Source organism: Paraburkholderia sediminicola, from assembly GCF_046027825.1.
In the GTDB taxonomy this organism is placed as follows: domain Bacteria; phylum Pseudomonadota; class Gammaproteobacteria; order Burkholderiales; family Burkholderiaceae; genus Paraburkholderia; species Paraburkholderia sediminicola_D.
In genome coordinates this window covers 1-57,671 of sequence record NZ_JAQQDU010000019.1, presented here as the reverse complement: position 1 = coordinate 57,671, position 57,671 = coordinate 1, and the positions used below count along the sequence as shown (strand labels likewise).

The window sequence follows — 57,671 nt, the reverse complement described above, 5'->3', positions numbered from 1 at the left end:
GGCGCGATGATGTTGCAGTCGCGATCGCAGAAGGCGACGACCTTGCAGCCCTTGAGATGCTTGTGTCCGCTATACCCGAGGTTGTCGCCGCCTTTCTTCGCCGCAGTCGTCGTGCCGTCGCCGTGGATGACGGAAAGGTCGAGGAGCTGGTCCTGATGAAGTTGATGTACCGTGCCCGAAAAGATCCGGTCGATGCGGCCATCGGCCTGCCAGCGCCGCATCATCCGGTAGATACGCGTGTGGTGGATTTCGGGGCGGCCGTTGTCATTTCTTTCGATCGGCAGCATCATCCACTGACACCCCATATAGAGCGCCTGCAGGATGTAGTTGAAGATCTTGTGCAACGACAGCGTCGGTGGCGGTCCGCGTCGGCCACGACTCAGGTGTGGCAAGACAAATTCCTCAAACTGTGCTTCGCTCAATTTCGTCGGAATCGCTTGCCAGCATGGGTTACCCGTCACTCGCTGAATCCAGAAATCTGGACTCTAACCGATCTGCCTTCGCCGATCGCAAATCCATAACCGGCGCGGCTCACAGACAAATTCGATGGCCCAGGAAAACTAGCCACCGGTTGCAAGCGTTCCCGTTCTTCCATTAGTTTCACCAGCTTCGCCGCCTCCTGTCAGGACTTTGAGTCCCCCCGTTTCGCGTCCCCAACTTTCAGCCGTAGTATCGATGCCTGCTTCAGGTCGGGTTTTCCCCCATGAAAATAAAATAAGGATCACGCCAGTCACGGCTTGCCGCCGATCGTTCCATTCGGGGAACGCCACGTTCCTTGCGGGGGCTTTATCCATCTCGTCCAGTCGCGTAATGTAGTCCCGCGATGACCGCTAAAACTGAGTGCAGCGAAAAATCCGTGGGTACTCGATATCGAAGGTCGCATGACCTTTTACCAAGTTGAGACTGATGGCGGAAATTTGAGCTATCCATCCCACTACTTGAGATTGCCCATGTTCTTTCAATTTGTGCGAATGCGGCACTTGCACCCCGGAGCACGGCAGATTTACGAGCAACACCATGGGACACGAAATTGGTGCGGGCTATTAAACACCACGACGTCCAAGGCAGGACGGCGCGAAACGGTGAAATCATGAACAGTCCGATTCAGCTCCGGAACTTCACGCGGTAGCCGCAACTGCACGGCTGCGACGAAGCAGCTTCTACTAGCAATACATTCCTGGAAAAGCACATGATTGAAGTTGATACGATTCTGGCGGGTGGTCCCGCTGACTTCTCGGAACCCAGACGACTTGTTTTGAGCGGCTCTCATCAGGAGATTGGTCGCGACCTCGCTGCGATTGCTGCCGAGCGCTATGGCTGGCGACCCTCGCCAGTCAATGATCCGGCACGAGTGCGGGCACGCAAGGCCTGGTTCGCCGAGCACTGGCCTGCCCACGCCGCGCGCATGCGCGGTGCTGCATTGGCCTGTGGCCTCGCCTACGAAGACGATACTTTCGATCTCGGCGAAGTGCCGTATCTGATGTCGCTAGGCGCCTGCTCTGCTTCGTGGCATCCGCCCCGGCGCACGTCCGATGGCCGGGGACGTCTTAGCCGCAACTACGACTTCAGCACCGGTACGCTCGGTGAGTTCATCGCGGCCTTCGAGGCGAACGGCGCATCGATGACGCCTCCTCCTGCGCGCGCCCCAGGTCAATTGCCGATGACTGCCCGTCCCTATGTGATCGAGACCTACCCGGACTCGGGGTACGCCACGTTGCAGGTGCGATCCTATGATCTGCTCGGCGGCTGTCTCGACGGCATCAACAGCGCCGGGCTGACCGTCGCGCTGCTCGCCGACCTCGACGCCGCCGGCCAGACACCGGCCATGGCGTTGCAACCCGGCGTCAACGAACTCGAAGTGCCCTGCTATCTGCTGGAAACGTGCGCGAGCGTGGCTGAGGCACTTGAACGGCTCGCGGGGCTCGAGCACTACGCAGCGACGCTTCCATGCCATTTCATCATCGCTGACCGGACAGGCGCCTCGGTCGTTTGGGAGCCTTTCACGGCCAAAGGTGCTACGACAATTCCCGGCGATGGCAAACCGCAAGTCGTTACCAACCATGAGTTAACCCGATTCCCGACAGTCGGCGATCTTCCGGACGACGATGGCCACGGATTCACCTATCGGCGAATGCGCAACCTGACGGAGCGCATCGGTGATCGCGTGCTCACCACGGCGGAGATCGCAGAGGCAGCCGCCGCGGTTCGCTTTTCGCGGGCTTCGGAAGGCATGGAGGTCAGGACCTTGTGGAACTCCCAATATGACGTCGATGCACTGACCCTCGACATCGTCTTCTATCTCGGCGACGAGGGCAGCGGCATGCGCTATTCGCCGGTACAAAGGCTTCGGTTGGACAGGGCCGCGGCTTTTGGCCCCGTTTGACTCAGCGTTAAAGCCATGTTTTGCATCAACCATGCAAAACATCGCCGATGCCTCGTGAAGAACTGACCGAACCATCGCAAAAGAGACCGCTTCCAAGGTCTTGAAGAAATATTGCATCCCTAACGTATATCGACTTTCGTTACAGTCCCCCCGCCAAAGCACAACCCAAACAGCCACCGTGTTTGAATGAAATATCAAGGAGAAGAGCAATGAGATGGAAGTCAGAGAAAGACAACACGAAGGCGGGGATTCACGACACCGCTTACGAATGGAAAGTACTCATTCTGATGGGGCTCGGATTTGGCCTTGTGGGTTTCGACAGATGGCTGATTGCCCCGCTCTTTCCCTCCATAATGCGAGACCTCAATCTCAACTATCAACAACTCGGTAACCTGTTCGGCATTCTGAGTTTCACGTGGGGATTGTGGGCCATCCTTGCAGGGCCCGTCTCCGATCGAATCGGCCGCAAGAAAATCCTGACGGTCACGCTGATGGTGTTCTCAGTGTTTTCGTGTCTTTCCGGACTTGCCACCGGATTCGCAACCTTGATGGTGATGCGTGCGCTGATGGGCGTCGCGGAAGGCGCATTCACGCCGGTCAGCATCGCGGCGGTGGGCGAGGCATCGCTACCCTCACGGCGCGGCTTGAATCAGGGCCTTCAGATGGGTATGTTCTCCATCTTCGGAATGGGCCTTGCGCCGATCGTCGCGACGCAATTGCTACGGGTGGTTTCGTGGAACTGGGTGTTCCTGATTTCGGCAGCCCCAGGATTCGTCGTGGCATTGTTCACCTGGTTCACGCTTCGGAAAGATTCACCCGGCCTCCCGGCGTTTGAAGCGAGCCAACGAACGAACGTGCGGTGGACCGAAATTTTCCGCAGTCGGAATGTCTGCATCGGTGGGGTTGCCATCCTGGGCGCGATGGCCGGCATGTTCATCTTGAGTGCAATGGTGCCGAGCTATCTCGCGGAGGTGCTGCATGTCGAAACGCAACGGATGGGATGGATTGTCTCTGCGACCGGCTTCGGCGGAACGCTTGGCCTGTTCACGATGGTACTGCCCTCGGACTACATTGGAAGGCGCCCCGTTGCGATCTATGGGTTCCTCGTATCCGCCATACTCCTCTTCCTCTTTACACACGTGAGCGCCGATCAACCGTGGCTCCTGTTCTGGATGCTGTTCCTGATTTCCGCTTTCGCTCTTCCGTTGATCAGCCTGATATGCGGACCGATCGCAACGGAGGCCGCGCCGCCTGGACTCGTGGCATCGTCGGTAGGTTTTGTGGTCGGCGTTGGTGAAATCTTTGGCGGAGGCCTGGCGCCCGTCATCGGAGGCGCCATCGCCGAGCACCATGGCTTGCGAGCCACTCTTTACTTCGCTTGTGGGATGCTGATGCTTGGCGCTGTTGCGTCTGTCTTCCTGCTCGAAACAGCGCCGCGCCAACGTCGATCGAGTGTTGCTACATCTGCGAGCGCGCTTCGCACACCTTCGTAAGCGCCCGCTCTGAGTCGGGGTTTGGATATCGCGACCTGGACCCTGACAGAAGGCGGGTCAGCGGTGCAGGGATGAGTAGATGACGGCGCACTACTCGCGTTTCCGACTCTTCGCAAACAGTGAGATCAGAAGATTTCATCGACGGACAAAGGATGGGAGACGCTCACCTCTATTCCTTTGGCCATACATAACGCGTATTTCAAATTCACCAGTAACGACAATGTGGACAGTACTCAATCCAAATTGACAATGATCATTTAAAGAGGACAATATGACCGTTGATAACGATGCAATGAAAAGGGCCGATGCACGCTTCCACCTGCATCCGATGACTAATCCAACGGAACAGGTGAGTCGTGGGCCGGAGATGGTGTCGGCAGCAAAGGGAATCCGCTTGACGATCGACGATAGAACGGTAATAGATGGACTGTCCGGCCTCGGTTGCGTGAACATTGGCTACGGCAATGAAGAGGTTTCGAAGGCCGCCTACGAAGCCATGCGCTCGCTGTCCTACTGCCATACGTTTTTCGGATACTCGAACGGTGCCGCCGCTGAGCTCGCCCAGCGCTTAGCCAAACTCACTGACCATACCTTCGAAAAATTCTTTTTCGCATCGACTGGGTCCGATGCCAACGAATCGGCAGTCAAGATTGCCTACCACTATTGGCGGCTGCGCGGAGAGCCGCAGCGAAGGATGCTTCTATCGCGGCGTCATTCATATCACGGCAACACCGTCGTGGCGACGAGTCTGACAGGCATCGACCATTACCTTCCGCAGTTTGGTCTGCCCCTGCCGAACCTCGTCGCTCACGCCGATTCGCCTTATTGGTATAAGTATGGAAAAGGAAAAACACCTTACGAGCAAGGCCAGGAAGCAGCCGCCTCGCTAGAACGGATCATCGAAGAAGTCGGTGCAAACAAGATCGCCGCATTTTTCGCCGAGCCGATGCAGGCTACCGGTGGCATGATCATGCCGCCAGAGGGTTACTGGAACAGCGTGCGTGAAATCTGCACCCGGCATGACATCCTTCTTGTCGCAGATGAGGTCGTCACCGGCTTCGGCAAAACGGGCAAAATGTTCGGGTTCCAGACGCTGGGCTTCACACCCGACATGATCACATTAGCCAAGGGTTTGACTTCATCATACTTCCCGATGTCGGCGGTAGGTATCAGCTCAAAAATCAATGCGGTGCTAAGTAGTGAAAATCACGACTTTGAGCATGGCTTTACCAATTGCGGGCATCCGGTTGGTGCGGCTGTCGCATTGGCCAATCTGCGCGTCATCGAGCAAAACGATCTGGTTGCGCATGTCGCGCAACGGCTGGGGCCATTGGTGGCTACCCGGGCAGCCCGTCTTCAGAAGCATCCGGCGGTGGGCGATACACGGTCGCTAGGTGTACTCGCGGGTATCGAATTCTCGGTCGCCGACAGCGAAGAAGAGAATGCGGCGTTCTGCAATCTGGTGATCAGAGCTGCGTATGAGCGTGGACTTTTCGTTCGTGCCAGTGCCGCCACGCTGCATCTCGTGCTTCCGATGATTACAACCGTCGAGGATGCCGGGCAGTGCTTCGACATCATCGACGCGGCCATCGAAGAGGCGTATGCCGCGCGAAGCAACAGAGAACGATCAATCGCATGATAGATGGGAATTGTCGAAGTTGAAAATCGGGGCATCTGTGCCCTGGTGAAGACTTCGACTTGTTTTGCAGTGTCTTTCTCAGACATATATTCCTGTGCAGCAGGATGCGGCGCGCGCTGGCCGACCTGGAAGAATGACTGAGAGAGACAGCAAAGGAGTGCCCATCATTCTGATTGATGGGCACTCCTTTGTCGCGGTCGAAACTAACTCTGCCCAGTTTCCACGTTCAGCAATTCGCGCGACTATCAGTCCGGCTCCGTGATCGACGGAGAGGTAGATTCCCTCGACCCTCAGCGCTTGAAGAAGCCCTTCCTAGGCGCGCTATCCAAGGTGTTCGCTCGACGGCTCCCGATGGGTGGGGTCGCTTAGTAGCCGTAGATATAGAAAAGCATGAGGTACGCAGCCGCGTCGCCGGTAGTGGCACTGCTGGGCGCGGTACTGGTGCCTGCGCCGCCATGCCGACCAGGTCAACACGTACTCGACGGAGTGAGCGCCGCGCCATAGGAGGCGACACATCAGCCGGCGGATCTCCTGCACACTGAGTGGCACCGAATCTTCAGGTGTTTTTTTTTACCGCGCACCCGCAAGGCGACGAGCACGGCATGGGCCAGCAAGGCCAGCGTGATATGGCGGTACCAGCCCTGCCATCGGCGTACCTCGTATTGATCGAGCCCGCATTCGCCTTTGGTCGCCTCGAAGCCAGTTTCGATTTCCCACCTGCGGCCAGCGACGTTTACCAAGGTTTGCGTCATGGCTTTGCTGCGCGGCGCATATACGACGTAATACGCATGCTCGCGTTCCGCACCCAGGCTGCGTCGCACCAACAGGTAATGCCCGAAACGGCGCTCTTCTGCGGTGATCTGCAGACGCCACAGCGGGGTCAGCGCCCAGTCATACAGGCGCTCGCCTTTGGCACCGGCACCCGCTGACAGGCGTCGCCATGCACGCGCCGGCAGGGCCTCGGCGATGCGGTCTGCCCGTACGTAATCCGGACCATGCCACCACAGGGGTTCGTTCTTCGCGATGGCCAGCACGAAAGACTGGCCACGCGACTCGAGCCATAGCCGCAGGTTACGGTCGCTGTAGACTTCGTCACCCGTGACCCAGCCACACGGCACACCTGCGTCCAGCGCCCGCTCGAGCATGCTGCGCGCGAGTTGCGGCTTCGTGGCAAACTCCACCGCCCCGGGGATGCCAGCTGCCTCGCAGCGCGCACGGTCGTCGGTCCACGCCTTGGGCACATACAGCTCGCGGTCAATAAACGCGCTACCGCCGCGACCGGCATAGCAAAGAAACACGCCGATCTGGCTGTTCTCGATACGGCCTGCCGTACCACTGTACTGGCGTTGCACACCGGCCGAGTACTGCCCCTTCTTGACGAAACCCGTCTCATCCACGATGAGCACCGCGTCACGCTCGCCCAGTTGTTCGACTACATACCTGCGAAGCACGTCGCGTGCGGCATCAGCATCCCACTGCGCCCGTTCCAGCAGGTGCTGCACACCGTCGGGTGTCGCTTCGCCGATCCATTCGGCGAGTTGCCAGCCGTTCTTGCGCTCGACTGTGCCCAGCAAGCCCTTCAGGCACGCGAGCGACCGCTGTCGGGGCTCGGGCCGCCTGAACAGATCTCCGCGCCGCTCGTGCAGTGCCTCCAGTTCACGCTCCCACGCCTTTGCAGTTGAATTCACTATCCATTCATGTAGGAATACTAGGTATTATACGTATAGTAAAAAAATCTACGGCTGTAGTACTACAGGCTGCAACGGCGATGGGTACACGTCACCCACGGCAAGGGGAAGTGTTTTGGGGCGAAATGGTCACCACCTGGAAAGAGAGTGGTATCGGCTCTCGGCGGTTTTGCCGAGAACAGGGTCTCGCGGTAAGTACCTTCAGCCTGTGGCGTAAGAAACTTTTAGGTGCCGTCAAAGAGATTAAGCCGCCGCTCGCGGTTACTGCGGGCGCGGCATTCATCGCTTCGAATATGGATTGCAAGTTGGCGCACCAAGTACCGGCCGTCGCACTGCCAATGGCTGACGCGCCGGCGTCACGTGATAGGGTGACGCTCTCGCTCGCTGGCGTTCGTATCGAACTGAGCGGCGTTCACGCCGAGCGCATCGTGCGATTTGTGCTCGGGCAGCTCGGAGGTGGTCAGTGCTGATTGCTTCAGACGTTCGCGCTTACATCTGTCGCGACCCAGTCGACATGCGCAAGGCGATCGATGGGCTGTCTTATCTTGTCGAGCCGCTACTTGCTCAGAAGCCTGCATCGGGCAACCTGTTCGTCTTCGTGGCGCGAGACCGCTCCAAAGTGAAGATTCTTTATTAGGACCGGACCGGCTTCGCGCTTTGGTATAAGCGCCTCGAAAGAGGCCGTTTCCCGTCACCCTCATTACTCGCTCAGCGCGGCTTCACGCTCGCGGAGCTCAACGCATGGCTCGAAGGCATCGAGATCCCGGCGCGAGAGCCGCACCGCACCGTGGCAGTGACACGCGTGACGTGAAGTGCTCCAGCGCAGCCCCGAGCTTGTAAACGTGGCTTGAGTTAGGCATCATGGAGCACATGCCACCCAACGCCGTCACTGTCGCGGATCTTCCCGTCGAGCCCGATGCGCTGCAAGCATTCGCGCTCGAACAGAACCGGCTCGCACGGGTGTTGTGGGAGCAGTTGGAAATCCTTCAGCATCAGATTGCGCAGTTGAACCGTGCGCGCTTTGGTGTGAGCTCCGAGCGCCTGGCGGGCCAAGCCGAGCTGTTCGACGCCGCAACCGATATCCCGGCACCGCCAGCAGTCGACGCCGTTCCCGTAGAGAGTCACACCCGTAAAGGGCGTCCTGCACTGCCCAAGGACCTGCCGCGCACACGCATCGAATACGATCTGAGCGACGAACAGAAGATGGCGTTCGATACGCTCGAACGGATCGGCGAAGAGTGCAGCGAGACGCTTCATTACGAGCCGTCCAGGCTCACCGTCATTGAGCACATCCGCTTCAAATATGTGGCGAAGAAGGATGGCGAATCGACCATCGTGACCGCAAACGCTCAGCCGTCGCCGTTGCCCAAGAGCAATGCAAGCGCCAGCCTGCTCGCCAACGTCATGGTCAACACCTATGTCGATCATTTGCCGTTGAATCGACAGGAAATGCGCTACGCGCGCCGTGGCGTTCACTTACCACGCGCCACGTTGTGCGAATGGAAACTGGCATCCGCCGAGCTGCTCTCGGTAATGCTGCCTAGTTTGCGCGCTCACCAGTTGAAGGCGCCGCGCATGCACGTGGATGACACAACGCTACCCTTGCTGGAGCGAGGTCGCCCGCAACAAAGCCGCGGCTACCGAGCGTTGGGCATAGCAGCGCATCGTAGTGTCTCAGCACCTGACTGATACGGCTCGAAATGGCCACTTCGAGTTCCGCGCCTTCACGCGCCGTAGCGCCTTCCGCACGCGCCAGAATCAGCTTCGCTGCATGCAACAGATAGTCGTTGACCAGCTCTTCCTTGCCTTTTGATTGCTCGTTGACCCACACCATAAATGGTGCAAAATGGATGGCCGATGCGCGTATGACGTCCGCTCTCGGAATCACCAGATCAACGAGCTCGACAATCGCCCCGGCCGATCGCAATGCATCGGCGACAGCCAATGTGTTGACACGAATTTCTTCGTCAATCGGCCATGAGCCTCCAAAGTCGATCGACACCGCGATGCGCATTCCGCGAACGTCTTCCGTTTGTTCAGGAAGCACGTATGTCGGGCGCAAACTGATCGCATCATCAGGGTGCGGACCTGCGGCCACGTTCTGCATCAGAATGGCATCGGCCACCGTGCGCGTCATCGGACCGACATGGCAATACGTATCGAGATTGAACGGTGCCCACATCGGCACGCGTCCATAGGGTGGCTTGAAACCGACGAGACCACAAAACGAAGCAGGGACGCGAATCGAACCCGCAACATCACTGCCCGAAGCCAGAGTCGTGCTACCCGCAGCGAGTGCAGCAGCCGCGCCGCCCGATGAGCCACCAGGCGTGAAACCGAGATTCCATGGATTGCGTGTCACGCCATCAATCTTCGAATGACAGAAGTAGGACATCGCGAATTCCGGCAACGTCGTCCGCGCGTGCACAATTGCGCCTGCTTGCTGCAGACGATCGATCCAAGGCGAGGTGAATTGCGCGACCTCGTGCTCAAGGAGCAAGGACCCCAAGGTCCATGACTGATTCGCTATCGGCTCCTCGCCCTTAACTGCCGTCGGGATGCCGTCGAGCGGACCTGGCGACACGGTGCTATTGGGTGCATAACGCGCCTCGGATTGACGCGCGGCTTCATAGGCCGCATCGTAATGCGTGTCGTAGAACGCGTTGATCGACGGTTCGACTTCTTTCGCCCGTTCGATGACCGCGTCCAGCAGCTCCACAGGCGATAGCGTTCGCTTCTTAAAGGCCGCAATCGCGTCCGTAGCGGATAGGTAGTGCAACTCACTCATGTCTATTCCGGTATAGGTTCTGGCAGGGTGGAACCCCTTGCGGGGTTTGCATCAATCAAAGCGTCGAGGTCTCACAGACATAAGGGGTTCGATACACCCAGTCTCTGAAACCCTCCACCATCAGTTCCAGCCAACGATACCCTTGATTTCGGTGAAGTCATGCAGACCAAAGTCGGCGTACTCGCGACCGTTGCCGGACTGCTTGTAGCCGCCGAACGGGGCACGCGTATCCCAGTCGGGATAGTTCAAATAGACCGACCCCGCCTTCATCTTGCGTGCGACCTTTCTCGCGTGGTCGATATTCCCTGACTGCACATAGGCTGCCAGGCCGTACACCGTATCATTTGCGATGTGAATCGCTTCGTCTTCGCTAGCGTAAGGAATGATCGCGAGAACCGGACCGAAGATTTCCTCGCGAGCGATCGTCATCGACGGATCGACATTCGCGAAAATGGTCGGGCGAATGAAATAGCCCTTCGACAGATGCTCGGGACGATCACGTCCTCCGCAAATGAGCGTGGCACCCTCGTCGATCCCCCTACCGATCAATCGCTGGATCTTGTCGAACTGCGTCTGACTGACAACCGGCCCGTTCGACGTCTTTTCGTCGAGCGGGTCGCCGACCGTCACCTGCTCGGCCGCCACACGCGCGATACGAATCGCTTCTTCATGTCGAGCGGCAGGAACAAGCATCCGCGTCGGTGCGTCGCAGGATTGCCCGGAGTTCGCGAAGCACGCTGCTACGCCTTTGCTCACTGCCGTCTCAAGATCGGCATCATCAAGGATGATGTTGGCTGATTTCCCGCCCAGCTCCTGCGCGACGCGTTTGACAGTATCCGCTGCCGCCTTCGCGACGATCACGCCCGCGCGGGTCGATCCCGTAAACGACACCATGTCGACGCCGGGGTGTGATGCCATCACCTGCCCAACGTCCGGACCCGTACCGTTCACGAGATTGAATACGCCAGGGGGCACGCCTGCGGCCTCGATGACCTCTGCAAAGATCAGGCTGCTAATCGGGGCAATTTCGCTTGGCTTCAGGATCACCGTGCAACCTGCTGCGAGTGCCGGTGCGACTTTGGTGACAACCTGGTTCATCGGCCAGTTCCAGGGCGTAATCAGCGCACAGACACCAATCGGCTCACGCGCCACGAGCGTCGTGCCGCGCTTCTCGTCGGCCGCGAAATGCTCAAGCGCCTCGATCGTCGCTTCCAGGTGCGCGCGTCCAGTGTAGGCTTGCGCATCCATCGAAAAAGCCAGCGGTGCACCCATCTCCTCGGTGATAGCCCTAGCAATGTCCTCGTATCGGTCGTTATACGCATCGAGAATACGTTTGAGCAACGCGATTCTGTACTCGGGCAGTGTCTCGGAGTAAGAGACGAACGCATTCCGTGCCGCCACCACAGCTTTGTCGACATCAGTTGCCGAACCCGATGCAATCTGCGTGTAGACCTCTTCCGTGGCCGGATTGATCACATCGAGTGTCTTCTCGGAGACCGGGTCAATCCACTGTCCATTGATAAAGAACTTCTTATGATTCGACATTTCAATCTCTTGATTTAGGTGTAAGCGGGCGAGAAATACGCCAGGCACAATAAATTTGTTGTTTAAGCGATCCAATCGTTATTAATTTTCGATCGTCAATCCAGCGTCACCTGGAGGCTGACGGCTCGACGCTTACCTAGCATCAAGGGCGCGCCGGCCAGAGGCACGATTACAGAATGGCCGGAGGCGGCACTGCGCCTGTTGCACGGATGATATAGAGAAGACTTTGTCGTTGTGAGCGCGCGCTGCCGTCCAGTCCAACTTTATCGCTCATTCCCTCGGCAATCTAAGGGCGCAGCAGTAGAAGCCATACGCAGTCTCATGCGAACCGCGAACCGCCAACGCAAGAAGCGATTGGCGGCTGGCAAATTAAACCGCTCTTTACTTTAGAACTTGTGCTGTATGCCAATACCGATGGTAGTCGTATTGGAATCCGGATAGCCACTCGTCAACTGAGCCGTCGTAAGAGCCGTGAGCGCATTCGCGCCTTTCTTGGCCGACATCAAGCCGATATAGCCATACAGCTTCGTCCGCTTGCTCAATGAATAGTCGTCGCTGAGGACGTACATCGACGTCGCGTTGGTGGTGTCCATTCTGTTCTCGGTAAAATAATAGGCAGCGGTGATCTCCTGCGCTGGGGAGAGATTCCAGTTCACCCCGCCGCCTGCCATGATGACGTGCGACGGTGGCGTCATGCCGATGGGAGCCACGGCGTTGCCAAGCGGCAAATCGTAATCGACGTACAGGGCTTTTATCGTGACGCTTTTTATGCGGTAACCGACGCCCATCTCCCAGATGCGCAAATCACGGGTCCCCGTCGAATCGTTCTTGGTCAGGAAGCCGCCATTTCCAATCAGGCTGCCGTTGTCGTAACCGACGGCAGCGGAGATAACCCGGCCTTGAGATAGCGCGCCCGGTACCCCGCCGACCCGGTAGAGCACGCTAGCGCTCATACCACGATCACGATACGAATAGGATATGGCGTTCGACTCATATGCGGTATCGCCGGGCGCAGGATCATTTCCCTCAAGGAAATTCCAGGCGCCGGCCGCGCTATACGCGTTTTTGGCATCACGAGGATCGGAGAAGACCAACGCCAGATAGGCGGGGTCGATCTGCTTTCCCACCGTTACGCGGCCGTACTGGTTCTGAAAATAGACATTCGACTCCGAACTGAATAACGTTCCCGCGCTGTCCAGCGCCCCGTTCCCGCTATTGAACTCGCCCATCAGCCTGAAGCCGACTTGCATGCCCCCGCCAAGGTCTTCTTGTCCCTGCATGCCGAATACGTTGTTGTCGCTGCCGCCAGCGCCTGTAAACATGGTGACGCTGTTCTTGGTTTTCCCGCCCAGTCCGGTTCCGCCATTCTGGCTCTGATACATCAGCCCTGCGTCAACGACGCCGAATAGCGTCACCGAACTTTGCGCATGTACTTCTCCAACCGAAATGAACAGTAACACGGCTAAACTTAGTTTCTTCATGATTGACGTTTCCATTCCTTCGTTCTTCCAAGCTGTTTAATTGGTTTATATCTCGCGTCACTAATTTATATCTGCGATTTCTTCCTTTCCTATGACCGTCGACTTTTGAGCGTCAGCTACCAATGTCCTGCTCCCCAAGACGAGAAGCTACGCAGACGTAAATGCTGAATCAAGGCGAATCGGGAACATGGCGTTCCGCCTGCGGGACGATGGGTCGTGGCAAGCTTTGCGACTTGGATTTTCGAAATGAACTATCAGTAAAAGTACCGATGGCTGGTGGTGTCGCTGCAATGCCGCGTCATGCGGATTCCGATGGGAGAAGAACGGCACGGACCTTGAAAGCACTCAAGATCGTAGCTGTAGCGGTCCAACGAATTTTGACATATCTTGAGGAGATGATTCTCCAAGCTGAACTGAGAGAGACGAGTAAGCGATCAAGCCGAGGAAATGGAGGCCGAAGCGATGCGACTTGTGGTGCGCAAGTCTGCCTGATCGTCAGGACCTGCGATGCGCCGGGTGCGGACAATTCGCCCTTGTAGCGGTGCCGCAATGCTGCGCACTAGTGTCCCGAGTTAGAGATTCGTAGACAAAATCGCTTGACGCTGGCGAGGATGTCGTCGGCCGATTTGGTCCAGTTGAAAGGTCTCGGATCAGTGTTGTTGATCTGGATGTATTGGCGAATAGCCTGTTCGAGTTGCTGGGTGGAGCGATGAGTGCCACGGCGGATGTATGTCTCGCTGAGCGTGGCAAACCATCGTTCGACCTGGTTAATCCACGAAGCAGAGGTCGGGGTGAAATGCGCATGAAAACGTGGATGGCGAGCCAGCCAGGTATTGATCGAGGAGGTCTTGTGCGTACCGTAGTTGTCCATCACCAGATGCACGTCCAGTTGGGATGGCACGTTGGCCTCGATGGTGCGCAGGAACTGCAGGAATTCACTGCTGCGATGACGTCGATGCAGTTCGCCAATGACTTCGCCCGTAGAGATGTCCAGTGCCGCGAACAGTGTGGTCGTGCCGTGGCGCATATAGTCGTGCGTGCGTCGCTCAGGGATGCCCGGGGCCAGCGGCAGCATAGGCTGGGTGCGGTCCAGCGCCTGGATCTGGCTCTTCTCGTCCACGCACAACACCATGGCCTTGAGCGGCGGGTCCAGATACAGCCCAACGATATCGCGCACCTTGTCCACAAACAATGGATCGCTGGAGAGCTTGAAGGTCTCCTGCCGGTGTGGCTGAAGCCCGAAGGCTCGCCATATCCGCGTCACGGCTGTCTGCGACAGCCCCATCTCGCGGGCCATCGTGCGCGTGCTCCAGTGGGTCGCTCCCGTGGGCACGGACTCAAGCGTGCGGGCAATGAGCGCGTCTACCCGGGAGTCCTCGATCGTCCGGGGTGCTCCCGGGCGCGGTGCATCGAGCAACCCGTCCACGCGGTGATTGATGAATCGCGAACGCCACTTCGATACCGTATGCGAGGTGACACGCTGTCCTGTCGCCACCGTCCTGTTGTCGATGCCCGCGGCGCAGGCCAGCACAATGCGTGCGCGCAAGGCCAGCGCCTGCGCGGTCTTGCGTCGCATTGTCAGCGCCGTGAGCTGTTCGCGTTCCGCTTCACTCAAGACAAGTGGCGCCTTCGGTCTTCCTCTCATCATCGCCTCGCTTATTTGCGAACCCTGCAACCCAGGTTAGTACACAACGCAAATAAGGCAATGAATTTTTAACTCGGGACACTAGAAGCCTAGCGGCCGCGCAACAACCTGCAGATGTAAACGGACGAGAAACGCATCCGGAAGCTGCAAGCGCGCGTGTGGTTTTAACTCGCTACCGACTTCCTCTCGCTTGACACCTGGCGGCGCCCCAAGGGCTCCTCAACAACAGATGGTGAAGCTCGCCGGATTGACGAACTAAAGTAAAAACAGCAGACCATGCGCGTCATTATCTGCGTGTACGCCCGCCACCGAAACGCTGAGTGAAGGCATTCAGCAATGCAGTTACCCGGGCCGGAGTGGCCTTGCGGCTCGGCAGCAAGGCGTAGATCGCAAGCGGGACGGGCACAAAATCAGGGAGGATGCGCACGATGCGGCGCGCCGCCAGCGCCTCCTTGCAGAGCATTGTGGACAATACGGCGACGCCGCACCCTTTCTCGGCAGCAAGCAGGCGTCCCTGCGCGCTCGGCACGGATAGCCGTGGCTGTGTTGAAAGCGAGTGAATCGCGCCTGTTGGCGTATGCGCGAATTGCCACACCTGCCCTACGCTGGTCGTGACCATTGGCCAGGACCGAAGCTCGTCAGGCGACTTGGGCAGTCCGTACTTCCGGATCAGTGGAGGCGACGCGAATATACCGAATTCGACGTCATAGAGGTGGCGCGCAACGATAGATGAGTCCGGCAAAGCTGTCTGGCTTTGATAGAGAAGGAGGTCGTACCCGTTTTCAATGGGATCAACGAGGTGATGCGTGATCTCGATCGTCGCCTGTAGTTCAGGATACGTCGACAACAAATCCGGCAGGATGTCGAACAGGCCTTGCGTCACGATCTCATACGATGCTGCAATACGAAGCATGCCTCGCGGCACGCTGCTCAGAGATTCGTGCTCGTTGAGGATGTCGTTGAGCTCCGTGACGTGCGGTTTCGCCCTGGCGAGCAGATCACGTCCGGCGTCGGTTAAGCGGACACTTCGGCTGCTTCGCTCGAGGAGCCGTTCGCCGAGCCGCGCCTCGAGCGCGGCGACGGCTCGGCTAACGGTCGATTTCGGTCGACCGAGCCTTTCAGCAGCGCGGGTAAAGCTGCCCAGTTCGGCAACGCACAGGAAAACGTCCAATTCGTCCCACTGCATGGCACTCACTATCGTTACCTTTCTTCCGCTGATTATGAGTGATGATGCAAGGTCAGTCCAGCGACTCCATAATGGGACGAACGAACACGATTAGCCTCCTCGCCCCGGGCAGCCTCCGTCATCGTGGGTAAGTAGTGGCTGTTCGCCGACAGCTTTCAATATCATGACCGTCGCCAGGTCTTCCTGGGCGAATGTTTGTGCGACACGGGGCGCTACTCCCCATTGCCCCTACCTGGCTACCGCACTGTCGAGGCAGATGTATTTGGTCTCCAGATATTCATCGATTCCGTACTTCGATCCTTCCCGGCCCAGCCCCGACATCTTGACGCCGCCGAACGGTCCAACCACGCTTGAAATCAGCCCGGTGTTGACACCGACCATCCCCGATTCGAGCCGCTCGCTCACACGCAGGGCCCGGGACAGATCGTTTGTGAAGACATAGGATGCGAGGCCGAACGGCGAGTCGTTCGCCAAACCAATGCCTTCTTCCAACGTCTCGAACGGGATCAATGCGGCGAGTGGCCCAAATGTCTCTTCGGAAGCAATGAGCGCGTCTTGCGGCACATCGGCGAGCAGCGTAGGCTCGAAGAAGGTCTGTCCCAGCACGTGTCGATTACCGCCCACCAGCACACGAGCGCCGCGGGAACGTGCGTCGTTCAGATGGCGCTCGACCTTGGCGACCGCCCTTGTATCGATCAACGGTCCAATATCGACACCGGCATCGAAACCGTTGCCGACTTTCAGTTGCGCAACGCGGCGGGCAAACTTCTCAGCGAAAGCCGCATACAGCCCGCGCTGCACGTAAATCCGATTGGCACCCACGCAACTCTGTCCACTGTTGCGGAACTTGGCAACCATCGTGCCCTCGACGGCAAGATCGAGATCCGCGTCGTCAAAAATAAGGACCGGTGCGTTACCTCCCAGCTCCAACGAGAGCCTTTTCATGGTGCGGGCGCATTGTTCCATCAAGGTCACCCCAACAGCCGTTGACCCGGTGAACGACAGCTTGCGAACCACGCTGCTCGTGGTCAACACGCCGCCAATCGTGCGGGGATCGCCCGTGACCACGTTGAACACGCCAGGCGGCACACCGGCCTCATGCGCGAGACGGGCCAGCGCGAACGCCGAAAACGGCGTCTGCTCCGCGGGTTTGAGCACGACGCTGCAACCGGCCGCCAACGCCGGGCCGACCTTGCGCGTCACCATAGCCAACGGGAAATTCCACGGCGTGATTGCAGCGCACACGCCGACCGGTTGCTTGATGACGTTGATCGTCCGGTTCTGTATCGGCGCCGGTATCACGTCGCCATAGGTCCTGCGCGCCTCTTCAGCAAACCATTCAAGGAACGACGCGGCATACGCCACTTCGCCCCTCGCTTCGCCTAGCGGTTTGCCGTTTTCCAGCGTCACGATCGTGGCAAGATCATCTGCGTGCCGTTGCATCAGATCGAACCAGCGGCGCAGCACCTTGGCCCGATGCTCCGCCGTCTGTTCGCGCCATGCATGAAACGCGGTCTCCGCTCGGGAGATCGCCAACTCGACCTGGGGCGCAGAGAATCTGGGCACTGCGCCGATTGTCTGTCCGGTGGCGGGGTTGACGACGTCGAAGGTTTCGCCGTCTTCCGCAGCGACCCACTCGCCATTCACATAGCACAGGTTGTGCAGCAAATCGGGCCGCGACAGTGAAATTCCGGTGAGGACGATGCTCATGCGCGGCTCCCGATGAAGTAGCCGTGAAAACCCGATGGCACGGCGTGCGGCACGAGCGCCTTCGCGATGGGTTCCAGCGAGGCAGGGTCGAGTGCGAGCAGATACGAATGCCCCGCAACACCATCCAGACCGACCGAGAGGAGCACCCCGTCCGATTCGGCGGTGCGCCCGGGGCGCGGCACAAAGACTGGCTCTCCAAGATAGTGCCTGTCGACGCTATACGTCTTGTAGTCCCCGGACGTCAGGTCGAACGAAGACAACTGGTTGTAGAACCGCGATGTTGGCCGGTCATCGATACCCGTGGCGTAGAACCGGCCATAGCGGACGCCGTTGCGTTGCGCGTAATCAAGCGTCGCCAGTTCGACGCAAACGTCGGCGATCAGCGTCTCGCCCACGGCGCCGGTATTGGGATTCAGACGATAGCGATAAGGCTTCGCATGGCTGCGCAACTCGGGTGCGCGCGCCTCGGTAAAAATGCCGCCGGCCGGGCGCAAGGCTGGATCGAGGCCAAGTTCCCACACGTGGTCGCCATTGTCGTAGACCGCCATGTCGAGCACGATCTCGTCGCCGTCTTCGTAAGCGTTCACGGTGTGCATAACGTAGGACGGCCTCACCTCGATCGTGCGGATGAGCCGCTTCTGAATCAAATCGATGATATGAAGATACATTGGCGTGTCTTTTCGCCAGTACACGGATCCAGCTACCGAACCCCCGCTTGCATATAGCGCTCCATCGAGGCGCAAGGGCGACTCGGGCAGGATGATGTACCGATCAGTGACACAGAACGCGTGGATAAAAGCGGACTGATCGGTTGGGATTGAGGCAATCGGTTCACGCGTAACGCTTCCCTTCGGCACGCGAAAGAAGTTGTACGACTCCTTCACTTCGCCGTGTGCGGGCTGAACGAAATAGTTGATGGCGCTCCCGTCACGCGGATGACGATGCCAATGCCCAGTCGTGCCGCGCATGCGCCATTGGTCGACCGGGTTCCCTGCACAGTCCTGCTTCTGAAGGACGTCATCCCATACGAGCGGCCCAAGCGTTTCGAGCGTATCGGGTTCGATGCGAACGGGTAGCGTGCTACCGTCGGTCGTCGCGTAGATGTCGCCGGCGATCTCCATGAACGCGACACTGGGATTGACCGCAGGCGCGTCGCCCCGGGCGGCTTCTTCGCGAAGCCGCTGCATGGTCTCCCGACCCACGGGCGTGCCGAACGTGGTGTTGCCGAGGCGGTGATGCTTCTCGATGTACGCGAACATCGGAGAACGGCAGAATCGGTTTGCATAGCTCACCTGGCCGTCGCGGAATCCGAAGCGATGAAACATGGCCGGACCATCGAACTGGTGACGCAGCAGATCGTCGCCCGCCTCGAACGTCCCCGGGCCATTGCGCAACAGCTGTCCAGAGAGCCATTGCGGGAACTTGCCTTCGATCTGAAGCGCGGGCAGATCGACTTCGGCACACAGCGATGTGAATGCTGCCTGGTGTTCGGGTATGGCGCCTGATGTTTGTTGCGTTGTAGCGGGGTCGCGGAAATCCATCGCGTCATGTCTCCTTGGTGTGCGTCAATCGAATCGAGCCTGCAGGCTACGCTAGCCAGCCCCCCATAGAAACGGGCGGGCAGGAACGCAACGTTCCCGCCCGGGAACGACCTCCCCCCACACCCGCTGCGGATTGGTCTTCGTTTCACGCACCTAGGGATAGTCCTGAGTACCGCGGCCCGTGCACGTGTCGAATCACTACGCGACACGCCGTCGCTGCGATATAACTGCGGTCCATGCCGGACGATGGAGCCGGCGAATTTCAGGTAAAACAGGAGACGACAACATGATTCACAACGTGACATCCGAACGATTCGACACTAGCCGTTGGCTCGGCAAGCTCTTCGGCGGCGCTGATGGGGCATGGTATGTGTCCGGCGATATTGCCGACATAGTCGAGCCCGCCACGGGCGAAGTCCTGACCTGCGTGGGTGTTGGTAACGCGGGCACGGTGCAGGCAGCGAGCCGCCACGCGGCTGCAGCACAACCAGCGTGGGCGGCATTGGCGCCTCGCGAAAGGTCCGCAGTATTTCGGCGCGCCGCCATGTGGATGGAACAGCAGGCAGGCGATCTTGCGAGATTCATTGCACGCGAATCCGGCAGCATCCTCGCCAAAGCGACACTGGAAGTCCACGAGGCGATCAACCTGCTGAACATCGCAGCCGGTCTTCCGCTGCAACCACATGGCCTCGTTTTGCCATCGGTACCCGGGCGTCATAGCTACGCGCGGCGTGCCCCGCATGGTGTGGTCGGCGTAATCTCTCCATTCAATTTCCCGCTGGTGCTGTCGATGCGCTCGGTGGCCCCCGCGCTCGCGCTCGGCAATGCAGTTGTGCTCAAGCCCGATCCGCAAACGCCCGTTTCCGGCGGCTACATCATTGCGCAGGCTTTCGAGGCTGCAGGCCTCCCAGCCGGTGTGCTTCAGGTCGTGCCGGGCGGCGTCGATGCTGGCATCGCGCTTGTGGAAGCGTCCGAAGTGAAGATGCTTGCCTTCACGGGTTCCACGGCCGCCGGCCGCGCAGTCGGCGAGCTTGCGGGCAGGCACCTGAAGAAGGTCTCACTAGAGTTGGGCGGCAAGAATCCCCTGATCGTGCTCGACGACACAGACCTCGATGTCGCGGTCAGCAACGCCGCGTTCGGTGCATGGTTCCATCAAGGCCAGATTTGCATGGCGACGGGAAAGATCCTCGTGCATCGGGACATTGCCGAAGAGTTTGCCGTGCGTCTCGCCGACAAGGCGAAGCGGCTCCGGGTGGGCAACCCGCTCGACGACGGCGTCGCGATTGGCCCCATCATCAATGTAAGGCAGCTTGCGAATATCCACCGCATCGTTGAGGCAAGTGTAGGCGCGGGCGCAGTTGTCCGTGCGGGCGGTTGCTACTCGGGGCTATTTTATGAGCCGACGGTGCTGACAGACGTGAAGCCGGGCATGGCGGCGTTCGAAGAGGAGATCTTCGGGCCGGTCGCGGTTTTATCGACGTTCGAGTCAGACGACGAGGCCGTCGAGTTGGCGAATCAAACCGCCTACGGATTGTCCGCCGGCGTCATCGGGAAGGATCTGTCAAGAGCTACCGCCATCGGAGAACGGCTGCGCTGCGGCTTATTGCATATCAATGCGCAGACCGTTGCAGACGAAGGCGTAAATCCCTTCGGAGGCCGAGGGCAGTCCGGCAACGGCACGAGCATGGGAGCGGCCGCCGACCACGATGAGTACACGCAATGGCAATGGATCACGATTCGTCCCGAAGCTGCGATGATGCCGTTCTGAGACCGATGACCGCTCGACTGTGTCCACATGGCTGCGCAGATAGTCGAGAATCTCCACCAGATTAGCCATGGTCACGCTCCTCCCTCACACCACGGCGAGCGTAGGTGGATGCGCCAACTTGAGTTCGATACGATGACGCACGGCATTCGCGCGATGTCTGGGCAACACGAAGTGTTGCCGGTTCGGACCGAAACTGGAGAGAAATGCCTGCGTGCGTTTGGGGTCGCGAAAGCCGCACATCTGGCGTTCGCGTCTGCCGGTGGGCTGGTCGGCCGATGGCTATGCTCGGCACGGTTGTTCACGCTCGCAGCCGCCTTGACAAATACATGCCTGACGTGAGCGAGCTTCGGGGTATCCACCTTCGCGGCCGCATAACTGCGCAACTTGTCAGTCACGATTTTGCGCGGCACCGGGGTTGAGCGCAGCGCCCGCCTGAACAAGCGCTCTGCCGCTGCCTTGTAGCGCCGCTTCTGCATCAGCACACCAGCCCGGCACCATGCTCGTCGACCGCTCGCCACAACAAATAGGGCTCGCCACGCAGCGTCACGAACATCTCCTCCAGATGCCAGGTGCTGCCTGACTTGCGCTGACTGGCCCTGGCCTGGTGGGCTAAAGCTGAGCTGAATTTGTCGCACCAGCAACGGATCGTCTCGTAGGTCACGACGACACCATGTTCGAACAGCAGTTCCTCGATGTCGCGCAGGCTCAGGCTGAATCTGAAATACCAGCGAACAGCGCAGCTGATGACGACGGCGGCAAAGCGGTGGCCATGATAGAGCGATTTCGTCTTTTTCATCGCAACATCTTACCCAACCCGGCGGCTAACCTGACAGTGCCATGAGACGGCATGTTTAACCCTGGCCGCGTCCGGTGCGAGCAGGGAATACGCCGGCGACACGGGCGCGAATGGAATGCCAACATGCCGAGCGGCCAACGAAAGCAGCGCCCACTCAAGATCGTTGCCCGACAACATCATCAATGGGCGCTCTGGTCCGAGACCACGATCCAGCAGCGCCTGCGCCAGACGGCAAACCTTGGCGAACGCTTCGATGTGAGTGAGCCGGGTCCAGGCAACCGACTCCAACAGTTGCCCGCCAAGCCCCGCCGGGTTTGACTCCCACTTCTCCAGGCCATGGCCTACCCATCATCCTACCCATACTGCAAGATCAATGGCGGCTACAAACCAGAAACTTGCGCGCATGGCGCTTTCGACGTCCAGAAGATCTGAAAAGTTGAGCATCAGGACTTCTGCAACCGCGTCCTTGTTCGGGAAGAACCGATAAAGCGAGCCAAGGAGATCGCAGGATGAACGCAGATACACTTCCGATCCTTGAGTCGCCCAACAATCCCGGCCTCTCGCGCGATCCGCACGTGTCCTCTAACAGTAGCATCTTCCCCAGCCCTGACGGGCTCGATGCCGACGCTCTCCAGCGCCCACCTGTACCGTCTGCATAGGTCATCGTCGCCAATCAGCAAAATCAGGCGTGACAGATCCGATGCGAACGTCCCCATCACGCTCGCCACCTCCACGCCGATCAGAATCCCCGACAGATAGTCCGGCAATGCTTCTGGCTCCATTTCGCCCATCAGGACGAGCATCAAAGGCAGGCGCATGCCATCCAGATTATCAAAAGACCTGTCCACGGTGCGCTGGCTGGAACTGCTAGGGGCGAAGGGGGCAGTTCCCACGTCCCTGTTGATCGTTTTAGTGTCGTGGTTGGCGATGATCTCCGGCACGTTCGGCCTGTTCGCTCATCGCAATGGGACCATCATTGCTGTGTTGTTTATGGGCACGCTCTCGACTTCGGAAGCGACTTTTCTGATTCTGGAAATGAATACTCCGCTGAGTGGCGTGGTCACATTCTCGCTGGAGCCAATGCGTCACGCGGTAGTTCTTCTCGGTCAGTAGATGGAGTCGGCATCCGGCCACAAGTGGCAATAGATCCGAGTCTGTTTATGGCTAGTCCCAACTCACACCTGTCAGCTCGTTCGAGCAATCCCACAATCGGACCGCCGCTGCGGGATCGAGCCCTTGCGACGCGATCTTCGCTAAGGATGGTGGTCCCTTCATCTCGTAAAATCCATCCGGCCCATAGTAAGCACCGGCTGCTGCCGCGGGCGATGTCGCAGCGTACAGCGCCGGCAGCGCGCCATCCGCAGCTGACTGACTCATTAGCGGTTCAAGTAGCGTTGCCAAACGCATCAGGACACTGCTGGCCTTCCCTGGGCCGTTTGCCACGAGATCCGTGCGGGACGAGCCGGGATGTGCGGCGTTACTCAACAAGCCCCATTCAGCTGCGTCGCTGCGCCGCTGCAGTTCCCGAGTGAAAAGCAGATTGGCGAGCTTCGACTGCGAATAGGCCTTCCACGGATGATAGGCACGAGTAGATTGCAAATCGCCAAAGTCGATATGTCCCTGACGATGAGCCAAACTGCTCATGCTGACCACCCGGGCGCCATGGTTTCCGCGCAGAAGTGGCAGCAGTCGTGCTGTTAGCGCAAAGTGCCCGAGGTGGTTCGTCGCAAATTGAAGTTCAAGATTGTCAGCGCTGACTTTGCGGTCCGGCAACGCCATGACACCGGCATTGTTGACGAGCAGATCGAGGCGGCGACCGGCTGCATGGATCCGGCCGGCAAAGTGCGCGACAGAAGCAACGCTCGCAAGATCGAGTAACTCGAAACGCACCTTTGCACCGGAACACGCGGTAGCAATATCGTTTAATGCCTGCTGTCCCTTATCGACATCTCGCGCGGCCAGGACGACCTCAGCCCCGGCCTTGGCGAGAGCAAGGGCGATTTGATATCCGAGCCCTCCCGTCGAACCGGTCACTATAGCCAGCTTGCCGGTTTGGGCGGGAATGTCTGAAGTTGTCCATGTTGTCATCGTCTTGTTCGGAAAGTCAGAGAGTAAGGCGTTTTTTGACCGCACAGATCATGGGTCTGGTGGCTCTTTCCACTGCGGGAATTCATGCCGGTACGTCAGGAGCGCAGGGTTGATCGTAGAACAACGTCGAACCTGCTAACGCGATCCAGATCGCGCAAATAGAACCGTAGTGCGAGCAACGCCGCAACCGTGATCAGCGCGCCACTGACAAGCGTAACCGAGGCCAGGGCGGACCGAAGTCCGAAACGATCGGACAGCAACCCGGTCAGGTAGGGCCCCGGCATCGACCCGAGCGCAGCACTTGCGATCACACCGCAGGTACTCGAGAACGCGCGTCCACGCGGATGAACCAGTTCTTGTGTCATGCTCATCGGCGTGCTCAAGGCCGTCGCGCCGACAAAGCTGGCAATCACGAGCAGGCCGTACTGCACTTGCCAACTCGCGGCGAAGTGAAAGACCATAAGGTAGAGGGTTGTGCAGAGTCCGGCGGAGATCGCGAGATAAACGAGTTTTGCACTTCGATAGCGCTGCGTCAGCCTGTCCATAATCCATCCGCCCATAGGGGTTCCGACGATGGGCAACAACATCAAAGCGCTCGCGAGAAATGACGCTTTCTGCAAAGGTATGCCGTATATCCGAATCAGGTAGGTGGGAAGAAAGTAAAAGACCGGCACGCTCTGCATCATGATCATGCCGGACATGAAGAATGACAGGCTTAAAGACGGAATCCGAAGAATGCGCAGACGCGATTCGATCGCGCCGTCCAGTTGATGACCCATTGTGGTTTCGGCCTCGACACGCTTGACGAAGTCGCGATTGCTATAGTCGCGTCCCCGGTATAACAGCGCAGCGGCGAGCAGTCCTGGCAACGCGACGATGCCAAACGCGTGGCGCCAACCATAATGACTGGCAATATATCCACCTCCCGCTATACCCAAAGCCATACCCACCGGAGCACTCGCGCTGAAGAAGCCCAAGGCGAACTGCAGATGGCGGCGCGGGAAAGCTGCGGCAATCCACGAATAGGCCGCGGGCGCATAGCCGGCTTCACCTACCCCCACCACGGCTCGCGCAGCAAGCAGTTGACCGAAACTGGCTGCCACTCCGCCCACCATGGCAGCGACGCTCCAGGCAACGCCCATTAAACCCGCCGTTTTCACCCGACTCCAGCGATCGACCGCCAGTGCGACCGGAAACGCAAAGACAATCATGCCCAAGGTCAGTGCTGAGTTGAGCAGTCCCGCTTGTGCGTCATTGATATGCCATTCGAGACGAATAGCAGGCAGCAATGCCGCAATAATCATTCGGTCCGCAAAGTCAAAGACCATCAACAAACTGAACAGACTAAACACCTGCCAGGTACGACGTCGGCCAAACAACCAACTGTCGGCTTCGCGGGTTCGGGCATGGGTGAATGCCACCAGATCCGGAACGCTCATATTTTCCGTCCTTGCGTGAGACTCGGGTGCTGTGAGGAACAGCAGATGGGTTAATAACGCGAAGGCTTGCGACGCAAGCTAGCTGGAGCGCTGCTCGCCTCGGCGAGTGCCGCGCGTGGCGCGGGTGACAGCGTCGAATGTCGATGCAACGTGCGCATGGTTAGCGCTACCATTTAGAATGGTGGGGCATCGCCGGAATCGGGTCAAACAACGAATAGCGCGGAGGATATACCGGTTTAGACTAAGCCAACGTTCACAGCGCAGTCGGCGGCCGGCCCTCGCATCGCACAGAGAATCAAGGCGTGTCGAACCGGCATGGCCCTCAACGCTACCGGACGATACACGTGCTTTCCCGTTCGATGAGCTCGCAAGGCAACGCGTGCAAGCGACCCTCATCGCCGTCGGTGGTCAGCGATTCGTCCTGATCGACCATTCTGAAAATCGTCGCGGCCGCGCGCTCACCGATCTCGCGCGCGGGTGGCCGGATAGTGGTCAGGCTCGGACTCAACATTTCCGAGAATGCGTAGTCGCCGAAGCCGATAATCGCGCACTTGCCCGGAACGTCCACGCCCGCGCGGCGCGCCGCAAGTAGCGCTCCGGAAGCGAGATTGTCGTTGGCAAAGATAATCGCGTCGGCCGGTTGTCGCCGATTGACGAGCGCCTCGAGTGCCTGCCGGCCGGCATGAAACGGCAACCCTTCTGTCGGAACGAACGTCCAAGGCTTACGCCCATTCTCACGCATCACTTCAATATAGCCGTCGCGTCGATCGAGCGCACTGATATCGCCGGCCACACTGTTCTGCACGAATGCGATCCGCCGATATCCCTTTTCCACCAGATAGTTTGCGGCGAGTCGGCCTACGTCCACGTGCGAAAAGCCGATCTGGATCGGCGCCCGGTCAGGCTGAAAATCCCATGTCTCGATCACCGGAATACTCGAGCGCGCGATCATCTCTTCAGTTGCCGCCGAATGATGATACGAAGTCAGAACCAGCGCGGCCGGAGACCACCCCAGAAAAGCCCGCACCGCGTTTTCCTCGAGCTCGGCCGAAAAGTAACTCGATGCCAATAGCAGTTGATAGCCACGTGCCGTCACTGCATCGCTGAAGCTTTGAATCGTCTCGGCAAAGATCGGCCCCGAGATATTCGGCAGCACCATCCCGATCACGCGGCTCCTCGCGGAGGCCAGACCGCCGGCGACCAGGTTAGGCACGTAGCCGAGTTCTGCCACCGCACTCCGAATACGTTCGCGTAATTCCTCCGACAGACGCTCCGGTTCCTGAAAATAGCGCGACACGCTGATCTGCGAAATGCCAAGGTGCCCGGCGACGTCACGCAATGTCATGCGACCCGTGTTGCGTCGGCGCCGCGCGCCTGCGTCATCGAGACGAGGCTTCTGCTTAGTCGGATCACGCATATCTTTTGCTGCTTTCATTGTTTGACTCGGCCCTGATGCTGTTGGAATATTCGGCACATGTTAGCGCTAACCATTTGCGGCGTCCAATGATGATAATGGAAGACCGCAGTTCGTACACAGACACCGGACAGATAAGAACACTATGAGTGCAAGCACGCGTCAAATGCATCTCGGCGCTTTCCTGATGGAGACGGGACACCATGTCGCTGCGTGGCGGCATCCTTCGGTACAGGCCGACGCGGGCACCAGTTTGCGAGCCAACATCGCGCTGGCGCAAGCCGCCGAGAAAGCGTGCTTCGACGCGATCTTTTTCGCGGACAACGTGGCGGCGAATGTCGCCCCTGGCGCCACCCGGGCCGCGCGTTCAGACCGTCTGGATCCGCTTACGCTGCTGCCCGCCCTCGCCGTCGCGACCGATCGGATCGGCCTCGTGGCGACTGTCACGACGAGCTATAACGAGCCCTACCACGTGGCACGCAAGTTCGCGTCGCTCGATGTGCTGAGCGGCGGGCGCGCCGGCTGGAATCTGGTTACATCCGACAACGCAGCAGAAGCCCAGAACTTCGGCCGTGCGGAACATATCGGCCATGCCGAGCGATATGAACGCGCGCACGAATTCTACCAGGTCGTGACCGGGCTCTGGGATAGTTGGGATGACGAAAGTTTTTCTCGTGACAAGACAACTGGTGTCTATTACGACGCGAGCACACTCAGTGTCCTGAACCATCGGGGCAAGCATTTTTCCGTCGCGGGCCCACTCAACGTGCCCCGCTCGCCACAAGGCTGGCCGGTCGTGATCCAGGCTGGATCGTCGGAAGCAGGGCGCAACCTGGCGGCACACACGGCGGATGTCGTCTTCACGGCGCATTCCAATCTGGCATCGGCGCAAGCCTTTTATGGTGACATGAAGAAACGCGCGATCGCCGCGGGACGTGCGCCGGATCAGATGAAAATCATGCCCGGCATCTCTGTGATCGTCGCCGAAAGTGAATCCGAGGCACAGGAAAGGTTTCTCGAACTGCAATCTCTGGTGGATCCGGAAGCAGGTGTCGCGATGCTTGCCCGGATGCTCGGCAACTTCGATCTATCCGCTTACCCACTGGATGGTCCGTTGCCCGAGCTGCCTTTGACCGACAGCGGACAACGCAGCAGACAGGCTCTGTTGACCGCCCTCGCCGGCAGCGAGCAGTTGACGATCCGGGATCTTTATCTGCGCATCGCCGCTGGACGCGGACACCACGCGGTCGTAGGCACGGCAAAGCGCGTCGCCGACGCCATGCAGGAATGGTTTGAGTCCGACGCTGCCGATGGCTTCAATGTGATGCCCGCGGATCTTCCCGATGGCCTCACACGATTCTGCGAGCTGGTCGTGCCTGAGTTGCAGCGCCGCGGGCTATTCCGCACCCGATACACCGGCACGACGCTTCGCGACCACCTCGGTTTGCGCAAGCCGGCACGTTCTGGTGCGCAGAGGGCGGCATGAGCACGCTCGCATTCGAGATGCCGATGCGTCTGCCAGATAGACTGCGCAATCGCACCACCGCGTTGTCGGTCGCGACGGCCGTTGCCATGCACGGTGTGGTCGTTGTCTGGATTCTGACCAACAAGGCTCATGTCGAATCACCGCTACCGCCGGTGCCAGCGGTGGTGGAGCTCGTCGAATTGCCGCGACCTCTGCCTGCATCGGCTCAACCTGAGCATGCGACACCGGAGCCAGCAAAACCTCGCCCGCCTATCGCGCATACTGAGCGCTCGCAGGTGCGAGTCACGCCTGAAGCGCACCGGCCCGTGCAAGCCGCTCAGACCGCGCGCGCAGCGCCGTCAGTGCGTTCCCCGGAATCACCGCAATCCCCCAGCCCGACAGCGGCCTCGGCGCTGCCGTCCGCCGCGGCTGCGTCGGCCAGCACCGAGCGTCACGTCGACGCTCCGTCAGCCGATGAGCCGATAACTGCGCCAATCGGCAATGCAGCTTATTTGCACAACCCTACACCTGACTATCCACGTGTCGCTCGAGAACACGAATGGCAAGGCCAGGTCGTACTGCACGTGCATGTTCTTGCTTCTGGCAGACCTGACCGGGTTGAACTTCAAACCACCAGCGGCCACGGTCCGCTTGATGACGCCGCGATTTCAGCAGTGAAGAACTGGCTGTTTCTTCCCGCAAAACGAGGGAACACCGCTATCGACGGCTGGGTCAGCGTTCCTGTCAATTTCAATCTTTCAAACTGAATCGAAGGCAATACGATGCAATCCATTTCCGACCGCCTGATCGTCGACGGCACATTGTGGCTGCTCGGCATCTTCTCACTTGTTACCTGGTCCATCATTCTTGCGAAAGGTACCCGGTACGTGCGCACCTCGCTCGACAATACGCGTTTCACCGCACAGTTCTGGTCAGCCGCAACGCTCGAGGACGGGGAAAGACTCAGCATTTCCCGCGCCCCCGCGGCGCAGATCGCACGCGCCGGTTTTGCCGTGCTGAACGAACCCGCCTCCGCTACGCCGCATGATCTGCAGCACAGCGTCGATCGGCGCGAACTCTTCGAACGGCAGTTACGACAGCAAATCCAGCGCGAGCGCCGCTCGCTCGACAATGGCCTCGCGGTGCTCGCCTCGATCGGCAGTACGGCGCCCTTCGTCGGTTTGCTGGGCACGGTTTTCGGCATCATCCATGCACTGACGGCGATTTCACATAGCGGATCGGCCAGCATCGATGTCGTTGCCGGTCCAATCGGTGAAGCGCTCGTGACGACCGGCATCGGCATCGCTGTCGCGGTTCCGGCCGTTCTCGGCTACAACTTCTTCGTACGCCGCTCGAAGGCGTTCGCTGCGGATCTCGATGAATTCGCCACGGGTTTCCTCACGCTGGCCCAGAAGGCCCGCTTCCGTACGTCCGCCACGGCCACACCCCAGCGGCTTGCCAAGGTACAACTCGAAGGAGTGGCGTGATGGCCATCGCTACCCGTGACGATGCCGATGACGTGCTCAGCGAAATCAATATCACGCCGCTAGTGGACGTCATGCTCGTCCTGCTCGTTGCATTCATTGTCACTGCGCCGCTGCTCACGAACTCGGTCCGTGTGAATCTGCCGAAAACCGTGGCGACCTCCGCACCGAAACCCATGCACGTCACGACAGTCAGCATAGATGGCGCTGAGCGCATCTTCCTTGACCGTGAGCCTATCGCGGCCGATCAGATCGAAGCACGGTTGCACGCCCTGCATACGCAGCACGATGATCTGACGATCGCGTTGCAGGCAGATGCGGATCTGCCTTACCGTCTGGTCGCGCGAACGGTTGCGTCAATAGAGCATGCGGGTATCGAACGGCTGTCGATTCTTACTACGCCGGAGCACTAGGGTTCCCGCCCGGTGCCTGAACTATAGGGGAGACCGGAATGCTTATCGGGTCGACCGTATAACGATTAATAACACACGAGAACCATAAATCAGCATATGAAACACTTAGTTATGCATATAGATCGACCACGTCTAAGCTCCCGTCGCAGGCCGGCCACGACGTCGATCGCCGCCGCAGCATTGTCCGCCGCAGCATTGTCCGCCGCAGCAACGCTCGCTCACGCTCAGGCTGCACCAGAAAGCCCCAGCAACACGACCACGCTCGCCCCCGTGACCGTCACGGCGACAAAGCGCAGCGAACCACTACAGAAAGTGCCGGTCGCCGTCAGCGTGATTAGCGCGCAAGACCTCGAACGTTCGGGCAGCAACAACGTTCAGTCTCTGGTCACCCTGGTGCCTGAGCTTACGTTCAAACCGGCCTTGTCGAGCAAGGATGAGACGTTGACCGTGCGCGGCGTGGGAACCAACTCCACGTCGCCTGGCGTCGAGCCGTCGGTATCGACCGTTGTCGACGGCGTGGTTTACGCACGGCCCGGTCAGGCGACGCTCGATCTGCTCGACGTGGATCATGTCGAGATATTGCGCGGCCCGCAGGGAACCCTGTTTGGCAAAAACGCCACCGCCGGCGTAGTGAACATCGTTACGCAGGACCCGTCGAAGACGCCGGTCGGTTTTGTCGACACGCAGATCTATCAAGGGGGAGAACAACGGGTGAGTGCGGGCGTCAGCGGCACTATCCTCCCAGGCCTTCTGACCGGATCGTTCACCGCACTCTATGGACGCTATGACGGCAATGTAACGAACGTCCACAACAGCGAGGAAATCAACGGCTACAACCACAAGGGCTTTCGCGCGAAGTTTGTTCTGACGCCGACGCAGGATATCAAGGCGACGTTCATTGCAGACTACATGTATGCGCACGACTCGTACGCCAGCGGCGTAATAGGTGAAGCGACGAGTCCGCTGTTCGCGACGGCACTGTCGCCGGTCGTACCCAGCTTGCAGAACCGCACGGTCAATTATCCGTACGGTCCGGCGGAAAAGGATACCAATTGGGGGCTATCCGCGCAGGTTGACTGGAACATCGGGCGTGGCTTCACTCTGACGTCGATCTCGGCCTACCGACAGTGGCTAAATACGCAATACACCGACGAAGCGTTCGTCCCCACTATCTACACCGCAATACCCGGGGAGAATGATCGAGGCTACGTCGGCTTCACGCAACTTTCGCAGGAGTTGCGACTGACCTCGCCCAAAGGAGGTTTTTTTGATTACGTCGCGGGACTATACCTTCAGCATACGCAGGACGATGAAAACTACAACCGTGCGGAAGTCAGTTGCCTGTCTTCGACGCTTCCCAGCGTCGCACCGGGCCTGACACCTTGCGCTGCCGGCGCCTCGACCTTTGCACCGACCACCGGTGACGCAGTATTCGACACATTCACGAATAGCCTCGCCGCGTATGGCGAAGGCACGTTCCACATCACACCGAGATTGCGTGCGATCCTCGGCGCACGGGTGACGCACGACGAAGTCGGCTACAACTTTTCCCGCACGTCGACTTCCGGCGTAGCTGTTCCGGGGATCAATCCGTCGTTCGCCTCGTCTGGATTCACGGATGCCAACGGCTTGTCCGGACGCGCCGGCCTGCAGTTCGATCTGACGAACGATGCAATGATCTACGCGACCTATTCGCACGGCTATAAAGGCCCCGCGATCGACACGTTCTTCAACATGCAGCAGCGCGACACCGCCGCTCTGAAGCCGGAGGAATCCAACTCGTACGAAATCGGCATCAAAGCACAGACGCCGGATCATCGCTACACCGCAAACCTGGCACTGTATGACGCACACTATGAAAACTATCAGGCGAACTTTTTCGATACGGTCGCCGGGCAGGTGGTCACACGGCTCATTAACGCCGGATCTGTAGTGACACGGGGCGTAGAACTCGATCTGGGCACGCGTCCGGTCAGAGGTCTCACCCTGAACGGCGGTCTCGCCCTGACCGATGCCCACGTGGAACAGTTCGCCTGCCCATCGGGGGCGCAGGCAAGTTGCAACGTGAACGGGACCAGACTGCCGTTCGCGCCGACGTTCAAGGCCAACGTTTCAGCAGACTATCGGCACCCTTTGCCGTTCGGGCCCGAACTGGAACTCTATGCAAACTACTTCTGGCAGGCTCGTGAACAATTTTCTCTGCCCGCGACGGCAACGACTGAAGAAGGCGCTTACGGCATCATGAACGCGAGTGTCGCGCTCAACTTCGACAGCGGGTGGCGCATTGCCCTGATTGGAAAGAACCTGCTCAACAAGTCGTACGTCGCCGCGATGGCTAACGGCACCGGCTACGTTGCCATTGCCGTGCCGAGGGACGCATCGCGATATTTCGGTGTCCAATTGCGCAAGGACTTTTTCTAGGTTCTTCACCGATCCCCGGGATAGACGGTCTCGAGCGACGCGAACCGCCTGCAGCGAAACGGGGACGATCGGGGACCGTGCAGCAACACGCTTGCGCCAGCCGCTTAGTGCCGCGGCTTCGAGGTCGTTGTGACTCAAACCGCCGATGCACGGAATAAAAATCATCCCAGTCGGCGCGACGCGTGACACATAACATGCGTCGTGACCGGCGCCCGAGACGATGTGGGTACTCGGCAACCCACGCCTCATTGCCGCATTTCCGATGACTTCGATGCAGCCTGGCGCAAGCGGGAAGGCAGCCGACTCCAACTGTTGCCCGCAAAGCGCCGCCAGGTTTGGCTCCCACATCTCCAGGTCATCGCCTACCCATACTGCGAGATCAAGAGCCTGGACAGACCAGAACAAGGCGCGCGGAACGCTACAGATCCGGTCCTTGCGAACTGGCCTTGAATCCCGACTCAATTATTCCCACTCGATTGTCAATCGAAGGGCTGAACCCTTGCGGAGACGGCACTATCGCGCGCATTGAGTAATGCAATACCGTCACCCATACCGACATTGCAGGTTGGCACTCGATGGCTTTCGGCGGCCGGCTTTGGATGATCGGCGATGTACGCTCGACCAAATTGTCGACGTCACCGCCCCCAAAAAGGGTTGAGGCCGACGATACCGTCATCAGTACCGTCATGCCGCCCATTTTACAAAGCAGGAATCACGTTCATGGGTATTCACGGTTTTCCTTGGCTTCTTCAGCCTTCGCGCGATGAAAGTTTCGAGAGCGCGATTTGTCCTTCCGCCCGCTCAACGACCCAACGGATCTAACCTACTTCGAACGCCATGCCTTCCTCCCGCAGCGCGTCAGAGAGATAATTGTCCAGCAACCAAGCGGGAACGCCTCTATACACCGTAGACCTCTCCACGAATTGCGCCGCTGGCAGGTCAAACGACAGGACCAGTTCCCCTGGTTGCTTTGGCCGCGCTTCTTTAACGCACTTCCAATAGATGCGTTCAAACGCTATCCGGTCTGCCGAATCAATCGTTACCGATACAGTTTGCATATTGAGATTTGCTAAGCTCAAAAGTTAAAGGAGCGCGCAACGTGCTGAACGAGTCCTTGTCTTTCCCTCTTTCCCCGTCACGAAATTTTTGTTTACGGAGGCCTACAGGCTCGGAGGTGTTCAACGACTTTACACCTGCGTCGGAGATCCGTTAACGCCAAAGTTCACTGTTCCATCGCGCCGTCTCGTACCCGTGTTGCGAGAGTAGGTCGAACTCTTCTTCCGACAAGCGTTTTAGTGACGTAGGAATGGCTGCGGCTTCCTTCACCATTGTGGTGTCGAGCCATTTGTCCGCCAGAAGTACGGCCTGCGCAGGTCGACCTGCACCAAATTTTTTTATCTGAGCGAGGGCGCCGGCACCGATTTGTAGGTACAAGCCAGCGCGGGGATTGTTGATGAGAAAGTTCGAAAGGCTTCGAACGCGCAGAGCTCTCGTCTGGTCGAGCGCAATGTCGGCAATTCGCTTGAAGCGTGCCGGATTGAGCGGGTGGCTAATGCGTGCTCGCGCAAATGGAGCGCCGGCATCCGACACGATCAAGTGGTCAATGATTGGCGTGTCCCGGCCTTTCTTGAACCGCTGCGTGCCGCAGTCAAAAAGGGGTTCTATTCCGAGGTTGTCATAGACACCGCCATCATATAGATGAAGGCGTTTGAAGTGAGGCTTTATACCGATCGGTACTGCGTCGGGATCCCACTCTGTACTCTTTTTCCACGCAAACCGGTGCGTTTTGACCGACAACGGGCCGATACCTCCCGGGAAAGCAGCCGACACGGCCAATGCAGAAGCCAGGCTTAGTGGCCCGGCATGCGCGTAGCCAAGTTCGTAATCGCCAAATTCGCCATTCTTGAATCGAAAGCGCCGGCCGGTCTCCGCAGTCGTGCCATTGATCGACCACACCGGACCGCCTCTCATTGAACTCAAGGGTGCATTGACTCCCCAAACCGTGCGAATGGTCTGTTCCAGCACGTTAGCCCGCGATAGTGCGAATCGCCAGTTTAGCGGATTGAAGATCAGGCGAAGAGCACCACTGAGTTGCAGGGATGTGGTTGTCAGGGTGCTTTTGACCTCGTTGTAGACGCGCTCCGTATATTCTTGGGACGTTGGCCATCTATAGCCAGCACGGCACATGACAAGGCCCACGAAAAGGCTCCCTCCGGAAACCGAAGAAATATGCCTCACCCGCTCGAGCAGACTCTGTTCAGCAAGATATTTCAGGACGCCGGCGTGGAACGCAGCTGCTCGCACTCCGCCGCCAGATGCCGCAAGCCCGAGGCGAGGTGGCTTCGCGTCCTCGGTCGTCGCTGCGTCCGGTAACCCACCCATTTCTCTGTTTGATCGCTCGGACATTATCGAATTTTGGCTGGTTAGTCGTCAAACGTGGCTTGTTCGTTCAGGACGTTACTTACGGTCGACGGGTACCGGACTGGTACCGGGCTCGCAAGTTATCGCCCGACACAGTAAGCAGATCAGCTTTCTTACTCCGAAACTCTTCTTGCCATTCGACTTCTTGTGGATTGCCGATATAGGTCGTCGCTTGGTACGCAACGGTGTGATTTCGCACCGACTCCACGATGACGTCGCCTCGTTTCGTTGTGCAGAGGTCCACATTTAATGATCGAAGCATTTGGCACACAGATTCGGCTGGATGCTCATACATGTTGGAGTAGTTCGTGGTGGCAATGGCGAGCTTCGGCTTGACGGCCTGCATGAACGCCCTCGTGTTCACATCGTTTTTCGCGCCATGATGGGAAAGAATCAAGACGTCGACCTCACTGCAAAAGATTTTGCTGCTTTTCAGCAACGCCCCGATATCTACATGACCGACGTCGCCAAGACTAGCAACGTTGAACATGCCCGTGCGGAAAAGCTTGACGGTTGAATTCTCGTTCGAATTTCCTTCACGCAACTGCTTTGGATGAAAAAAGATGTCGTTGTAGCCAAGGTGGGTGCTACTGGCGAGACCGCCAATGTATGGCGGGTCGACCTTTATTAGCTTGGATTTGCGATTCTGGCGCACGCACAGGACTTGGTAGGCCTTGATTACTTTCAGACACTCGCGAGCGGTGTCCGTATGGGGCTCATAGCCAGGATATTCGATTTTCGTCGGCCGAAGTTCATCCAAAATCCACTTTAGATCGCCCAGATTGCAGTGGTCGGTATCCCAACTGGTGATGTGCAAGGTATCGATATTGTCCTTTTCGCATATAGCCATTTCATGGACCAACGACTTGTAACTGCGCTCCTCGGTTCGCCGGGCCTCAATCAGCGTGAAATGGTTGTCAGCGAAGTACGAGTAAGACGAGCCGGCTTCCCCAAGCGTGTAAGCTCGAAATCTGGTTTTCACGGGACGCAATTGGGGCCGATCTTTGGGAGACTGGACAAACGGATTAGTAGGCACGGAAAACCCCGAAGATTTTGTGTATTTTTCTGCTGCAGGAAGTTTTTATGGCGATCCACGACTGATGGGTCCGAATCAACGAATTTATATAGCCCGTATCCAAAGCGCGTTATGGAGTTGTTTTGCAGCGACACCCTGAACGCGATGCTCGTGCCGTACTGGCATGTCGGACATATCGATGCGGAAGCTCACCTCATCATCCCCTGCACGACCTGTAGATCGCTTTCGCCGACTATGAGCTGCACAGCAGGCAGTCCATCGTCGGCCATGCCTAGGGCCAGATGGACAAGTTGCAAAAGATCATCCCTGCTGGGCGAGCTGGTGTGTCCCGGAGGGTGGCTGTGCCATTCGCCGATATAGCCGACGATGCCGGCGGTTCTTCTGGATGCCTCGGAGACGGTTTCCGCCAAACCTGCTATGCCACGCTCGAACGAGTCGCGATTCGATTTGCTATCAGGCGGCGCTGGCAGGCCCGCGACAACGACAACCGCGCCAATGTTGAAGTCGTAGTAGCCAAGCAGCACACCCCCGGTTTCATTGGGAAAACCTTGCGTGCGCAGTTCCCTCAATTGCTGCTCTATGCCGGCGTCGAGGAACAAATCGAAGTCGTCAAATGACATGCGGCGCTCCGCAACGGCCGGTACGTCGTGAACGTCTACCGAGCCTCGAACTGGATCGCGCTGCCACACACGGATCATTGCGCCTTCATGCACGGCCGCCACTAGGATCTGTTCGGCGAGCGTGCTAGCGTGCCCCATGATCCGCGAATACGGCATGACCATCGAAATATCCCGGCAGCTTGCGCCGCTCCAGAACGAACCGACGTCGCCAGCGAGATGAACGCGTCCCCATTCCTGTTGAATCAGGGCGCGGTAATACTGCGCTTCAAGTGTTCGAAGGCGAAGCGAACGCTGAGCATCTTCGGCGAGCAGCACTCCAGCGTCGCCGCTTGGCGTGATGAACACCGATACGTGCCTGGCGAACGCATCGACGGCGCTTGCCGCGCGAGGATACTCCAGCGTCGTTGACGCATCAATGACTAGTTGCGTGCTGGTCAGCGCGCCTTTGACTGCGCTTTGCTCGAAGTCAGTCGCATCGGCGTTCATTGGCGTTATAACCGTGGCACCATTCATGACTGCGGCGTGCAGGCCTGCCACGACATCAGACTTAGGGTCGCCAACATGCTGAGCATAGGCCACGTGCCGCGACAGGTTGTGCGGTTTAATGTGGTCCTTGTCGATGACAGTCCATCGACCCCAGCCAGCACGCCCCCACAGATTGAGCATCGCGCTGCCGAGGGAGCCTGCGCCGATCAGCACGGCGTTGGGGCCCTCTTCGTCAATACCCGACTGTCTCCTGGCCGCTTGGACGTCGTTTCTGCTCAAAACGTCCATTGGAAACACTAGCTGCTCGCGCCACGCAATCGCCGGTTCCGCGTCGAGTACGCCCGCTGCGCTGAAATATTGCTTGTCGTAAAAGAACAAGGCGCCAGTGGCCACGCCAAGTTCAAGTCCACCCATTAGCGTCATGAAGGCGCGGTGCGTGATCCCAACCGGCTCTTCGCCGTCCGCCCGACGTATGGGGATATGGAGTAGGATGACCGTCCATTTGTCTCCGGCGGAAGCGGTCGCACCCTTGGCGCCGACCCGCGCCTGCAGCGCGGTCGACAGGACCGGCAGCAACTCCACTCCTCGTCTGGAGAGAATATCGGCCAATTGCCCCAATGTTGCCGGGTCGCGCTCCATGAAACCATGCACGATCGGCTGCAACGTCAATTCGATCGGCGTAGCCTCGCCGGCCTTGACCGGCGCATCTCTTGGAACCGCCTCAAGGAAGGAGGTGAAGCCTCCATTGGGACGGTCCGCGCCGCGGGCCAGGATGAAGCGAACGTCAGTGTTCTTGCGCAGGGCAGCTAAGTCCCACGGCAAAACCAGTTCGTACGGCGTCGCGAAGAACAGGTGTTCGACCGGCTGATCCGCCGGGTGCAGCTCACCTCTGGCGCTTTTTTCGAGCCACCATTGGATACGCCGCAAAAAGCTTTGCGGCGTCCACGTCCGCATCACAGCAGTGACCGACTCGAAATAGAGACAGAGGTTGGCCGGAACGCCAGCAATACCCTGATTCTGGTGCATCAGGACGGGAAAATCCTTACGCAGCGCCAACACGTCGACGAGCCGTTTAGGGTCGTCCGGCACACAAAGCGCCAAGCGCTCCCGATAGTGGATACCGGCACTATTCTTAGGCGGTACGCCATCACATTCGACGTCGACGACGAGGCACTCCAGCTTCGGCACATCGCCCTCGCTGTGCTGCAGAAGCCGTACGATCGTGAAATCGCGCTGTCGCGCGACAGCATCATGAAGCAGCCTGGTGCGCGGAATCGTCAACGCCGCCGCGTCCACAAGCTCAACGACATTCGCCAACTCGTAATAGTCGTCGGCCATCAGCCCGCCCGCGGTGGCGAAGACAGAATGATGGCCGGTGCCCCGATGGACGTCGAACGAATCCAGCTTACGCCGCCGCCCGTGATCTCAAAGGTGATGGGCTCGGGTTTGTTGCCGTTTGGTTCCTCCATCGTGACGAGGAACTTGCGGCCGTTGACTTCCCTCAAGTAGCGCTCATAGGTTTTGCGTGCCTGGATATGAGGCGGCTGCGTTTGCGAATACGAGCTCTTCTCGTCCGGTATCGGCTTGCTGCAACTGACGATGTAGGAATCTCTTTTACCGAGCAGTAGCAGATCCTTGACCAAGGGCTTAGGCTCTGTTTCCTTGTCGCCCTTTTCGTCGCTCAATGCCAGATAGCTGCAGTGATGGGGAATGTTGTACAGATCCCAGGCAAGCCGATCCTCATTCTTGTGATACCGGGTCGTGTTGACGATATCTTCGATTTCTTCCCATGTCGCATCACCCACTTCCAGATAGTCGTAGTCCTGCCCGTCGGCCCTAAGCCGGACGTTGAATATCAGCGAAGCCCTGTTGCGGATGATGTCGCCTTCATCGCAATGCTTGATGAAAGGCGAATGGCAGAAGAATTCTGCACCGTCCTTGGTCAGCTCGAAGCCCGGCACGATCGTTCCAGCGTCGATAAACAGATGGTCACGTGCGCTGGCTGCTTCACCCCTCTCTTTCAGCAGAGGTTCAAGCCAGTCGGCCAAAGCCTGCGGCTTCGAGAACACGAGAATGTCCTTGCCCTCTAGCAGGCGGTGCCGAGCTTCCTGGCGCAGCAAGACGAACTCTTCCATCTGGTGATCGTTGTCTGCTTCCTCCAGCAACATCGCGGCTGGGACCCAGAGTTCACGAATCTTGATGCGGCCTTCGCCATGGTATTTCTTCGCGTGCTGCAGCTCGAAGAAATCCGTGCTGCCCTGAATGTGATCTAGATCCGCATGTGTGAAAGCCACGACGTCGAAATAGTCCCGATCGGCTTTTTTGAGATCGGCCTTCAGTCGGGCTTTGAGATCGATTTCAGGCGTGCCAGGATCTTCCGCCTTTTCACGATGGCAAAAGTCGAAGAGGACGCGCCGCCCAGTCGACAGAATGATCTGCGTTGTGTCGCCATTACCGACGGGATAGAAAATTACCTGATGCTTGTCAGCCATGATTGGCCCTCTCAAAAAGGAAAGTGGCCAATCCGACCCTTTAGCACTCCGCCACAGAGAGTGCCAACACACTATATGCAGCGCAGGAATTCAGGTCAAGGTACTACATGTAGAGATGTCGACAATTTTACTGTATAAATAACCAGGTCCCGTCTGGACAAGGAATCAGCAGTTTTTAGACAGCCTGGGGCGTTGTTTTAAAGCAACTATTACCGGATACTGCCACGGGGACTGGGTAGCCCCAGATGGGCTCCGAGATCTCTAACTTGGGTTTGGGTAAATCTTTGCCTTTCGGTTGAAGAAATTGAGTCCGAATGACACCATGACAGCGAGCAGCTAAAATTCGTCCTCGCCGGAGACAGCATGGGCGTATTCGGGAACCAGGAACTGGTGCTCGGCCGCGTCTCCTGTCGGATCACTGTCGTGTCGCCCTTCTCTCTCGCTACTCATACTCGCCACATCAACCGATCGATGGTGCGTGCGCTTCAGACTCGGCGGAAAATCCAATAATCAACCAGCCGGCGCCCGTGAAACCACGGCAATAGCCCAACAATACGCGTCGAGCCGCTGCGACTGCGCGTGACTGGGCGCAGTACTTCGATCTGCAAAAATCCCAATCGCGAGTCCTTGCCAGTCTACGGAGCCCCTGCTCTGTTCCAGAATGTGTTGAAGACAATCCGGAGGCCGAACCACCAGGCATAGACGACCTCAGCCGACAGACAATCGTCCGCGTCCAACAGACCATGGGCAACCTGGTTGCGCAAATTCGGACCCAGAGCATCGGTGAACAGTGCCCGAAGCTCGAATGCAAGATCAACGCCGAATATCAAGGTCATTTGCGGCAAATCTATGAGCGTCCCCATACCGTTCTCGGTCTCTACACCCTCCTTATCGAGCGTGGTGGTACGCGCCCCAGCTTCCTTCAGGTGATGCCTTACCATGTTTTCGATTTGTGGTACCAGAACATGCAGTGCGCCAACAAAATCGTGCTCTATTCCGGCAAGAAGCGCCTTGCCGAACAACCGCTCGCGTCCGATTGGCACGATGGGCGAACGGCTTGCGATTTCAGTGAAATCTCCCTCCGTGAAGCGATGCTCTACACGAAGGACATCAAGCGCGGGAAGGATGTCCGCCATCACGTGGAATCTACGTTCGAACACATATTCGTACAACATCTCGTGGCGAATGAAATCATCGTTGCCCGGGTTCGTCAGATCATCCGAGTCCAGCGCTGGGACTTTGGCAACAACTCGCCCATCGCCAGCGATCAGAATTCTGGGAATCCGATGGAGCAATGACGGTGTTCTCAGTCTTTCCAAGACGCGTTCGCGCAACCTGGTGCAATTGACGGGCGGGATAAGGTTGACGAAGGCGAGCAATGCCTGAGCTGCCGTCTTACCACGAAGTGATTGCGCTGCTTTATCTATCTCTTCGTTCAGATCAATTGATTCGCCGGCCACCTGCCCCATTTCCTCCAATGCACGCTTACCGCTGCTCTGAAGCAAGGTGCGTAATTCGGCCATGCGATTATCGACGTTTAAAAACTCACGTTCATCACGCGGAATGCTGCGATAAACCTGGATAGCCTGTTCATAGAAGCCGCTCGCAGCACCATAGGATGGGTGCGGTGGCGCCAGCCGCGTGTCTGCTTCACGTACAAAAGATTCCGCTAGCCTGGCTGTCATGGCCGCGGCATTCGACGCGTCGCCGATTTTCCTGAACCAATGCGACGACGCTCGATACAGACTGCCTCCAACAGTAGCTGCAACCTGCTCCAGATCGCCGTCAAACTCGCCAGCCAGGGAGGCAAGCTTCTCGGCCACTCGCCTCTTACGGTTGTCGTCAGCTCCGATTCGTTCCAGCAATTCGGCAATGTCCCGCGCGCGAAACCAGCTTGCTTTTGAGACAGAAAGAAGTGCATCCATCAATTGCCCCTCGACCTCTTCCCTCATGCCCCTCTTCGCATTTCCAGGGCCAAGGACAAGCATGACGACTCGAGTCCAGCAAAAACGCCCATCCTTTTGCCACGCCTCGGAATCTAGGGGAATTTTCCGATACGCATCGATTGCCGATAGCGCGTGACCGACTTCGCGCGGTCGCTGCATGAGCCAGCGCAGGTCATGCAACCGAGCATTGAGCCAAGGATCCGTGGACATCTCACACATCCGACCTAGCACAGCCAGATCGTTAGCGGTGAGGTCACCGGGCTCCACTGTTTTGTAGCCAAGAGGAGCAATCGCAGACTGCGGCGTCCCGTTCAGACTGTCCACACTCAAGCGCATCGCGCATATGTCCGCCGACAGCCAAAGCACCTTCCCGGCCCCGTCGCGGCCAGCCTCAATGGCGCGATGAGCCGCCACCGAAAACGCGCGTGAGAGGGCATCGTAGCCTTGGCCTGGAACACTATCGATTACATCCGTCCAGCCGCTATCAGCGAGATGCTCTGGCGTTATGATTACATCTGCGGGAAACCGGGATAAGTTCACTGAATCTCCACATCGTCTTCGAAAATGCGTACAGTCGTATCATTTACGGGGTGGCTCCGCAGTTCTCTAAAGAGCGACGCGCAATCGCCGGGCGCGCTCTTTGAACGCGCGTTCCCCGCCCTCCAGAATCTCGCAGACCCGGCGACGGATACTCGGGTTCTCCAGACCGCCACATTCGTAGTTACGTTGGCGCAAACCACCGGCGCATGCGGCGTTTCTCGCAAAAAAGCTCATTCCGACTTCTTCACGGTCAGTCGCGGCCTGCCATCCTTCGTCGGGGTCGCCACGACGGCCGAAGTCGATAGCCGATCTATTAGCGCTTGTAGATCCTCGACAACCTCCAAGCCGCCCTCTTCCCTCGCAGCCGAGATTGCATCGGGCTTGGCGCGGACGCGCCCCGACACCAGCGCGCTCACCGCGCGAAGATGATCTGGATGCGAGGACATAAAGCCGAAGGGAATCGCTATGGCCTGGTGGGCGAGATGAAAGTGGAACATCGCGCAGACCAACAACTCTGGCACCAGCAGGAGCTCCAGGTTACCGTTCATGAGGGAAATGTCTGCGCCTAGCAGACGCGGAAACTGATCCCTGTAGACAGAAAATCGCTCCCGAGACAATCTGCGATCACCCGGCACAACCACGCGCACGCCGCCAGCCTGCGGAGACGGGCCGTTCGGTTGAGGCTCAAGTAAGCGATCCAGTTTCTGGACCAAGTCCCTGGCGCTGCGCGAACGAGCCCAGAACACTGACTGCGGCGCCCACCAAAGTGCATCCCAATGCTTCACTTCCGGAGCTGCCTTCTCGCCGTGGGCCTCCTTCGCCGCATCGTCGCCGTCGGAACCCTGCGGCGGTGGGTCAGCAGGTATCAGTTCGGCCCCGATGCGCTCCAGCAAAAGAGCCGAGTTGCGCCGAAGATGCAAGGCTCCCAGTACGGGTGTAATCCGACCATCGTCGTAACCGCACACCTTCGTGAGATGGACGTCCTGAACATATCGCCGCAGGTCGAAGCTGTCGTCCGAAACATATCGGCCCAACAACTCATCATCGAAAGTGCCGATGAAATCTCGCAAACTCTCATTGTTGCTGCGATCATGGTTGGCGAGCGCATCCGTGATTGCCTCAGAGATTTCCAGCCTACTGCCAAAGCTCTCGTCGTCGATGGCTCGCCGAACACCTAACTGATCAAACCAAGGCTCGGGGGCGCCACGACCCGCTGCCAGCGGTACAGGATAAAAACAAGCCGACACCAGCTCGCCGATCGGCGGAGCCATTCGATATTGCGTGCGCAGCGTCGCCCCAACCTGCAGCCCATAGTCAGATTCAAAAGCACGCTCAAAGTCGCTGCGCGTCAATACTGCCCGGCCCGCCCCCGGCAGGTCTGCGACGATCTTCCGCACAACCGGCTCGGTGTAGAGCGGCGGCAATTGCCGATGATCCCCAACCAACAGAACGCGCCGCCCGGACTGGATCGCAACGGCCAGCTCGCCAGGGGTGGCACGGGCCGCCTCGTCCACGATGACCCAATCGTAACGATTGTTTGCCACCCCGAACTGGGAACGCCCTAACCCCACGCAGGTCCCGCAGACGAGCGAGCGCGTCTTAGCCAGGAATTCCTCGAAGTTCCCCCGTAGCGTTCCGAGCCGGTCCACCCACTCCTGCGCCATCGCGATCACTTGGTCTAGCCGAGCGACCGCGTCTGGCGACGTCACCGCGTGCATGACCATCGCATCGCGCCGCAATTGCTCAATCACTTCGCTAGGCTCCGCCGTGCCACGGTAGGAAAACTTCTGTGCCGCAAGAGTGACGAATCGCTCCTTGCGCTGGGCAACTCTCGCCGTAAGAGATTTCTGGGTGTCGCCAGCCACGTCCAGTTCCGAGCGCTTGGCTGTCAGTCGGTCGATTTCCTTTAGCAAACGTCCTAAGTGAAATTCGATGTCGAACCACAGTTCAACGAAGGCATTTGGCAACCCTAGGTTGCGGTTGAGCGCCGTGATCCGTTGACGCATTTCTGAACGGAACAGGTCCCGGTAGGCTTGCAGGATGGCGCCCGAGTGATGCGGACGCAGTTGCTCTGAAACCATGCCTTCGGCCCCGAAACGCACAACGTCCAGCGGCATGCCGGTACGTTGGCAGAGTTCGATGACCTTTTCAGCAGCGTTGTTCACCGCCTCATGAGACTGGCTAGCGAGCAGGATGCTCTGCGCGCCATGCGACATTGCATAGTGAATGAAAGAGGCGATAAATGACGTTTTGCCGGTGCCAGGCGGGCCCTGCAGCAGGCTCAGCGGCCCTTTGGACCATAGCTTGGCGAACGCCTCGCGCTGTTGCTGATTGAGCGAAAATACAAGCTGACCTTCGTCGTTGTAACGATTGTAGGCATCGAGCTCCGCATCGGTCGGAGGTTGCTGCAGGTCCACCGGCGCAGGGCAGTCCGCCGGATCGAAGTAATCGATGAGATCGGGCAGAACGGACTCGCGAGCCAAGATACGTGTGACGGCTAGGCGCCGTCGGCGGAAGGAGGACAGGTCCTGCTGACTGCGCAGCTTAATGCGCTCCCCCACATTCAACTGCATGCGGATGCGAGGATTGTCGATCACGAGGATGGCCTGCGTTGTTTCACGTATGTCGACATCGCCTGCGCGGATTAGCTCGCCGTTGATCTCCTGCAGGGCCTCCACCTTGGCGTCGGACTCGTAGTCCAGTTCCTTACCTTCCTTCCGGTAAGGGATGCGAAGCTTGTCGCTTCGCCCTCCTATCTCACGTGCCACCGCTCCGGCGATCTCGACCTCCGGCAACGTCGCCTCCTCGGCGTCAAGTATGGACCGCCAAAGCGCCTCGGTACGCGGCGCCTCACGCAAACGGTCCGACGTGTCTTCTCCATCCAGCTCCTCAGTTGCCGCGGGCGCATCGAGCCCGAGAATCTGGGCTCGAACCTGATCTACCGTTGCGCGAACATCCGGGACGGCCTGCAATGCGTTAAGCAGCTCGCTCGCATCGTCCGCAGGCGCGGGCTCGAGCTGGACATCCGCGTCCAGCGTCGCCACTGCCTGGGACGCCATACGGACGAACTGGCTATGAGGCATCTCATGAATGCGCTGCGATACGAAATCCAGTGTCGTGGGCTGGAGCATGATCAGCAGTCGCTTGCGAACGCCAGCCAGCGAAACCACAATATTCGGCTGCCGCTCAGGGTTGCGCACATTCTCCTGTGACACTCCCACGTGGAATGTCCCGTTGTCGCCGGCGAGTGGGCTGCGGGAGGTGAGCTGGCGCACGCGCACGACCAGTCGTGGCCCGGTTTGGGGCGGCGGCGGATTTAGCAGCAAGCCCAGCGCATCGTCGATGCGATCCAAAGCATGTACGCGCAACTCGCGGTTCAGGCAGCGCTCGATCTCCTTGCGCACAGGCCCAGGATCAAGGCCTTCCCATTCCGGCGCTCGGTCAAGCAGTTCATCACACATCTTGGCCACCGCGTAGCAGTCGCGCTGATCGAGGGCGACTGCTTCATAATCCGTGGGCACGTACGCAGGGTTATAAGGTTCCGCACCACCTCCTGGAACCATATCTATCGCGTCGATGAAGCGCACGGCACCGCCCTCAAGCATGACGTTGCCGGGATGGAGGTCACCGTGCTGCAATCCCAAGTTGTGCAAGTGCAGTGTGGCCTTCACCAGTTGGTGGCAGAGTTCCAGTACCTCGCGGCCCGACTTGCAGGCGTGTCCCGCCTCCGTCAAGTCTTGCCCCTCCACCCATTGCTGAACAAGAAACGTCCCCGCGTCTGAGATGCCAAAATCGACGACGTCCGCTAGCGAAGCGCACGGCTGCGTCTTCACTAGTCGAACCTTGTCAAGAAACGTCTGCAGCTGGTGCGTCTCTTCAGGCCGCTTGGGGTCGGGCTTCCGGCCATACCAGACCTTGACCGAGACTGGCCGGCCGCCTACGCACGACTTATACAGGTGGCTGTGACCCTGCTTCAGGTTCTCCAGCAACGGATACACGACCATCGGGATTAACTCGCTCCGATATGCCTCAAAGACACGCAGATCCATGCCCGCCGCGGATGGCCGCACAAGAGGGAGTACGTTCAATGCATCCAGCATGGCGCGCGCATTGGCGAAACGCTCTGCAGGAATCAGTTCGAGAGATTGCGCGAACCAAGCGGCCAGAGCGGGATCACAGTCGACACCCGCAGGCGGCTCCCACAGGACCAGCCCATCTTCCTGCGGCGGCAGTTGGAGGAAGAGCACATGGTACGACGCCACCCCGAGAAGATAGACGTCGCGCCGGAACGGATCACTGACCTCGCCGTGACCGATCTCCGAGTCCTCTGGCAGCACGGCCCTGCCTGCACGCAGGTTGTCACGAAGCGGCCCCACCGTACCTACCTCGGGGAAAAAGGCAGTCAAAAAGCCAGAGATGGATACCTTTGACGGACGTTCTAGCCATAGGCTATGGTCGCTGACGTCGCGGTGGGCGACACCGGTGTCATGAAGATCAGCGAAGTGCGAAAGCAGAACCTTGACGAGCGCCAGCCGGTCTGCGAAGGAGAGGTCTTGGCCATGGCGGTTGACAAATTCGTTGAGCCGCAGCTGCCTGGAGGGCAGCCGGTAAAGCTCGCAAAAGTCGGCGTCGATGTCATCGCGCGTCGGATGAGACAACGGTTGGAGCACGACACTGTCGAGTTGTTCGTTCTGTTCATGGATGAAACCAAGCACCTTGTGCTCGCGCAGTGCGATGCGGGCGCGCTCGTCAACGGTATCGGCGATACCGGCGAGCACAGAAAAGTCCCAACGCCGCAGCAGCGCCTCGTGCCGGTGGTCGTCCTTCTTGACCGACTTGTACTCCTTGTACAACCCGTCCGGATGCGGAAAGGTTGCTTCCCCGACGATCTGAAAATTGCCGAAGGAAAACCCCGAGGGCTTGAAATCCTTGCCGCGAAAGAAGGGGGTGAAGGTCTGCAGGTACTGGTTCGGCTTGCCGGCCCGCTGCTCACCGAACTCCTGACGGTAGCCACCCTGTTTTGTGATCCGCAGAAATTGACCGAGCGTAAGGACAAATTCCTTCTCGTCCTCAGGGATGGCCGAGTAGTCCGCGCTGCCGCACATGATGACGCGATAGTCAATGTAGGCGGACTTCGCTGGCGCAGGCAGCCTAGCCTGGATTTTGGACGACAGGATCTTCCATTTGTCGGCGAGGACCTTCACTGCAGACCGCCCCATGTCATTACCGTCGCGCAGCCAGTGGTCCTGCATCGGCTCTATCTTGCCGCGCCAGTTCTTGAGTTCAATGATCAGCAGGCGATCGTGCGTCAGCAGCACCAGATCGATCTCGCGATCCCGGTAGGTGGTGTCCATCATCATAAAGCCGGCATAGCCATGCCACTTTTGGCTGAATTCTGATGCGTTGAAGGCTTGGCGCATACGCTCCAGCGCCTCCTTCTCCGAAGCGTGGATGCCATCGCTGCTGATGTAATCGATTTTCATTGTTCTACGTGCTCAGCCTGGAAATGTTAGCGGCACCTAACGCCCACAACGCCGTCGCGTCACGCCTTGCGCCGCTAAGTTCTGGGATCGCCGGACGAGGTGCTTGTTGATGCCGACAAAGATCGCCTTGATCGCCACGTTGCCTCCTATTCGTCCGCACAAGGGATTGCCCGACTACGTCATTGGCTTTCCGTCGACGCAGCGCCCTCGCGGTTCGCTGTTCCGGCTCGTCACCCACGATCCGTTCGAACTTGCCCGGACGGACGTGTGGCTAACTTTCCTGCGGTTGACAAATACTCTCATACTCTTAAAATGAGTTCAAACACATTTTTTGAGTACGAGATGGCGCGATATTCCGAATTCGGCAAGATGCTGGCGCAGTTACGGCGCGACGCCGGCTTCACGCAACAGGCGGACCTCTCAAAACGCCTCGGCGTTGCACAGCAATCGGTCAGTCGATGGGAAAACGGCACGTCCCGTCCCCGAGCCAATGAGATGCCTAACCTGGCAAAGGCGCTCGATATGGACAACGCCGACGCGCTCCTCCGGGCGGCCGGATATATTCCCTCGTCAACGGCGCTCGCCACAGCAGCAGCCCTTTCGCCATTTCCACTCGAAGCACTCGGCGAGGAGGCTTTTGAACGGTTCTCCCACCACTTACTCTCGTGCTTGTACCCCAACGCCGCGGTCCATCGTTTCGGCGGCCAGGGCCATACGCAGGAAGGGATCGACGTCGAGGTGCGCATGCCCGACGGTCGACGCGCCACTTTTCAGTGCAAGCGGCACAAAGAATTTGGTCCAGCGAAGGTCCGCACGGCGGTAGATGCCGACCTCTACGGCGCAGACGAAAAAATCCTGCTGCTTTCGCGTGTCGCGACGCCGGCGGCGCGGAACGAGATTTCCAAACACGCGACCTGGGACATCTGGGACAAAGACGATATCTCGCTCAAGATTCGTCGGCGCCTGACCCCAGACGAGCAACGCCGGATTGTCGATACGTTCTTTCCAGGTCAACGCCTCGCGCTCATCGGTCAAATGGAATCCGGCCCATGGCAGACGTCCGACGAATTTTTTGCCCCGTTCAAGGACCGTCAGGCGATTTTCAGCCACGCATGGACCCTCGTCGGCCGTGAAGACGTCGTTGCCGCGTGCCTGGAGAAACTTGCAAATCCTGAGACGAAAGTCGTTTGCATCGTCGGCGCTGGCGGCAGCGGAAAGTCCAGAATCCTCATGGAGCTATTGCGCAGACATGAAATGCAAGCGCCTGACACACATATCCGCCTTCTCTCGCCGAGCGAAGAACCCAGTTCCAAGAGTCTGGACGAACTAGGACAGGGCAGCAAACTACTCGTTATTGACGATGCACACGACCAGGGGAGCCTGCCGCTGCTCTTCCAGCGGGTTGCCAGCGGCGATGACCTGAAGTTGATACTTTGCCTGCGCCCATACGGAATTAGCAAGGTACAAGCCGACGCCGGTACCTTTGCCATTTCCGGCGCTCGATTTGCGGAAGTCGTGGTGCCCCCTCTGAATGTCGGTCAGGCTACGAAGCTTGCAAGCGAAGTCCTCGCCGGCCTCGAAGCAGCACCCGAGGTTGCCGGCGATATCGCCAAGCTTACTTACGACTGTCCGCTGGCCACGGTGGTTTCTGCCCATCTTGTCGGGACGCACCGCGTGCCTGCGGGGTTGGTTGCGAATGAAGCTGAATTCCGCAAGCAGATATTCTCAAAATTTCAGGACGTAATCGCGGGCAAACTCGGGCAACCATCGGATGGCGAGCTGTTCAAAAAAGTGCTCAAACTGATAGCCCTGTTGCAACCGACAGCGGCAGATGACGACGGGCTCGCACGAATAGCACAAGGAGTTGAGGGTATTTCACAGCCCGAAACAAAACGGGTTATCAATTTACTCGCGGCCGGGGGAGTGCTGTTCAAACGAGGCCGTCGGTACAGACTTTCGCCCGACCTGCTCGCCGACTTCGTGATTCAGAACGCGTGTATCGGGCTGGAAGGTCTCTCAACCGGCTACGCGGAATCGATATTTGCATGCGCCACGACCGAGCAGATTAAAAATCTGCTGGCCAATGTCAGCAAACTCGACTGGCGCCTGTCCAGCGGCGACTCGTCAAGCGGCCGACTGCTTGATGGCGTCTGGGGACAACTGGAGGCAAAGCAGGGGGACGCGGAATCCCTGGTCGACGCAATTTCGGCAGCGGCGTTCTACCAGCCGACCCGGACCCTGGAGTACGCCGAACAGCTAATCAGAGAGGGACGCACGCCGCGCGAGCTTTCTGGCCTACTTCGTAATGTCGCGTACCACCTTCCGCACCTTCCGCGCGCATGCGAATGCCTATGGGAACTTGGAAGGCGAGACGACAGGACACTGGGCCAGAATCCATCGCATGGCATCCGGCTCCTCGCTGAGTTGTGTGAAGTGGAGCCGAACAAACCGCTCGACTACTGCGAGGTCGTCGTAGACTTTGGCCTATCCCTCATTCCTATGCCATCGTCGTGGAGCGGCGCTTACACACCGTTCGATTTTCTGGCCGGCATCCTGAAGACCGACGGTCATTCCACAACAGCCAAAGGTTTCTCACTTTCCTTTGTACCGTTCTTCGTGGTTCCTGAAGCGGTACGCCCTCTTCGTGTAAAGGTTATCGACAGAGCCATCGAGCTACTCACGCTCAGTGACGTATCGCTTGCGGTAAAGGCCGCGAAGTTCATCGAAGGTGCACTACGGTATCCGATGGGCTCGTTTGGCGGCTCCGTTACCGCCGAAACACGGGCTAAATGGACTTCCGAATTCGTCGAAACGTTGACCAAGCTAAAGTGCGTGGTGGAACGCGAGGCCCTCACCGATATCGTTCACATAGAAATAGCCAAAGTTGTCGGTTGGCTCGCGCAACATGGACCAGGGGAAGCGCGTGAGCTTGCGAGGGAAATTATCGCCAAGCTACCAGAGACGCTGGAGTCCCGCCTCGCTCAGGCTCTTATGAGTGGGTGGATGCAGATTCATCTCGACGGCGATCTGACCAACAGCGAGCAACGCTGGAGAAAAAGGCTCGACGAACTGGCAAATGAACTGCTCTCCGATGCTTCAGGCCCCGAACGCGTGCTTCTGGCCATCGAAAACCACCTGCAAGCCATTGCATCTGCCGGAGTCGCCACCGAGGCGTCACCGTACCTCCTGTTCAATCTGCTGCTTTCGAAGTCTTCCGACCTGGCCCTTGCAACCGTTGAGCATACTTTTGAGCATCCTGACAGCCCCATAGCACGATTTGCCGGGGAGGCTCTCGCCGAGGTACTCGGAAACCGGCATAAATCGGGTTTCGCACTAGCAAAGCGCCTTTGGTCTAGTGGCAACGACGTGCTGCAAAGGATAGTGGCCCGCGCCTACTCGATGTATCAACCGGCAACCCAGTTTACGGCCGGTGAGTTGCGAATGCTGCAAAGCATCTTCACGGCCGAACCGTCAATCTGCCGATATGGACTCGGGGCGATCCAGACGGTGGCGAACACGGATAAGAGAGGCGCAATCGGCCTGCTTAAATTGCTTCCGCTCGGCGCGTCTCGCGAACTCGCAAACGAAGCGTTTACCATTCTGCACCGCGAAGAACTACTGCCGCTATCCACATTGAACGATGAAGACGTCACCGCGCTTCTCGAAAAATTGGTGGCGTTGCCAGATCTGGACGGATATTGGGTGCAAGCCATCCTCGCTGCATTGTCTGGAGAACGTCCAGGGCTCGTCCTTGATTTTTTTCTGTCCAGGTTGCTTTATTCAGCGAAGAACGACGATTGGAGCTATCGAGTTTGTTATCTTCGACCCTACCAGGCGGTTGCCTTACGCTTCAAAGACGCACCGGACGCCGATACGTGCATGCGCCGCCTGGTCGAATGGATGAGAGACAAAGGCGACGACGCGTCGCTGTTAAGTGAAGCTGGTGAGCTTTTCGCCTCGTTATTCGGACCTCTGGATGACCATGTCATTGCCCTACTCGCGGACGAGCTTCTGACACCGTCTTCACAGAGTATCCGTGTCCTCATTTCAATCCTGGCCCACGCCGACAATAGTTTTGTCTTCACACACCAGGACACTGTCATACGCCTGTTGGACCTGGCGATGACATTCGACCGTGAGCTTGCTGACGCCGCAATAAGTAGCCTCTACCGCAGCGCGGTCAACGGTGTCTCGCGCAGCGCACCCGGTCAACCCAGCCCCAAAGACCTGGACATGAAGCAGGAAGCGGAGAAGGTATTGTCTGAGCTATCCAGGTTTTCGATTGCTTTCCGTCTTTACGATGGATTGCGCCGGCACGCCCAACAAAGCATTCAGATGAATCACGCAGTTCGAGGGGCATTCGATGACGATGAGGAAAACTAATCTTTCGATTGCATCTCCGTACGACTACTAGCCGATTGAGGAGTATCGAATGCTTTCCCTGGGAGACGTTATCCGCGCTGCTGGCGAAGCCGTCATCGCGGCTCCCGCTGATCGCGTCGGTGCAGTACTGTCTGCGCAATTGCAGCATCTGGTTCCTGCACCGTACCGGATCGAGACCGGCGTTGTCATCGATTCCGAAGGTCGCAGGACGGAGCCGTTGTCCGCCTTAATATGCGTCGGCGGTCAACTGGTCGATTCCGATGTCGGGCCCACCGTGGTGCCAACAGAAACTGTGGCGGCCGCCATCGATGTGGCATACACCCTGGACCTCAATGCGCTGGCCGCAGCATACTCCAGAGTATCCGCAGCCAAAGCTCTCAAGAAGACGGCACCGTTCCCCGGCAATCGGACGACCGAGCCGACCCTAGGTGTGATCTTCGCCGTCGACGCCACGGTGCCCCTCGAAGATATGGCAGCGGAACTCGAACGGCTGAACGAACGCACGCCCTCGGACCATTGGCCGGACGCGGTGGTCATCGCGACTAAAGGTCAGCTTGGCTACATGGTGCAGTGGATTGGGGACCAGTCCGTATCCAGCTTGCTATTGCCACCTTCTCCGGGCGTATTGCACAAAACACAGCCTTCCTATTACGCGGTGCTGATGATTTCGGCAAGTGGGGCCGGGACCTTCAATCTGGCCATGCACATGCTGCTCGGCCAGCTCGCCAGATGGTCTCCTGGAAGTGTTTCGCCGGAATATTTGACCGTCCTGGATAGTGTGCCGCGCCAGGCCCTCGTATGGACCGGGTACCAATACAACCTTGCCGGGGAACTCCGGCCGGTGCCGCGAGAGCGCTATAACGACAAGGCGCTCCCGCCAAAATGGGTTGCGCTGATACCACCGGGCGCGAAGGAGCCGCTCGCGGCCATGTGTTTTATCCCCTGGCAAGACGGCGGTGTCGTTCTCCTGCAGGGCAAGCTGCCTCTCGAGGGTATGCTGCTCTTCCTGGGTGGAATCATCGACGGCGAGCCTATCCGCAATATCCAGAAAGTGATCCGCAACGAGTTGCAGATCTCCAGCGTCCTGCCAATCAGGGAGCGCCAGTACGGGATGTTGCTCCGGAATATCCAGCAGCGCGGAGGGCTGGAAGTGAAGCCAAACCAGGGCCAGTTTGTGGTTCAGAAGTTCGCCGATGAAGGGTCAAGCTCGCCTTTCATGGCGCGCATTTTCTACGCTCCCATGAAGATGGCGGACGCCTTGGGCGCGAACCGGGAACCGTTCCTGATAGCGCACCAGACCTTGATGACGACGTTGATGGAAATTCGCGACATCGCCAAAGACGTTACGAAGTCCTGGAAAGACCACTTGCGAAAGATTGATGAAGGTTCAATCGTTGACCGACAAGGCGGGCACATTCGGATTACGGAGAATGTGGACCGGGAGCTCGGCCGCTTGGTCAGCGAATTCATGAACGGCGCGACGCGCTCTTTCAAGGACCGCATGCAGCAAACGGCGCGCGCACTCGGAGTCGAAATCGGATTCCTACACCAGAAGCAGGTTAAGTTCGAGCAAGGCCTGGCCGACCTCGAAAAGACTGATTCGGCACTTGCCGACTATTTGCGTGAAGCGCGTAGGTGGGGAGACAGCCTGGTCACCACCCGAAACAACCTCGACCATGGCAATTGGAGTCTTCCACGTGCTACCGTCGTTGACGTCGGCGGTCGTGTCGTCGTGACCGAACCTGCTGTCGACGGAACGCCGGTGACGAGATGGGTCGCCGATATGACAGATCGGGTTCTTTGCTTTGTCGAAGATGTCATCGCGCACGGCATCCAAAAGCGGTTGGCCCAAGGAATCACTTTGACTGAGATCCCAGTTGCTCAACGCGCGCCCGAGATGCCCCTTCGGTTCCAGAACACCATTACCGGGAGCGGCCTTCCCACGTGGCAGATCCGCTATCACGTCAGTCGGTTCGACGAAACCTAAATGCTCACCAGGCCGGCCAACTATCTTCACACACGTATTTATGTTCATCCACCACCCGATAGTGGAACACGCCGACACAGGCCCGGATACCAAGCTTACTGGCAATGATACGGTGGCGAACCAAAACTGCGGCCACCATGGCGTGTCACTTCTGTTGCCGTGACCAGGACAAGGCATTCTGCGGCAATAGCGCGCCAGGATCGAACACGCTCGCCTTGTATCCCGTCGTCTTCGCCAGATCCGGAAACAGAACGAGACATATGCCTGATGGGTTGCGCGCCGAGCGATACAGAATGCCTGGATAGCCGGCCTCCCTGACGAGATCGCCAATGACCCAGCTCGGGGGTTCGATCTCGTCCAGAAAAGCCATCCCCTTCCAGTTGCAATACGCTTCGGCCCAGATCGGGTTCCACGTCTCATCAACGTAGCCACCGGTGAAATCGACCACGTTCTCGACCGTCACCAGAAAGCTCACCAGGGTCGCCGGCGGCAGGATGGCGGATTCACTCTGGTATTCGAGCAGTGCGACGTCGGCGCTGGCCGCATGATAGCGAGCCTCAACACCCTGACGGTTGAATCGTCCCCCTCTCACGGCAGCACCCGCACCGCTTTCCGGTTGATACGCCCACTGGGGCGTGAAGGCTCTGAAAAAGGTGTCCTCAGGCCCGATGTGGGTCAGGATCATCCCGTCGAACCGCTCGCAATCGAAAGCAGATACGAAATCACCGCTTCAGTTTTGCCGGCCGACACCAGTTGCTCGCCCGTACGGTGCTGGAACTCGGGGATTGGCGTATTTTTATACCAGTACATCGCCTGAGCCTGATCTGGATTGACTTCCATCGCCGCCGACAACACCCGCAGCGTGTCGCGCATGAACTGCTGCAGTTTCACGTTCGTGGGAGCCGCCGATACCGTGGCACGATGGACATGAGCGAGCTCTGCCAGGTCTTGCTGGCGCAAATGGAAGGCTGCGGCAAACCGTTCCGGCGCGATAAGCGGCCGGTCCGCAGCCTGCAAGCCGAGGGCGAATTGCTGAAAATCCAGGACAGCCGACATAGAACCTCCGTCGAGTTATTGATGATTCTACGTCGTTTTTCTGTCGGTTTCAAGCTGATGCTGCGTTCGCCAAGCTTTCCACTCAATCGATGTCCGGGCATCGGGTCTCGCCAATCCGGTCGATCTTCCGCGTTTCTGCCGTCATCGCTCCCGGTCACCCACAGCACTTGAAGTTATTCTTAGTGGTCAGTCAGCACTTGTTCGGAGTGAAGCCAATGCCGCAGCTTTACTGAATGAGACGATCGCAACATGACTAGTGGCCGCCTTTCGCTCTGACCACAGCCTCGTGCCGCTGCTTTGGCAAGGTACCAAAACGGCCGGCGATCGAAAACCTCTCGACGAGAAGGCGTTTCAAACTGCGGTATATGGCAAACTTATACCGATGCTCGCTAAGCAGCCCATAGTCGGTGCACGAGAGCCAGAAGTGTTTGACGCAAAAAAGCCCGATATGCGTATCTCCTACCTGTTAGATTCAGGTGTGAAAATCGATATTCCTATCGAGATCAAATGGGCAGGTCATGCAGAGGTCTGGGATGCTACCGATAGCCAAATATTGACGAAATACATGCAAGACCCTCACGTTCGACCTGCCATTTACATAGTCGGATGGGCTAGACTCGGAATTCAGAACATCAAAATAGGCCCCAACGGGGAAAAGCCGCTGTCTGCGATCGAATTCGAACGGCAACTACAAGACGTGACAGACGCTCGATTGAGAGGCACGGGCAAGTCCATCGTCGTTCACGTTATCGATACCAGCATTCTCGACTAACTCGGCCACGCAGCGACTATGCGCCTATCTTTACGCGCCTTTTAATCTATGTCAAAAACCAATCCACTTTCCTTCCTCTCTACGTTGGTCGACAACGGTACGAAGTTCGAGCAGGTCGAAGCGATCATCGCAGCCATGTCACCCAATTTGGCAGATGACTGCAATTTTTTGAAAATCAAGATACGTAGCTTCGATGCGCTCTCCAAGTTCTACGGCACTCGTGGCCAATACTACGTATCGAAAGAAGACGATGGTTCCTTCGCGCTGGCGGCAATCGTCGCAGCCGATTCCGAACGTCCGGTAGCTCGCACTTATTACACTCTTTTAGGCCTCAACGAAATTGCACTTATTGTGGCCAAACGTTCCGACGTGATCTTCGTCGAATCGCGAGACCAGTTTCGCCATTTGGTGAATGCGGCTGGCGCGGCTGACCGCATTCTCGCTTACAAAACGGAGCGTGATTCCAAAGCAGTGCGCACTGTCGAATCATTTTTACGCGGGCGTCACGACAACACGACTGTCAGTGAAAGTCATTTTTTTGATTCCAACGAGACATGCCTCATTTGCGGGACACCACAGTATCGTCTCATGACCACATCATTCGGCGACACTCTCGGCGCTCAGGCAGTTACCTTTTATCTTTGTGAGAAGCATTATCTCGAGACGCCAAACGGATTTCTACTCGAATTTCTCGCTAGAAATTTCGGATTTTCGTTGCCGTTCAATATCTCCGAAATTGATCGTCAATCTGACCCGAAACTTCTTGAAATGGCAGCAAAGGCTCTCACCGAACTCGGTTGCACCCAAATTGAAATCCAACCTGAGCGTCGCACATTAACCGGATTGAGGGCTAGCACAGGATTCAAGATAATTGTCCGCCTCCATCGACCAGGGAAAGACGACTACGCCTATTTGATCTTCGATCCAGATGGCAACCGGGTCGGTAAAATCGATGAAGCGAAACATCATCCCGATTTGCCCGTAAGATGGGATCATCGCCATACTGCCCTACCTTACGACAACGGTGCTGTAGAGCCCAGCTATACCTTTGGTTTTCCGGCATTCGACAGGAAAGCGATCGAAATCGATCTCTTGAACGCCGAACGGGAATATTTTGCAAAGCATGCACAAAGCTAGCGTGCGTGTTCGAACACCCATATTGGCTACACAGTTACGGCTCCAGCTTGCCTAAATCGCCCCAATCCGGCATGAATGGCGGGTTGCCCACCTAGCCCGCTGCGGCATTCCATCAAACCGTTCGCATTGGCGTCTCCCTCCACTCACGTTCCGGGCCGGGCTTTCACGCTTCGCGTCGAGCCGCATACTGCGTTTCGCCCCTGACGGGCGTCAATCCCTGACGTAAAACCCTTCACCCCCAAAGACCTGTCGAGGTAGAGCCCGCTCACGGGCTCTACGATCGCGCTCGCCGCGCGGCATCTACCCGGTCAACCCCGAAGTCTGGCATGCACCCGGCTCCCAGTTTCCCGCCCTTACCCCGCGACCGTAGCCGATAGCGGGCAGGTGTCAAGGGGCGCGGGACCGTGTTACCCGCACCCCTCCCCCGCCTTTTTCCTTGACACCTGCCCGCTATCGGCTCCTTGAGTCGCACGGGCGCGAACCTGGGAGCCTGGCGGCAGCAAAGCCAACCCCGGGTTCCACCGGGAGGTGCCCAGTCGCAATGGCAGGACACACCCCATCGCCCGGTTAGTGCCCTCAACCCTTTACTGTGGAGATTGCCATGCAACTCGCCTCTTCTTTCCGCCCCGGTTCCCCGGTCCTGCGCTCGAATGCGCCGCTTTCCGACGATCAGATTCACCATGTCGCCCCGTCGATCTTTGCCGAAGGCAAGCACGACAGCCGCTCGGACCGCTACACCTACATTCCCACCATCGACGTGCTGCGCGGCCTGCGTAACGAAGGTTTCGAGCCGTTCATGGTCTGCCAGACCCGCGTGCGCGACCAGAGCAAGCGCGAATACACAAAACACATGCTCCGGCTTCGCCATGCCGACACGATCACCGGCGACGAAGCTAACGAAATCGTTCTGCTGAACTCGCACGAC

General features: G+C 58.3%; 39 protein-coding genes and 3 pseudogenes (1 of these 42 running past the window's edge). 18 read left to right on the top strand and 24 right to left on the bottom strand.

Features of this window, described 5'->3' with window-relative positions; all coding sequences use genetic code 11:
• Positions 1-422, bottom strand: the 5' portion of a protein-coding gene (locus PQQ96_RS13130) for a transposase (protein WP_408292227.1). Its footprint begins 406 nt before the window's first position; the window shows 422 of its 828 coding nt (coding positions 1-422); its start codon is at positions 420-422; its stop codon lies off the left edge, out of view.
• Positions 423-1,189: 767 nt separating this feature from the next.
• Here PQQ96_RS13130 and PQQ96_RS13125 point away from each other — a divergent pair.
• The 3 genes from PQQ96_RS13125 (at position 1,190) to PQQ96_RS13115 (ending at position 5,515) form a co-directional block, all read left to right on the top strand.
• On the top strand, positions 1,190-2,383 hold the full coding sequence (locus PQQ96_RS13125; protein WP_408292225.1) for a C45 family autoproteolytic acyltransferase/hydrolase: 1,194 nt from the start codon (positions 1,190-1,192) through the stop codon (positions 2,381-2,383).
• A 209-nt stretch (positions 2,384-2,592) separates the two neighbouring features.
• On the top strand, positions 2,593-3,876 hold the full coding sequence (locus tag PQQ96_RS13120) for an MFS transporter (RefSeq protein ID WP_408292223.1): 1,284 nt from the start codon (positions 2,593-2,595) through the stop codon (positions 3,874-3,876).
• Between the two features lie 271 nt (positions 3,877-4,147).
• Entirely contained in the window at positions 4,148-5,515 is a 1,368-nt protein-coding gene (locus tag PQQ96_RS13115; RefSeq protein ID WP_408292221.1) for an aminotransferase family protein, read from the top strand.
• Positions 5,516-6,030: 515 nt separating this feature from the next.
• On the opposite strand, the gene PQQ96_RS13110 is transcribed toward PQQ96_RS13115, so the two are convergent.
• Entirely contained in the window at positions 6,031-7,203 is a 1,173-nt protein-coding gene (locus PQQ96_RS13110; protein ID WP_408292219.1) for an IS701 family transposase, read from the bottom strand.
• Between the two features lie 80 nt (positions 7,204-7,283).
• Here PQQ96_RS13110 and tnpA point away from each other — a divergent pair, with 80 nt between their 5' ends.
• From tnpA to PQQ96_RS13095, 3 genes and pseudogenes are all read left to right on the top strand, one after another.
• Positions 7,284-7,673 (top strand): IS66 family insertion sequence element accessory protein TnpA, encoded by a 390-nt coding sequence (gene tnpA, locus PQQ96_RS13105; protein ID WP_408292218.1) that lies wholly within the window; start codon positions 7,284-7,286, stop codon positions 7,671-7,673.
• A gap of 44 nt (positions 7,674-7,717) precedes the next feature.
• Positions 7,718-8,014: pseudogene (gene tnpB, locus PQQ96_RS13100) on the top strand (IS66 family insertion sequence element accessory protein TnpB).
• A gap of 50 nt (positions 8,015-8,064) precedes the next feature.
• Positions 8,065-8,784 (top strand): annotated as a pseudogene (locus PQQ96_RS13095) (transposase); the annotation flags it as partial.
• Here PQQ96_RS13095 and PQQ96_RS13090 read toward each other — a convergent pair.
• The 7 genes from PQQ96_RS13090 to PQQ96_RS13060 form a co-directional block, all read right to left on the bottom strand.
• Complete coding sequence (locus tag PQQ96_RS13090; protein ID WP_408292216.1) at positions 8,744-9,991, bottom strand: amidase; 1,248 nt, start codon at positions 9,989-9,991, stop codon at positions 8,744-8,746. The pseudogene PQQ96_RS13095 and the gene PQQ96_RS13090 sit on opposite strands and share 41 nt — an antisense overlap.
• Positions 9,992-10,111: 120 nt before the next feature.
• Positions 10,112-11,536 (bottom strand): aldehyde dehydrogenase family protein, encoded by a 1,425-nt coding sequence (locus tag PQQ96_RS13085; RefSeq protein WP_408292214.1) that lies wholly within the window; start codon positions 11,534-11,536, stop codon positions 10,112-10,114.
• A 386-nt stretch (positions 11,537-11,922) separates the two neighbouring features.
• Positions 11,923-13,017, bottom strand: a complete 1,095-nt coding sequence (locus PQQ96_RS13080; protein WP_408292213.1) for a porin — start codon at positions 13,015-13,017, stop codon at positions 11,923-11,925.
• A 559-nt stretch (positions 13,018-13,576) separates the two neighbouring features.
• Positions 13,577-14,665: an IS630 family transposase gene (locus PQQ96_RS13075; protein ID WP_408292211.1), complete on the bottom strand. Its 1,089-nt coding sequence runs from the start codon at positions 14,663-14,665 to the stop codon at positions 13,577-13,579.
• Between the two features lie 283 nt (positions 14,666-14,948).
• The gene (locus PQQ96_RS13070; protein WP_408292209.1) at positions 14,949-15,848 is read right to left on the bottom strand and encodes a LysR family transcriptional regulator; all 900 of its coding nucleotides are present in this window, start codon (positions 15,846-15,848) and stop codon (positions 14,949-14,951) included.
• Positions 15,849-16,076: 228 nt separating this feature from the next.
• Positions 16,077-17,558 carry an NAD-dependent succinate-semialdehyde dehydrogenase gene (locus PQQ96_RS13065; RefSeq protein ID WP_408292208.1) on the bottom strand — a complete coding sequence of 494 codons (1,482 nt, stop codon included), beginning with the start codon at positions 17,556-17,558 and terminating at the stop codon, positions 16,077-16,079.
• Positions 17,555-19,099: a carotenoid oxygenase family protein gene (locus PQQ96_RS13060; protein ID WP_408292207.1), complete on the bottom strand. Its 1,545-nt coding sequence runs from the start codon at positions 19,097-19,099 to the stop codon at positions 17,555-17,557. The genes PQQ96_RS13065 and PQQ96_RS13060 overlap by 4 nt, the downstream gene beginning before the upstream one ends.
• 286 nt (positions 19,100-19,385) lie before the next feature.
• Here PQQ96_RS13060 and PQQ96_RS13055 point away from each other — a divergent pair, with 286 nt between their 5' ends.
• Positions 19,386-20,867 (top strand): benzaldehyde dehydrogenase, encoded by a 1,482-nt coding sequence (locus PQQ96_RS13055; protein ID WP_408292205.1) that lies wholly within the window; start codon positions 19,386-19,388, stop codon positions 20,865-20,867.
• 84 nt (positions 20,868-20,951) lie between these two features.
• Here the strand turns inward: PQQ96_RS13055 and PQQ96_RS13050 are convergent.
• From PQQ96_RS13050 to PQQ96_RS13035, 4 genes and pseudogenes are all read right to left on the bottom strand, one after another.
• A pseudogene (locus tag PQQ96_RS13050) lies at positions 20,952-21,663 on the bottom strand (IS6 family transposase).
• Positions 21,664-21,672: 9 nt separating this feature from the next.
• Positions 21,673-21,951, bottom strand: coding sequence for an AMP-binding protein (locus PQQ96_RS13045; RefSeq protein WP_408292203.1), 279 nt, complete (start codon positions 21,949-21,951; stop codon positions 21,673-21,675).
• 60 nt (positions 21,952-22,011) lie between these two features.
• Complete coding sequence (locus PQQ96_RS13040; RefSeq protein WP_408292339.1) at positions 22,012-22,188, bottom strand: hypothetical protein; 177 nt, start codon at positions 22,186-22,188, stop codon at positions 22,012-22,014.
• A complete protein-coding gene (locus PQQ96_RS13035; protein WP_408292333.1) occupies positions 22,107-22,454 on the bottom strand; it encodes a 2-dehydro-3-deoxygalactonokinase in 348 nt (115 codons plus the stop codon). The genes PQQ96_RS13040 and PQQ96_RS13035 overlap by 82 nt, the downstream gene beginning before the upstream one ends.
• A 25-nt stretch (positions 22,455-22,479) precedes the next feature.
• Between PQQ96_RS13035 and PQQ96_RS13030 the strand changes: the two genes are divergently transcribed.
• Positions 22,480-22,776: a hypothetical protein gene (locus PQQ96_RS13030; RefSeq protein ID WP_408292337.1), complete on the top strand. Its 297-nt coding sequence runs from the start codon at positions 22,480-22,482 to the stop codon at positions 22,774-22,776.
• Between the two features lie 51 nt (positions 22,777-22,827).
• Here the strand turns inward: PQQ96_RS13030 and PQQ96_RS13025 are convergent, their stop codons facing one another.
• The 3 genes from PQQ96_RS13025 to PQQ96_RS13015 all read right to left on the bottom strand — a co-directional run bounded on the left by PQQ96_RS13025 (position 22,828) and on the right by PQQ96_RS13015 (position 26,607).
• Complete coding sequence (locus tag PQQ96_RS13025; protein ID WP_408292202.1) at positions 22,828-23,751, bottom strand: oxidoreductase; 924 nt, start codon at positions 23,749-23,751, stop codon at positions 22,828-22,830.
• A gap of 95 nt (positions 23,752-23,846) precedes the next feature.
• Positions 23,847-25,190: an MFS transporter gene (locus PQQ96_RS13020; protein WP_408292200.1), complete on the bottom strand. Its 1,344-nt coding sequence runs from the start codon at positions 25,188-25,190 to the stop codon at positions 23,847-23,849.
• Positions 25,191-25,518: 328 nt separating this feature from the next.
• Positions 25,519-26,607 carry a LacI family DNA-binding transcriptional regulator gene (locus tag PQQ96_RS13015; protein ID WP_408292198.1) on the bottom strand — a complete coding sequence of 363 codons (1,089 nt, stop codon included), beginning with the start codon at positions 26,605-26,607 and terminating at the stop codon, positions 25,519-25,521.
• 142 nt (positions 26,608-26,749) lie between these two features.
• Here PQQ96_RS13015 and PQQ96_RS13010 point away from each other — a divergent pair, with 142 nt between their 5' ends.
• The 5 genes from PQQ96_RS13010 to PQQ96_RS12990 all read left to right on the top strand — a co-directional run bounded on the left by PQQ96_RS13010 (position 26,750) and on the right by PQQ96_RS12990 (position 32,387).
• The gene (locus tag PQQ96_RS13010) at positions 26,750-28,090 is read left to right on the top strand and encodes an LLM class flavin-dependent oxidoreductase (RefSeq protein ID WP_408292197.1); all 1,341 of its coding nucleotides are present in this window, start codon (positions 26,750-26,752) and stop codon (positions 28,088-28,090) included.
• Entirely contained in the window at positions 28,087-28,836 is a 750-nt protein-coding gene (locus PQQ96_RS13005) for an energy transducer TonB (RefSeq protein ID WP_408292195.1), read from the top strand. Before PQQ96_RS13010 ends, PQQ96_RS13005 begins: the two co-directional genes overlap by 4 nt.
• Before the next feature lie 15 nt (positions 28,837-28,851).
• Positions 28,852-29,556 carry a MotA/TolQ/ExbB proton channel family protein gene (locus PQQ96_RS13000; RefSeq protein WP_408292193.1) on the top strand — a complete coding sequence of 235 codons (705 nt, stop codon included), beginning with the start codon at positions 28,852-28,854 and terminating at the stop codon, positions 29,554-29,556.
• Complete coding sequence (locus tag PQQ96_RS12995; protein ID WP_408292192.1) at positions 29,556-29,966, top strand: ExbD/TolR family protein; 411 nt, start codon at positions 29,556-29,558, stop codon at positions 29,964-29,966. The genes PQQ96_RS13000 and PQQ96_RS12995 overlap by 1 nt, the downstream gene beginning before the upstream one ends.
• 195 nt (positions 29,967-30,161) lie before the next feature.
• Positions 30,162-32,387, top strand: coding sequence for a TonB-dependent receptor (locus PQQ96_RS12990; RefSeq protein WP_408292190.1), 2,226 nt, complete (start codon positions 30,162-30,164; stop codon positions 32,385-32,387).
• Between the two features lie 1,209 nt (positions 32,388-33,596).
• On the opposite strand, the gene PQQ96_RS12985 is transcribed toward PQQ96_RS12990, so the two are convergent.
• From PQQ96_RS12985 to PQQ96_RS12960, 6 genes are all read right to left on the bottom strand, one after another.
• Complete coding sequence (locus PQQ96_RS12985) at positions 33,597-34,769, bottom strand: patatin-like phospholipase family protein (RefSeq protein ID WP_408292331.1); 1,173 nt, start codon at positions 34,767-34,769, stop codon at positions 33,597-33,599.
• A 79-nt stretch (positions 34,770-34,848) separates the two neighbouring features.
• Positions 34,849-35,790: a ComEC/Rec2 family competence protein gene (locus PQQ96_RS12980; RefSeq protein ID WP_408292188.1), complete on the bottom strand. Its 942-nt coding sequence runs from the start codon at positions 35,788-35,790 to the stop codon at positions 34,849-34,851.
• Positions 35,791-36,032: 242 nt separating this feature from the next.
• Positions 36,033-38,288 carry an anti-phage 6A-MBL system cap2_3 protein gene (gene cap2-3, locus PQQ96_RS12975; RefSeq protein ID WP_408292187.1) on the bottom strand — a complete coding sequence of 752 codons (2,256 nt, stop codon included), beginning with the start codon at positions 38,286-38,288 and terminating at the stop codon, positions 36,033-36,035.
• The gene (gene mblB, locus PQQ96_RS12970; protein WP_408292185.1) at positions 38,288-39,442 is read right to left on the bottom strand and encodes an anti-phage 6A-MBL system MBL-fold protein; all 1,155 of its coding nucleotides are present in this window, start codon (positions 39,440-39,442) and stop codon (positions 38,288-38,290) included. Before mblB ends, cap2-3 begins: the two co-directional genes overlap by 1 nt.
• 635 nt (positions 39,443-40,077) lie before the next feature.
• The gene (locus PQQ96_RS12965; protein WP_408292184.1) at positions 40,078-41,928 is read right to left on the bottom strand and encodes a DUF7380 domain-containing protein; all 1,851 of its coding nucleotides are present in this window, start codon (positions 41,926-41,928) and stop codon (positions 40,078-40,080) included.
• A gap of 230 nt (positions 41,929-42,158) precedes the next feature.
• Complete coding sequence (locus PQQ96_RS12960) at positions 42,159-47,411, bottom strand: AAA domain-containing protein (protein ID WP_408292182.1); 5,253 nt, start codon at positions 47,409-47,411, stop codon at positions 42,159-42,161.
• A gap of 267 nt (positions 47,412-47,678) precedes the next feature.
• Here PQQ96_RS12960 and PQQ96_RS12955 point away from each other — a divergent pair, with 267 nt between their 5' ends.
• Both PQQ96_RS12955 and PQQ96_RS12950 read left to right on the top strand, forming a co-directional pair.
• The gene (locus PQQ96_RS12955) at positions 47,679-51,794 is read left to right on the top strand and encodes a helix-turn-helix domain-containing protein (protein ID WP_408292180.1); all 4,116 of its coding nucleotides are present in this window, start codon (positions 47,679-47,681) and stop codon (positions 51,792-51,794) included.
• Positions 51,795-51,843: 49 nt separating this feature from the next.
• Complete coding sequence (locus PQQ96_RS12950) at positions 51,844-53,781, top strand: hypothetical protein (protein ID WP_408292178.1); 1,938 nt, start codon at positions 51,844-51,846, stop codon at positions 53,779-53,781.
• A 145-nt stretch (positions 53,782-53,926) separates the two neighbouring features.
• Here PQQ96_RS12950 and PQQ96_RS12945 read toward each other — a convergent pair whose 3' ends face one another.
• Positions 53,927-54,466 (bottom strand): RES family NAD+ phosphorylase, encoded by a 540-nt coding sequence (locus tag PQQ96_RS12945; protein WP_408292176.1) that lies wholly within the window; start codon positions 54,464-54,466, stop codon positions 53,927-53,929.
• A complete protein-coding gene (locus tag PQQ96_RS12940; RefSeq protein WP_408292174.1) occupies positions 54,463-54,837 on the bottom strand; it encodes a DUF2384 domain-containing protein in 375 nt (124 codons plus the stop codon). Before PQQ96_RS12940 ends, PQQ96_RS12945 begins: the two co-directional genes overlap by 4 nt.
• A gap of 256 nt (positions 54,838-55,093) precedes the next feature.
• Here PQQ96_RS12940 and PQQ96_RS12935 point away from each other — a divergent pair, with 256 nt between their 5' ends.
• The 3 genes from PQQ96_RS12935 to PQQ96_RS12925 all read left to right on the top strand — a co-directional run.
• Positions 55,094-55,609: a hypothetical protein gene (locus tag PQQ96_RS12935; RefSeq protein WP_408292172.1), complete on the top strand. Its 516-nt coding sequence runs from the start codon at positions 55,094-55,096 to the stop codon at positions 55,607-55,609.
• 48 nt (positions 55,610-55,657) lie between these two features.
• Positions 55,658-56,746 carry a hypothetical protein gene (locus tag PQQ96_RS12930; RefSeq protein WP_408292170.1) on the top strand — a complete coding sequence of 363 codons (1,089 nt, stop codon included), beginning with the start codon at positions 55,658-55,660 and terminating at the stop codon, positions 56,744-56,746.
• Between the two features lie 601 nt (positions 56,747-57,347).
• A partial coding sequence (locus tag PQQ96_RS12925; RefSeq protein WP_408292168.1) for a DUF932 domain-containing protein occupies positions 57,348-57,671 on the top strand: 324 nt, incomplete at its 3' end.

What these genes read in the sequence shown, in the direction of transcription:
- PQQ96_RS13125 (WP_408292225.1), top strand. Translation starts at nt 1,190, where the DNA reads ATGATTGAAGTTGATACGATTCTGGCGGGTGGTCCCGCTGACTTCTCG.
- PQQ96_RS13120 (WP_408292223.1), top strand. Translation starts at nt 2,593, where the DNA reads ATGAGATGGAAGTCAGAGAAAGACAACACGAAGGCGGGGATTCACGAC.
- PQQ96_RS13115 (WP_408292221.1), top strand. Translation starts at nt 4,148, where the DNA reads ATGACCGTTGATAACGATGCAATGAAAAGGGCCGATGCACGCTTCCAC.
- tnpA (WP_408292218.1), top strand. Translation starts at nt 7,284, where the DNA reads ATGGGTACACGTCACCCACGGCAAGGGGAAGTGTTTTGGGGCGAAATG.
- PQQ96_RS13090 (WP_408292216.1), bottom strand. Translation starts at nt 9,991, where the DNA reads ATGAGTGAGTTGCACTACCTATCCGCTACGGACGCGATTGCGGCCTTT.
- PQQ96_RS13085 (WP_408292214.1), bottom strand. Translation starts at nt 11,536, where the DNA reads ATGTCGAATCATAAGAAGTTCTTTATCAATGGACAGTGGATTGACCCG.
- PQQ96_RS13080 (WP_408292213.1), bottom strand. Translation starts at nt 13,017, where the DNA reads ATGAAGAAACTAAGTTTAGCCGTGTTACTGTTCATTTCGGTTGGAGAA.
- PQQ96_RS13075 (WP_408292211.1), bottom strand. Translation starts at nt 14,665, where the DNA reads ATGATGAGAGGAAGACCGAAGGCGCCACTTGTCTTGAGTGAAGCGGAA.
- PQQ96_RS13070 (WP_408292209.1), bottom strand. Translation starts at nt 15,848, where the DNA reads ATGCAGTGGGACGAATTGGACGTTTTCCTGTGCGTTGCCGAACTGGGC.
- PQQ96_RS13065 (WP_408292208.1), bottom strand. Translation starts at nt 17,558, where the DNA reads ATGAGCATCGTCCTCACCGGAATTTCACTGTCGCGGCCCGATTTGCTG.
- PQQ96_RS13060 (WP_408292207.1), bottom strand. Translation starts at nt 19,099, where the DNA reads ATGGATTTCCGCGACCCCGCTACAACGCAACAAACATCAGGCGCCATA.
- PQQ96_RS13055 (WP_408292205.1), top strand. Translation starts at nt 19,386, where the DNA reads ATGATTCACAACGTGACATCCGAACGATTCGACACTAGCCGTTGGCTC.
- PQQ96_RS13035 (WP_408292333.1), bottom strand. Translation starts at nt 22,454, where the DNA reads ATGGGCGAAATGGAGCCAGAAGCATTGCCGGACTATCTGTCGGGGATT.
- PQQ96_RS13030 (WP_408292337.1), top strand. Translation starts at nt 22,480, where the DNA reads ATGCCATCCAGATTATCAAAAGACCTGTCCACGGTGCGCTGGCTGGAA.
- PQQ96_RS13025 (WP_408292202.1), bottom strand. Translation starts at nt 23,751, where the DNA reads ATGACAACATGGACAACTTCAGACATTCCCGCCCAAACCGGCAAGCTG.
- PQQ96_RS13020 (WP_408292200.1), bottom strand. Translation starts at nt 25,190, where the DNA reads ATGAGCGTTCCGGATCTGGTGGCATTCACCCATGCCCGAACCCGCGAA.
- PQQ96_RS13015 (WP_408292198.1), bottom strand. Translation starts at nt 26,607, where the DNA reads ATGCGTGATCCGACTAAGCAGAAGCCTCGTCTCGATGACGCAGGCGCG.
- PQQ96_RS13010 (WP_408292197.1), top strand. Translation starts at nt 26,750, where the DNA reads ATGAGTGCAAGCACGCGTCAAATGCATCTCGGCGCTTTCCTGATGGAG.
- PQQ96_RS13005 (WP_408292195.1), top strand. Translation starts at nt 28,087, where the DNA reads ATGAGCACGCTCGCATTCGAGATGCCGATGCGTCTGCCAGATAGACTG.
- PQQ96_RS13000 (WP_408292193.1), top strand. Translation starts at nt 28,852, where the DNA reads ATGCAATCCATTTCCGACCGCCTGATCGTCGACGGCACATTGTGGCTG.
- PQQ96_RS12995 (WP_408292192.1), top strand. Translation starts at nt 29,556, where the DNA reads ATGGCCATCGCTACCCGTGACGATGCCGATGACGTGCTCAGCGAAATC.
- PQQ96_RS12985 (WP_408292331.1), bottom strand. Translation starts at nt 34,769, where the DNA reads ATGGGTGGGTTACCGGACGCAGCGACGACCGAGGACGCGAAGCCACCT.
- cap2-3 (WP_408292187.1), bottom strand. Translation starts at nt 38,288, where the DNA reads ATGGCCGACGACTATTACGAGTTGGCGAATGTCGTTGAGCTTGTGGAC.
- mblB (WP_408292185.1), bottom strand. Translation starts at nt 39,442, where the DNA reads ATGGCTGACAAGCATCAGGTAATTTTCTATCCCGTCGGTAATGGCGAC.
- PQQ96_RS12960 (WP_408292182.1), bottom strand. Translation starts at nt 47,411, where the DNA reads ATGAAAATCGATTACATCAGCAGCGATGGCATCCACGCTTCGGAGAAG.
- PQQ96_RS12950 (WP_408292178.1), top strand. Translation starts at nt 51,844, where the DNA reads ATGCTTTCCCTGGGAGACGTTATCCGCGCTGCTGGCGAAGCCGTCATC.
- PQQ96_RS12945 (WP_408292176.1), bottom strand. Translation starts at nt 54,466, where the DNA reads ATGATCCTGACCCACATCGGGCCTGAGGACACCTTTTTCAGAGCCTTC.
- PQQ96_RS12940 (WP_408292174.1), bottom strand. Translation starts at nt 54,837, where the DNA reads ATGTCGGCTGTCCTGGATTTTCAGCAATTCGCCCTCGGCTTGCAGGCT.
- PQQ96_RS12930 (WP_408292170.1), top strand. Translation starts at nt 55,658, where the DNA reads ATGTCAAAAACCAATCCACTTTCCTTCCTCTCTACGTTGGTCGACAAC.